The following is a 55,394-nucleotide window of genomic DNA, read 5'->3' as shown; positions in this document are numbered from 1 at the left end:
CCACCCGTACCACAAATGATTTCCCACCCGATTTTCCACCACTAATCAGCAGTCATAGATGCCGCAGCCGATTCGCCTCAAGGACCACGAAAAAGATGCGCGCCTGATTCGCAAGCGTGCCCTGGTCGGTGCCCTGGTGTTTCTGCTGCTGACCGCGGCCCTGGTCGCGCGCATGTATTACCTGCAGGTGGTGCAGTACGAACACCACTCGACCCTCTCGGAAAACAACCGGGTTCACGTGCAGCCGATTCCGCCGACCCGTGGGCTGATCTTCGACCGCAACGGGGTGCTGGTCGCCGACAACCGGCCGAGTTTCAGTCTGACCCTGACCCGTGAACGGGCCGGCGACTGGGCCCAGGTGCTGGATGTGATCGTCGAGGTGCTGGGGCTGAGCAGCGATGAGCGGGAGCTGTTCGAGAAGCGCGTGCGCCAGGGCCGGCGGCCATTCGAGCCGGTGCCGGTGTTGTTCGAGCTGAGCGAGGAGCAGATAGCCACCATCGCGGTCAATCAGTTCCGCCTGCCCGGGGTCGAGGTGGCGGCGCAGCTGGTGCGGTATTATCCCCAGCGCGAACACTTCGCCCATTCGGTGGGCTATGTCGGGCGGATCAACGAGAAAGAACTGAAGGAGCTCGACCCGGTGGCGTACAGCGGTACGCACCATATCGGCAAGACCGGGATCGAGCGCTTCTACGAAGCGCAGTTGCACGGCGAGGTCGGCTACGAAGAGGTCGAAACCAACGCCCGCGGCCGGGTGCTGCGGGTGCTCAAGCGCATCGATCCGTTGCCGGGCAAGGATGTCATGCTGACCATCGATGTGCGCCTGCAGGAAGCCGCCGAAGCCGCGCTGGGTGGACGCCGCGGCGCCATAGTGGCGATCCAGCCGGCGACCGGCGAGGTGCTGGCGATGGTCAGTCAGCCGAGCTTCGACCCCAACCCGTTCGTCACCGGCATCAGCTTCAAGGCCTATGCCGAGCTGCGCGACTCGATCGACCAGCCGCTGTTCAACCGGGTCCTGCGTGGCCTCTACCCGCCGGGTTCGACCATCAAGCCGATGATGGCCGTAGCTGCCCTGGATGCCGGCGTGATCACCCCCACTTCACGGGTGTTCGATCCGGGCTTCTATCAGTTGCCCAATCACAGCCACAAGTACCGCAACTGGAACCGCAGTGGCGACGGTTGGGTGAGCCTGGAGATGGCGATCATGCGCTCCAATGACACCTATTTTTACGATTTGGCGCACAAGATGGGCATCGATCGCATGCACGACTACATGACCCGTTTCGGCCTGGGCCAGCGGGTGTCGCTGGACATGTTCGAGGAAACTGCCGGGCTGATGCCATCGCGCGAGTGGAAGCGGTCGCGCTACCGGCAGCCCTGGTACCCGGGAGAAACCCTGATCCTCGGCATCGGTCAGGGCTATATGCAGACCACGCCGCTGCAGTTGGCCCAGGCCACTGCACTGATGGCCACCCGTGGCAAGTGGATTCGTCCGCACCTGGCCAAGACCGTCGAGGGTTTGCCGCCGGTCGACAGCGAGCCGCTACCGGATATCCAGTTGCGTGATCCGCAAAGCTGGGATTCGGCGCGGTTCGGCATGGAGCAGGTGATGCATGGTCCGCGCGGCACCGCGCGCAAGGTCGGCGACGCTTCGGTCTATCGCATTGCCGGCAAGAGCGGCACGGCGCAGGTGGTGGCGATCAGGCAGGGCGAAAGGTACGACCGCGAGAAGATCCGCGAGCGCCATCGCGACCACGCCCTGTTCGTCGCATTCGCCCCGGCGGACAACCCGCAGATCGCCGTGGCGGTGATGGTGGAAAATGGCGAGTCCGGCTCGGGTGTGGCCGCGCCGGTGGTCAAGCAGGTGATGGATGCCTGGCTGCTCGACGATAGCGGCGAGCTCAAGGCCGAGTACGTTACGCCGGTGAGCGCAGAGGTCAGCCAGCGATGAGCGGTAACTTCGATCGCGTGCTGTCCAGCGAGGACGTGCTGCGTCGCCGCGCCAGCCTGCTGCAACGCGTGCATGTCGACGGCATTCTGCTGCTGCTGTTGCTGATCCTGGCGGTCGGCAGCCTGTTCATTCTCTATTCGGCCAGCGGCAAGAACGTCGACCTGCTGATCAAGCAGGCCAGCTCCTTTGGCATCGGCCTGGTGGGCATGTTCATCATCGCCCAGCTGGAACCGCGCTTCATGGCGCGCTGGGTGCCTCTGGCTTATGTGGCGGGCGTCGGCCTGCTGGTGGTGGTGGACGTCATGGGCCACAACGCCATGGGCGCGACCCGCTGGATCAACATTCCCGGGGTGATCCGTTTCCAGCCCTCGGAGTTCATGAAGATCATCATGCCGGCGACCATCGCCTGGTACCTGGCCAAGCGCAGCCTGCCGCCGAGCTTGAAGCACATCGCGATCAGCCTGGCGCTGACGTTGCTGCCGTTCGTGCTGATTTTGCTGCAGCCGGACCTGGGTACCTCGATGCTGGTGATCGTTTCGGGGGTGTTCGTGTTGTTCATCGCCGGCCTGCAGTGGCGCTGGATCATCGGTGCGCTGGCGGCGCTGGTGCCGGTCGCCGTGGCCATGTGGTTCTTCGTTCTGCGTGAGTACCAGAAACAGCGGGTGCTGACCTTTCTCAATCCCGAGAGCGATCCGCTGGGCAGCGGCTGGAACATCATCCAGTCGAAGGCGGCGATCGGCTCGGGCGGAGTCTTCGGCAAGGGCTGGCTGCTCGGCACCCAGTCGCACCTGGACTTCTTGCCGGAAAGCCACACCGACTTCATCATTGCCGTGCTCGCCGAGGAATTCGGCCTGGTCGGCGTTTGTTTGTTGCTGCTGGTCTACCTGCTGTTGATCGCGCGAGGTTTGGTGATTACCGTGCAAGCGCAGACGCTGTTCGGTAAGCTTCTGGCCGGCGCGCTGACCATGACCTTCTTCGTCTATGTGTTCGTCAATATCGGTATGGTCAGCGGGTTGCTGCCGGTGGTGGGGGTACCGCTGCCGTTCATCAGCTATGGCGGTACTTCGCTGATTACCCTGCTGGCAGGGTTTGGCATTTTGATGTCGATTCACACGCACCGTAAGTGGATTGCACAGGCTTAAATTGGGGTTATGAATTCAATGCATATATTGCGTGGCTGGGCTGCACGGCAAACACATTGGCTCGGTCTGGCCGCCGCCTTCGCTGTGGTTCAGCCGGCGCTTGCCGCCGATTACCAGGATTCGCCGCAGGTCGGCGAGTTCATCGCCGAGATGAACCGTGATTATGGTTTTGCCTCGGAGCAACTAGGGCGCCTGTTCGCCGCAGTGCAGCGCAAGCAGTCGATTCTCGACGCCATTTCGCGCCCGGCGGAGAAGGTCAAACCCTGGAAGGAATATCGGCCGATCTTCATTACCGACTCGCGCATCGCCCGTGGCGTGGATTTCTGGCGTGAGCATGCCGCGACCCTGGCGCGCGCCGAGGCCGAATACGGCGTGCCGGCACAGGTGATAGTGGCAATCATCGGCGTTGAAACCTTTTACGGTGGCAACACCGGCAGCTTCAGGGTGATGGATGCACTCTCGACCCTGGCCTTCGATTACCCGCCGCGCGCGCCCTTCTTTCGCAAGGAGTTGCGCGAATTCCTCATGCTCTCGCGTGAGGAACAGGTCGATCCGATGACTCTCAAGGGGTCCTACGCCGGGGCCATGGGCTTGCCGCAATTCATGCCGAGCAGTTTCCGCGCCTACGCGGTGGACTTCGACGGCGACGGCCATATCAATATCTGGACCAATCCGGTGGATGCCATCGGCAGTGTGGCCAGCTACTTCAAGCGCCACGGCTGGCTGCCCGGCGAGCCGGTAGTCAGCGTCGCTACGGTCGCCGGCGAACAGGTCGAACAGGGCCTGAGCGCGGGCCTCGATCCGCAGATGAACGTCGACGAGTTGCGCCGCCTCGGCTGGACCAGCAGCGATGAGCTGGACGGCGAAATGCCGGTCACCGCTTTCCGTCTCGAAGGTGCCGAGGGCGACGAGTACTGGCTGGGGCTGCCGAACTTCTTCGTCATCACCCGCTATAACCGCAGCGTGATGTACGCCATGGCGGTCAATCAGTTGGCCGAATCGCTGGTCGACGCACGAGGGGCCAATTAATGTCGGGATTGCCGTTCAGGTTTGCTGCCTACTCTGCTCTCGCGCTCTTGTTGGCGAGTTGCACGTCCACCCGGGCACCGCAGCCGGTGGCGCCGGTCAAGCCGAGCGCGGCTATCAGTGGTCCTGGCGACTTCAGTCGCCCACACAAGGACGGCGCGCCCTGGTGGGATGTCGATGTTTCGCTGATCCCGGATGCCGTCCCCATGCCGCATTATGGCCGGGTCAAGGCCAGCCCCTATGTGGTGTTCGGCAAGCAGTACTACCCGATTCCCGACGCGCGTCGCTATCAGGCGACAGGTCCGGCGTCCTGGTACGGCACCAAGTTCCACGGTCAGGCCACCGCCAACGGCGAAACCTACGACCTGTACGGGATGACCGCCGCGCACAAGACCCTGCCGCTACCCAGCTACGTGCGGGTGACCAACCTGGAAAACGGCAAGAGTGCGATTCTGCGGGTCAACGACCGCGGCCCGTTCTATTCGGACCGGATCATCGATCTGTCCTTTGCCGCCGCGAAGAAACTCGGCTATGCCGAGAGCGGTACGGCGCGGGTCAAGGTCGAGGGTATCGATCCCCATGAGTGGTGGGCCCAACGAGGGCAACCGGTACCACTGGTGCTGGCCGCGCAATCGGCCCAGGTCAAGACTGTTGTTCAGCCGGTTGCTCAGCCGCTCGAAAAGTACTCGCCACCCGCCCAGCAGCATGCTGCGGCCGTACTGCCGGTGCAGATAGACGCAAAAAAAAACGCTTCAGACGCAGCCTCTGGCCTGTATCTCCAGGTGGGCGCCTTCGCCAACCCGGACGCTGCGGAGTTGCTCAAGGCCAAGTTGAGCGATACGGTGGCTGCCCCGGTGTTCATCAGTTCAGTGGTGCACAACCAGCAGATTCTCCATCGCGTGCGTCTGGGGCCGGTGAGCAGCCAGGGCGAGGCTGAGCAATTGCAACTCAGCGTGCGCCTGGCCAACCTCGGTCAGCCGAGGCTGGTCAAGGCGGATTGAGCCGGCACTTATCGGTCCGTTCCCGGACTAAGTATGCAGCCGCAGCCGGGTTCGGCTGCCAGCGTCACCCCATGTGCCCTTTCGGGCCTGTACGACCATTAGCTACCTAGAGAGACGGATGAATATCACCAGCTTTGCCCAACGCGTTTTCTTCTCACTCCTGCTGCTCGTTGCGCCCGCCGCCTGGGCCAGCCAGATGGTGATTCCGGCGCCGCCGCAACTGGCCGCCAAATCCTATGTGCTGATGGATGCCGTCAGCGGCAATGTCCTTATCGAGCACAATGCCGACGAGCGTCTGCCGCCGGCCAGCCTGACCAAGATGATGACTGCCTACCTGGCGACCCTGGACATCAACCGCGGCCAGATCAAGGAAGGCGACATGGTGCGCATCAGCGAGAGGGCCTGGCGTATGGGCGGCTCGAAGATGTTCATCGAGGTCGGCAAGGAAGTCTCGGTCGATGACCTGCTGCACGGCGTCATCATCCAGTCCGGCAATGACGCCAGCGTGGCGATTGCCGAGCACATCGCCGGCAGCGAAGAGGCCTTCGCCGACATGATGAACGCCACTGCCGAGCGCCTGGGCATGAGCAACAGCCAGTTTCGCAACGCCACCGGCTGGCCGGACCCGGAGCATTACTCTTCGGCCAAGGACATGGCCAGGCTGGCGCGGGCGATCATCTACGAAGATCCGCAGCACTACGCCATCTATGCGCAGAAGGAATTCCTCTGGAACGGCATCAAGCAGCCCAACCGCAACCTGCTGCTGTGGCGCGACAAGACCGTCGACGGCCTGAAGACCGGGCATACCGAAGAAGCCGGCTATTGTCTGGTGTCCTCCGCGGTGCGCGACGGCATGCGCCTGATCGCCGTGGTCTTCGGCACCTCCAGTGAACAGGCCCGTGCCGCCGAGACGCAGAAGCTGCTGACCTATGGTTTCCGCTTCTTCGAGACCCGCACCTTCTATCAGAAAGGTGTCGAGTTGGCTCAGACCCAGGTCTGGAAAGGCGCCACTCGACAGCTCAAGGCTGGCCTGGCCAGTGACCTGACCCTGACCATGGCGAAAGGCCAACTGGACAAGCTGCAAGCCGGTATGACCCTCAATCCGCAACTGATTGCACCGATCCAGCAAGGTGATGTGATCGGCAAGGTCGAAGTCAAGCTGGGTGACGAGGTGGTGCACAGCGCCGATCTGGTGGCCCTGGAAACCGTCGAGGAAGGCGGCCTGTTCCGGCGTCTGTGGGATAGCATTCGTCTTTTCTTCTTCGGCTTGTTCAACTGATATCGTGACCAGCACGTCCCCTGGCGAACCGCCGGGGCGTTGTTGCCACGGCTTACGAGGCCGTTACTGCCATGAGTCAAGCTGACGTCAAATCGCACAAAATCGAATTTCCCTGCGCCGACTACCCGATCAAGGTGGTTGGCGACAGTGGTGCCACTTACAAGGACATGGTGATCGAAATCCTCAGCAAATATGCCAAGGTCGATCTCAGTACCCTGGCCGAGCGCCAGAGCAGTAATGGCAAGTACACCACTGTGCAGTTGCACATCGAGGCAACCGGTGAAGACCAGTTGCGCGATATCAATAGCGCCCTGCGCGCGACCGGTATCGTGCACATGGTGCTCTGATGAGCCTGCCGCTCGGCTTTCGCGAGCTCGGCTTGGTCGACTACGAGCCGACCTGGCAGGCCATGCAGTGCTTCACCAATGAGCGTGATGCCGCAACGGCGGATGAAATCTGGCTATTGCAGCATCCGCCGGTGTTTACCCAGGGCCAGGCCGGCAAGGCCGAACACCTGTTGCTGCCTGGCGATATCCCGGTGGTGCAGGTCGATCGCGGCGGCCAGGTGACCTACCACGGCCCCGGCCAACTGGTGGCTTACCTGCTGCTGGATGTGCGCCGGAGCGGCATCGGCGTGCGTGAGCTGGTCAACCGCATCGAGCGCAGCCTGATTGACCTGCTCGCCAGTTACGGCGTCAGCGCCAATGCCAAGCCGGATGCGCCCGGGGTGTACGTGGATGGGGCGAAGATAGCCTCTCTGGGGCTGCGTATCCGCAATGGCCGCTCCTTTCATGGCCTGGCCTTGAACGTGGACATGGATTTGCAGCCGTTCCAGCGCATCAACCCCTGCGGTTACGCCGGCATGGCCATGACCCAGCTGGTCGATCAGGTGGCGGGGCCGGTAGACATATCCGAGGTCAGTGCGCGGCTGCGCGAGCAGCTGGTCAAGCACCTCGACTACGCGCAGCAGCAGACCCTGAAGGGCGCAATAGACTGCTAAGCCTTGGCTTCTCCACCGTACTCAGGGTGTAGCGCCCGGGGAAGCATGACACTGCTTGCAGCGGCCGCAATCGGTAGGGTGCGCTGTGCGCACCAGGCGTCTGTGGCGGCACCGGTGTTGGTGTTGGTGCGCGCGGCGCACCCTATGAAGCCAGCCCCCTACACCTGGGCGCCGATGCCTGAGCGCAACAGAGGATGGGGGCATAGCCATTCTCAATGGCCTGATTGTGGATAAACCAACGCCTGACCCAGGCAAAGCCGGGCGTCAGGCGTTGTGCGGCCCGATCAGTTCAGATTGAGGGTCGGAATCAGGCTGCTGTCGAGTTGCTGGCCCGGCACTGGCACCGGGGCGGCCAGGCCCAGGTTGTTCTTCTCGAACACCTTGTCGGCGCGGTAGCTGGAGCGTACCAGCGGGCCGGCGGCGACTTCCATAAAGCCCTTCTGCAGGCCGAGGTCGCGGAAACGATTGAACTCTTCCGGGCTGACCCAGCGCTTGACCGCCAGGTGATTGCGCGTGGGCTGCAGGTACTGGCCGAGGGTGAGGATGTCCACGCCGATGGCACGCAGGTCATCCATGGTTTCTAGAACTTCCTCGTCGGTCTCGCCCAGGCCCAGCATCAGGCTGGTCTTGGTCAGCATCTGCGGGCGATGGCGCTTGGCGTGCTCGAGCGCGCGCAGGGTCTTCTCGTAGCCGGCGCGAGGGTCGCGTACTTCATGGGTCAGGCGCTTGACCGTCTCGACGTTCTGCGCAAAGACCTCCAGGCCGGAATCCACCACGCGTTCGATGGCTTGCAGGTCACCGTCGAAATCCGGGGTCAGGGCCTCTACCACCACCTGTGGGGTACGCTCCTTGATCGCGCGCACACAGGCGGCGTAGTGGCTTGCGCCGCCGTCGTCCAGATCGTCGCGGTCCACCGAGGTCAGCACGATATAGCGCAGCGCCATCAGCTCCACCGACTTGGCGGTGTTCTGTGGCTCTTCCTGATCCAGCCAGCCGTTGGGGTTGCCTGTATCCACCGCGCAGAAGCGGCAGGCGCGGGTGCATACCGAACCCATCAGCATGATGGTGGCGGTGCCGTTGGACCAGCACTCGCCCATGTTCGGGCAGTGGGATTCCTGGCACACGGTGCTCAGGCGGTGTTCGCCGACATTGCGCTTGACCGCTTCGAAGCGGCTGCCGCCGGGCGCCTTGACCCGCAGCCACTTGGGCTTGGGTTCGAATACCTGGGGTTCGCTTGAGGCGCGGCGCTTCTGCCCGTCCTTGATCGCGGTAGTGCCCTGAGTGGTGCGGAATTTTTCGCCGCTGGCGACGTTTTTAGGCGGGGAGGTATCGGACATCGGCAATCTGGGCTCCGCTAGAGGCTCCGTGGACGAGGCGGCTTGTGGCCGCCGCGCAGTTTATCACAGAAGGTATTTGTCCAGGCTGACGGCCATCCATTGACGGGTGTTCGACTGTTCGCCCGGGGCTGGGTGGCGGATTCAGGCGGTAGAGCTGCAGCCGCACGACCGGTCCGGCGCCGCTGGATGATAGTGACTCCGGTGATGGCCTGTCCCTCGTTTGCGTGACGAGCCTCGACCTGCGCCTGGCGAAATGCCCTGGCTGGTCCAGAATCTGAAGTGGCGCAAGGCGGCGGTCGGCAAGGTGGAAGGTGGCCATGGCCGATTCTGCCCCCCTGGCCTCGGTGCCAGGGCGCTGGACTCCTCTGCTGGTGCGCACTGGGCATGGCGGCATGTTGCGCAAGTCCAGCAGCCTTTCCGGTGGCGCGACGAGCGCGGATTTCGAGGCCCGGGTGGGTCGGGAGAAGGCGATGGCGAAAGAACAGCTGTTCCTCGATGCCTACCAGCCGCGGCAGATCGCCCGGCGCGTGGAGCAAATGGGCGTGGCCAAGGCGCAGGCGGATGTGTTGACGCTGTTGCTGCTGGCGGTGTTGGCCGGTGCCTTCATCTCCCTGGGCGCGCTGCTGTTTACCGTGATCGTCACCGATAGCCAGCTCGGTTTCGGCGTCACTCGCCTGCTCGGTGGCCTGGGATTCTGCCTCGGTCTGGTGTTGGTGGTGGTCGGCGGGGCGGAGCTGTTCACCGGTAACAACCTCCTGGCGATGGCCTGGGCCAGCCGGCTGATCGGCAGTCGCGCGCTGTTGCGCAACTGGTGTCTGGCCTACCTGGGCAATGTGATCGGTTGCCTGGGGACGCTGCTGCTGGTGCTCTGGGCCGATATAGCGGGCATGGGTGGCGGCGCGGTCGGCGAGACGGCCTTGCACATCGCGCGGAGCAAGGCCGATCTGTCGCTGCTCGAAGCCTTTTCCCGGGGCATTCTCAGCAATGTCCTGGTGTGCCTGGCGGTCTGGTTGGCGATGGGTGGGCGCAGCGTCAGCGACAAGATATTGGCCATTCTGTTGCCCATCAGTGCCTTCGTCACCATCGGCTTCGAGCACTCGATTGCCAACTGGTTCTTTCTGCCCTACGGCCTGATCCTGGACGGCGAGGGGCTGATGTCGTTCAGTGGCATTGGCCGAAACCTGCTGGCGGTGACCCTGGGCAACGTGGTCGGCGGCACGCTGCTGGTCGCCGGGGTCTATTGGCTGGCCTATCTGCGCGGCGAGCCCCGGCAACCCTGAGAGGCGGCGAGAACGCTCCCGCCCGCTGCGAGCGCCTCCAAGCGCCCGCTGCGGCGCTCGATATGTTCACAACCTGCGACTGGGCTCAGCGGTGATTGCGCAGGCGTACCAGCAGTTCCTGGGTGGGGTAGCCGTCGGCCGGCCAGCCCTGGCGCAGCTGGAAGGCGCGCACGGCCTTGCGCGTATTGGCGCCAATGATCCCGTCGGCAGGTCCTGGTTCCAGGCCGTTCTGGGCCAGCAATTCCTGCAGCTCGATGCGCTCGCTGCGGCCCAGTTGGCGCTCCTCGCGGGGCCAGGCGGCACGCACGCCATCGCCCCCGCGCAGGCTGTCGGACAGCAGGCCGATAGCCAGGGCGTAGGAGGTCGAGTTGTTGTATTTGAGGATGCTGCGGAAATTGCTCAGCAGCAGAAAGGCCGGGCCGCGATGACCGGCCGGCAGCAGCAGGGTCGCAGTGGTTTCGGCAGCCACGTGCTGGGCTGGCGGATTGAGCGGTTGGACCCCCAGTGCTGTCCACTCGGCCAGGCTGCGGCGCGCTTCCGGGTCGGACAGACTGTAGTCGAAGGCTTGCGGCAGGCGCACCTCATAGCCCCAGGGTTGGCCTTTCTGCCAGCCGGAGGCCTGCAGGTAATGGGCGGCCGAGGCCAGGGCGTCGGCCGAGGAAGTCCAGAGGTCGCGGCGGCCATCGCCGTCGAAGTCCACGGCATGCTCGTTGTAGGTGGTGGGCATGAACTGGGTCTGGCCCATGGCGCCGGCCCAGGAGCCGACCAGGCGTTCCGGAGTGATATCGCCATGCTGGAGAATCTGCAGCACGGCGAGCAGTTGACTGCGCCAGAACACCTGGCGGCGGCCTTCATAGGCCAGGGTGGCGAGCGAGCGGATCACCTTGTGATTGCCGATATTGCTGCCGAAATTGCTCTCCAGGCCCCAGATCGCCACCAGGGTTTCGCGGTCAACGCCGTAACGTGTTTCGATGCGAGCGAGGGTATTGCCGTGCTGCAGCAACAGGCTTTGGCCGCGGGCGACGCGCAGAGGAGAGACAGCGCCATCCAGGTATTCCCATACCGGACGGGTAAACTCCGGTTGGCTGCTGTCGGCGACCAGTACGTCGGGGTTGGGGCTGACGCCGGCGAAGGCACGATCGAACAGCGCGGGGTCGATGCCGGCGGCAATCGCATCGCTGCGCAGCAGGGCACGCCAGTCGGCGAAGCTGAGTTTTGCGGCAGCCGCCGCCGGCTCGGGCTGCTTGTTCGAGGTGCTGCTCGGGCTGTCGGCTACAGTGGCCAGCGATTGCGCGGGCGCTTCGGCACAAGCCGTCAGGAGTAGAAGGAGGCAGGCCGAGGCGATGTGGCTCAGGCTGCGAAGTAGCAGGTTGGGCATGGTGGTCTCAAGGCGTTTTTTTGCAGGCCGCTACCTTAGCATGGTTGGGCTTCCAGGCGGGCCACAGCGGGGTTTCAGGCGACCAGAAGGACAGAAGCCTCCCAGTTTTGCTGGGAGGCTTCGCGGCGGTAGCTGCCTTTGCCTTTGCCGGGTTTTTCCTGACGACAGCGGAACAGCGGCTGGGCGATCAGGGATTTGGCCTTGTTCGGCCTCTGTTTGCGGTTTTTGGCCATGCTGGATCCTCATTGGCGGCCGCGCGACGCGCGGGTGCGTGAATAATGATCCGTTGGTTAAAAAATGTCCAGCTGGCAGCCGGGAGGTCGCAGGGGGCGCTGGACGAACAAGCCGATCGCCAGGTCGCTGGATAAAAATTAGCGCAATCCTTTCCCGTATCCCCAGTTGCAGTCGTGGGCGGGGTTACGGTCCGGGATCGCTGGGCAGGCTCAGGCGTTGTCCGCACAGGCTCAGGGTCAGCAGGCTCAAGCCGTTCCAGGGGTCGCCGACGGCCTGGCCCTTGATCTGCGCGTCGATGCGCTGGGCATCCTGCAGCAGCGCGGCCCAGCGTGCGGCGGAGTGGCGTTGCAGGGCTTTGCTGACCAGTGGGCGGCGCTTGTCCCAGACCGGCGGGCGCGCCGAGCTGAAGGCCTTGTCCAGTGGCATACCCTGGCCGTATTGCTGGGCGATGGTGGCGAGCAGGCGGATTTCGCGGGCCAGGGCCCAGAGAATCACCGGCGGCTCGACCCCTTCGCCGCGCAACCCTTCGAGTATGCGCAGGGCATGGGCGGCTTCGCCATTGAGGGCCGCATCGATCAGGCCGAACACGTCGAAGCGGGCGCTGTCGGCAACCGCAGCGTGCACGGTGCTGACCTCGATCTGCCCACCGTCGGCGAGCAGCTTGAGTTTCTCGATTTCCTGGGCGGCGGCGAGCAGGTTGCCTTCCACTCGCACGGCGATCATCTCGAGCGCTTCCTGGCTGGCGCTCAGGCCGGCCTGGGCCAGGCGTTGGCGAATCCATTGCGGCAGCTGGTGGGCATCCACCGGCCAGATCTGCAGGAACTGACACTGTGGCCCGTCGATCAGGGCCTTGGCCCACTTGGTCTTCTGTGCGCTGCCATCGAGTTTCGGCAGGCTGATCAGCAGCACGGTGTCTTCCGGCGGGCGGGCCAGGTATTCGAGCAGCGCCGTCGCCCCCTTGTCGCCGGGCTTGGCGGACGACATTCGCAGTTCCAGCAGGCGCTTGTCGGCGAACAGCGACATGCTGGCGCCGGCCTGCAGCAGATTGCCCCAGTCGAAGCCCGCATCGGCGTTGAACACCTGGCGTTCGCTGAACGCCTGCTCGCGGGTGGCGGCGCGGATCGCGTCGCAGGCTTCCTGGCACAGCAACGGTTCGTCGCCACTGACCACATACACCGCCGCCAGCTTGCCCTGGAGGTGTTTGCCGAGTTGTGCGGGGTTGAGTTTCATCAGGCGCTAACCGGCGGGGCCGCGGCCCCGTCAGTTCTACTGGCCGGAGGTCGGCAGTTGCACGGGCGACTGCTGCGGTTGCGCGGCTTCACGCTGACGCGCGGCTTCCAGTGCCTCGGCTTCGGCTTTGGCCTTGGCTTCGGCGCTCTGTTGCAGCTGGTCGAGCTGGGTCGGGGTGACCTGTTGCAGGCGCTGGACCAGTTGTTGCACCAGCTCGCGGCGCATTTCGCTGCGCAGTTGCACTGCTTCCTGATCGGAACCGACCAGGTTGTTGCCGTCCTGGGCATAGAAGTTCTGCGCTTCCAGCTGGTTACTGGTCAGCAGCAGATTCTGGGCGCCGCGGATCTCGTAATCGAGGGTCATGGTCAGCTCGTATTCGGCAGTGCGCGTGGAGCTGGTATAGCTGGCGGCGCGCTTGTTTTCCTGCTCGTCGCTCAGCACCAGGTGATAGGCCGCGCCAGGGTGGACGCGCACACCGTTGTCCTGCAGCACCTCACGCACCTGCTTGACCGTGTCGCCATAGGCGTTGCGTGCGCTGACATCGAGTTCCTTGAGGGCGAACTCGACGTCACCGGTGCCGCGCAGCTGGAAGCCGCAGGCGCCGAGCAGCGCAGCGAGGCCGATTACCAACAGATTCCGTTTCATCATCTTTGCTATCCCCTTGGCGAACCTCTCGACGCGCCGCTTTGCGGTCGCGTCGAGTTTTGTCAGTTGGCGACTATTTTAGTTGGCGACTATGTTGACCAGCTTGCCCGGCACCACAATCACTTTACGGATGCTCAGGCCTTCGGTGAAGCGCACTACGTTTTCGTTGGCCCGCGCCGCTGCTTCGACTTCCTCGCGAGTAGCCGAAGCGGGCATCTCGATATGACCGCGCAACTTGCCGTTGACCTGGATCACCAGCTGCAGGCTGTCCTGTACCAGCGCCGACTCATCCACTGCCGGCCACTGGGCGTCGATGATCGCGCCCTGATGGCCGAGTTCCAGCCACAGTTGGTGGCTGATGTGCGGGGTGATCGGGGCCAGCAGCAAGGCCACGCTTTCCAGGCCTTCCTGGAGCAGGGCGCGATCCTGGGCGGTCTCTTGGGCGGCCTTTTCCAGCACGTTCATCAGGGTCATCACCTGGGCGATGGCGGTGTTGAATTTGTGGTGCTGGCCGATATCGACGCTGGCCTGTTTGATCGCCAGGTGAATGGCGCGGCGTACGTCTTTCTGGCTATCGCTCAGGCTTGTCTTGTCCAGCACGCCGGGCAAGCCCTGGCTGACATGGGCCTGGGCCAGGCGCCAGACGCGACGCAGGAAGCGGCTGCCGCCCTCGACGCCGGAGTCCGACCATTCCAGGCTCATGTCCGGTGGCGAGGCGAACATCATGAACAGCCGGCAGGTGTCGGCGCCGTAGGCATCGATCATCGCCTGCGGGTCGACGCCGTTGTTCTTCGACTTGGCCATCTTCTCGGTGCCGCCGATTTCCACCGGCATGCCGTCGCTTTTCAGCTTGGCGGCGATGACCTTGCCCTTGGCATCGCGCTCGATTTCCACGTCGGCCGGGTTGAACCAGTCCTTGCCGCCATTATCCAGGGTGCGGTAATAGGTGTCGGCAATGACCATGCCCTGGGTCAGCAGGTTCTTGAACGGTTCGTCGGAGTTGAGCAGGCCTTCGTCACGCATCAGCTTGTGGAAGAAGCGTGCGTAGAGCAGGTGCAGAATCGCGTGTTCGATACCGCCGATGTACTGATCCACCGGCAGCCAGTGGTCGGCGGCGGCCGGGTCGACCATGCCCTTGCTGTACTGCGGCGAGGCGTAGCGGGCGAAGTACCAGGACGATTCGACGAAGGTGTCCATGGTGTCGGTTTCGCGCTTGGCCGCTGCGCCGCATTTCGGGCAGCTGCATTGGTAGAAGTTCGGCATGCGCGCCAGTGGCGAACCGGCGCCGTCCGGTACTACGTCTTCGGGCAGCACTACCGGCAACTGGTCTTCCGGCACCGGCACGTCGCCGCAGCTGTCGCAATGAATGATCGGGATCGGGCAGCCCCAGTAGCGCTGCCGGCTGATACCCCAGTCGCGCAGGCGGAACTGGGTGCGCGATTGACCGAGATTCTTCTTCTGCAGGGCGACTTCGATGGCGTCGAAGGCACCCGGGAAATCCAGGTCGTCGAAATCGCCGGAGTTGATCAGGCTGCCGTGCTCGCCATAGGCGTCCTGCCAGGGCGCTGGGGTTTCATCGCCGGCACTGGTGCGGATCACCGGCTTGATTGGCAGGTCGTACTTGTGGGCGAATTCGAAATCGCGTTCGTCGTGGGCTGGAACGGCCATGACCGCGCCGTCGCCGTAATGGATCAATACGTAGTTGGCGACCCAGACCGGCAGCTTTTCGCCGGTGAGCGGATGCTCGACGAACAGGCCGGTGGGCAGGCCTTTCTTTTCCTGGGTGGCGATGTCGGCTTCGGCCACGCTGCCACTTTTGCACTCGTGGATAAAGGCTTGCAATTGCGCGTTGTTCTGCGCGGCAAGCGTCGCCAGGTGGTGTTCGGCGGCCACCGCGACGTAGGTCGCGCCCATCAGGGTGTCGGGGCGGGTGGTGAAGACCTTCAGCGCGCCGCTCTCGCCGATGCTGGCGACGTCATAGGGGAAGCTGACTTCCATGCCGCGGGATTTGCCGATCCAGTTGCGCTGCATGGTCTTGACCTGTTCCGGCCAGCCATCCAGATCGTCCAGGCTGCTCAAGAGCTCTTCCGCGTAGGCGGTGATCTTGAAGTAGTACATGGGGATTTCGCGTTTTTCGATGACCGCGCCGGAGCGCCAGCCGCGGCCGTCAATGACCTGCTCGTTGGCCAGTACGGTCTGATCCACCGGGTCCCAGTTGACCGTGCCGTTCTTGCGGTAGATCACACCTTTCTCGAACAGGCGGGTGAACAGCCATTGTTCCCAGCGGTAGTAGTCCGGCTTGCAGGTGGTCACTTCGCGCGACCAGTCGACCGCCAGACCCAGGCTTTTTAGCTGGGTCTTCATGTACTCGATGTTTTCGTAGGTCCACTTGGCGGGCGCGACCTTGTTCTTCATCGCGGCGTTTTCTGCCGGCATGCCGAACGCGTCCCAGCCCATCGGCTGCAGCACGTTCTTGCCGAGCATGCGCTGGTAGCGGGCGATCACGTCACCAATGGTGTAGTTGCGCACATGGCCCATGTGCAACTTGCCACTGGGGTAGGGGAACATCGACAGGCAATAGAAGGTTTCCTTGCCTGGCTGTTCGCTCACTACAAAGGATTTTTGCGAGTCCCAGTGGGATTGCGCGGCGGCTTCGATTTCACGTGGCTGATACTGTTCGTGCATGGCTACTGGCGCTAAGGAAAGGGGCTTTCGGGAAACGCCGTAGCATACATGACCCCTCGCAACTGAGGGAAACCCTGATTGCACTGCACGGCAGGCGCCAAGGCCGGCGCATCGCCGTTTGTCGCGGCGTCGGGCTGGTTCAAGGCCTGCCGCTAAGCTTGTTATAGAAGTTCGATGATCGGGGCCAGCATGAGGTGACTGGATGGCTGAATTGCGACGCACAGAGGCGTCGGCTGGTCTGTATGAGCGGTTGTTGCAGCGCCTGTCAGTGGCGCTGGATGAAGCCGATAATATGGCTCGCCTGTCTACCAAAGTGCCGGATGAGTTGGAGTTGCGCGACCTGACCGCAGCCGAATTGGAGTTGATTCGTGCCTATCTGGATCATGACCTGAATTGGTTGCGTGGTTGGCATGCCGCTGCCGAGGAGTTGGCGGTGATCGAGCGCTGGCCCGTGCGCGCAGCCAAGGCCAGCCGTGTGCCGCTGAAACCGGCGGTCAAGCCACTCGGCAAAGTGAAGCCGCTGGTCAGGCGCCGTGTGCAACTGTGCTGCGCGCTCTGCGGCGTGGTTGCCAGTTGGCGGCCGGGACAGGATGTGCACGCCTGTCTTTCGTGTGGCTCGCAGCTGTTCCGGGCACGCGATCCCCGTTAGGCTGCTGGGCACCTGAGAGGTGTCCAATGCCTATTCGCTACATGCTTAAACAACTGCTGATGCCGCCGGGCGTGCTGCTGCTCGCGCTGCTTGTTGCCTGGTGGTTGCGCAAGCGTTTTCCACGCGTGGCCGCCGCCTGTTTCGGTCTGGCGATCGGCGGGTTGTGGTTGATGAGCCTGCCGGTCGTGGTGGAGTGGTCGGCGCGCCTGCTGGAGTCTGAGCCGGCGCTGGCCGAGGCCCGCTGGACCGATCTGGCGCAGCAGGTGGAGGCGGTTGTCGTGCTTGGAGGCGGACGCGAGCAGGGTGATCCGGCCTGGGACGGCGATCAGCCCAGCTCGATGGCCATGCAGCGCTTGCGCTATGCCGCGCGCCTGGCCAAGGCCTCGGGCGTGCCGCTGGCGACCAGTGGCGGCCTGCATTATGGTCAGCCGCCCAGTGAGGCCGCGCTGGCGGCGCAGGTGTTGAGGCGCGACTTCGGCGTGGCGGTGCGCTGGCAGGAAGAGGCGAGTCGCACGACCTGGGAGAACGCGACCCGCAGCGCCGAACTGTTGCACAAGGACGGGGTCAGGCGTGTGTTGCTGGTCACCCAGGCCTGGCATATGCCGAGGGCGCGCTGGTGTTTCGAGCAGGCGGGGTTTGAGGTGCTGGCGGCGCCGGTTGGGTTTCTCGGCGTAGCCAACGGCCGCCCGGCGGGCGGCTGGCTGCCGGAAAGCAAGGCGTTGTGGCAGAGCAGCCTGTTGCTCAACGAGGCGCTGGGCTTGTTGATCTATCCGCTGGTCTACGGCCGGCCGTAGGAGCAGCGGGGGCCCCTGGCCCATGCCCGCGATGCTTTTGCTTGGCTATGTGCCCGTCAGGTGTTGCATACAATGGGGCGGGCGCATCGTAGGAGCGGGCCATGCCCGCGAAACAGCTGTCGTGGCCATGGGCCGCTCCTACGGTGTCGACCTAATCCAACACACAATGGGGACATAGCCTTTTGATTGCTCCCAGGGAGCACGGCCTGTGACGCTCCGCGTCAGGGGGAGCGTGCAATGACGCGGAGCATGGGGGCGATCAAGCTTGCAACTGTCCCCTACAGCGTCCTGGCCATGCGTCCGGCCAGCAGCGCCCAGGCGAGCAGCAGGGTGCAGAGGATCAGCAGCGGCCAGCCGCGCCAGTACAAATAAGGTGTCAACTGTTGCATGGGCACCACCTCGCCATAGAGCACGCCTTGTTCGAACTGCGGCAGTTGCTCGGTGATCCGGCCGAAGGGGTCGATCAGCACGGTCATGCCGTTGTTGGTCGCGCGGATCATCCAGCGACCGGCTTCGAGGGCGCGCATCTGGGCCATCTGCAAGTGCTGCAGCGGGCCGATCGAGCGGCCGAACCAGGCGTCATTGCTCACCGTCAGCAGCAGTTCGCTCTGTGCGGCGAGCCCCGCGGCGAACTCCGGGTAGACCACTTCGTAGCAGATGAAGGTGGCGATCTTGTAGCCCTTGGCCTGCAGCAGCGGCTGCTCGGCCGAGCCGCGGGCAAAGTCCGACATCGGCAGGTTGAAGAAGGCGATCAGCCCGCGCAGCACCTCCTGCAGAGGCACGTACTCGCCGAAGGGCACCAGTTTCTGCTTGAGGTAGTCGCCTTCGCCCTGGCCGAACACGCTGACGGCATTGTAGTAGCGCGGCTCGCCACGCTCGTTGGCCTGGCGGATCGGTACGCCGGTGATCAGTGCGGCCTGGCGTTCGCTGGCGAAGCGATCCATGGCCTGGAGGTAGCCTGCGGCCTGCGCCTTGAGCACCGGCACGGCAGTCTCCGGCCAGATGATCAGGTCGGTCGGTTCGGCGCTGAAGCTCAGGTCGCGGTACAGCGCCAGCTGGGCGTTGAGCTGGGCCGGATCCCACTTCAGGTTCTGTTCGATATTGCCCTGCATGGCCGCGACCTTGAGCGGTTCGCCGGCAGGCGTGGTCCAGGCGTGGCCCTTGAGGGCGAGGCCGGCAACCCAGGGGGCGGCCAGCAGTACTATGGCTGTGGCGAGAAAGGCCTTGCGCGCGCGCAGCTGCACCAGGTTGACCAGCAGAGCTGCGCTCAAGGCCAGGACGAAAGACAGCAACCATACCCCGCCGACGGGCGCGAGTCCGGCCAATGGGCCGTCGAGCTGGCTGTAGCCGGCGTAGAGCCAGGGAAAGCCGGTGAGGAACCAGCTACGGAAGGCTTCCTGGGTCAGCCACAGGGCGGCGAAGGCCAGGGCGTCTGCCAGCGGTGCTTCGCTGCGGCGCAGCCAGCGCGCCCACAGCCAGGCGGCCAGGGCCAGCAACAGGCCCAGGCCGGCGACGAAGCCGAGGGTCAGAAAGGCCGCCAGGGCCGGCGAGGCGGCACCGTAGTCGTGGATGCTGACGTAGACCCAGCTGGTGCCGGCGGCGAACAGGCCGAAACCGTAGTACCAACCGCGCCACGCTGCCTGGCGTGGGTTCAAGTCGCGCAGACCGAGATAAAACAGGGCAATCGAGAGCAGTGCCAGTGGCCACAGGTCGAACGGTGCCAGCGCCAGCGGGGTGATGGCGCCAGCCGCCAGGGCGATCAGGTTGCCCGGCCAGCCGGAACGAGTTATCCAGTGCATTGAATGCAGATCCTTGGATTGGAGGTGGCGCAAGGGTAGAGCGGAATGCGGAAGGGGGGAAGGTGTGTCGGGGGCATTGATGGGTTACGCCGCGGCGCGACTAACCCATCCTTGTATCTGCCAAAGCACCGCTGGCGCCTTAGCGCACCAGCGGAGTCAGGCGCAGCAGGTGGATGCGGCGGCTGTCGGCGTTGAGTACGCGGAAGCGGAATTCGCCGATCTCGGTCACTTCATTGCGTTTGGGCAGGTGGCCGAAGGCGCTCATCACCAGGCCGCCGACAGTATCGAACTCGTCGTCGGAGAACTGGGTGTCGAAGGACTCGTTGAAACTGTCGATCGGGGTCAGTGCCTTGACCAGGAAATCACCGCTGGGTAGCGGTTTGACGTAGCTGTCTTCCTCGACATCGTGCTCGTCCTCGATGTCGCCGACGATCTGCTCGAGCACGTCTTCGATGGTCACCAGGCCGGCCACGCCGCCATATTCGTCGATCACCACGGCCATATGGTTGTGGTTGGCGCGGAACTCGCGCAGCAGCACGTTGAGGCGCTTGGACTCGGGGACGAAGGTCGCCGGGCGCAGCACGTCCTTGATGTTGAAGTTCGGCTGCTCGTCCAGCAGTACCAGCGGCAGCAGATCCTTGGCCAGCAGAATGCCGATCACGTCATCCAGGCTTTCGCCCACCACCGGATAGCGCGAGTGGGCGGCTTCGATGATCGAGGGCAGGAATTCTTTGGGCGTCTGGTTGGCCTTGATGCTGATCATCTGCGAGCGCGGGACCATGATGTCACGGACCTGCAGGTCGGCCACCTGGATGGCGCCTTCGACGATGGCCAGCGCTTCGCTGTCGAGCAGCTTGTTCTGGTGCGCTTCACGCAGTACTTCCAGCAGTTCCTGGCGGTTTTTCGGCTCATGAGCAAAAGCCTGGGTCAGTTTGTTCAACCAGGACTTCGGCTCGTTGCTCGATCGGTCTTCGCTCATGGGGGTTACTCGGGATCCTTGCTGATGGGCAATTATTTGCTATTTGTCGTCGGCATAGGGGTCTGGATGACCCAGCTCGGCGAGCAGTGTGCGTTCCAGTGCTTCCATTTCTTCGGCTTCGGCGTCGTCGATGTGATCGTAGCCGAGCAGGTGCAGGCAGCCGTGGATGACCAGGTGTGCCCAGTGCGCCTGCGTGGATTTTTCCTGCTCGAGCGCCTCGCGCTCGACCACCGGCACACAGATCACCAGGTCGCCGAGCAGGGGGATATCCAGCATTCCGTCCGGGACGTCGGCGGGGAAGGACAGCACGTTGGTGGCGTAGTCGCGCTGGCGGTAGGTGTGGTTGAGTTCGAGACCTTCGGCTTCGTCGACCAGGCGGATGGTCAGCTCGGAATCGGCCGTGCGCTGGCGCAGGGCGGTTTCGCACCAGCTGCGAAACTGCGCCTCGCTGGGTAAATCGGCAGCCAGGGTGGCGACCTGCAGATCCAGTTCAAGCATTGTTGTTGTCCGGCTCGTCGATCAGCTTGCCGTGAACCCGATCGTCGTAACGTTCGTAGGCCTCGACGATGCGCTGGACCAGGGGGTGGCGCACCACGTCCTTGGGCTTGAAGTGGGTGAAGCTGATGCCCGGCACGTCACGCAGCACGTCGATGACGTGGGTCAGGCCGCTCTTGGTGCCGCGCGGCAGGTCGACCTGGGTGATGTCGCCGGTGATTATCGCGGTGGAGCCGAAGCCGATGCGGGTGAGGAACATCTTCATCTGTTCCAGGGTGGTGTTCTGGCTCTCGTCGAGGATGATGAAGCTGTTGTTCAGGGTGCGCCCGCGCATATAGGCCAGCGGTGCGACCTCGATCACCTGCTTCTCGATCAGCTTGGCCACCTGCTCGAAGCCGAGCATTTCGTAGAGCGCGTCGTACAGCGGGCGCAGGTAGGGGTCGATCTTCTGTGACAGGTCGCCGGGCAGGAAGCCGAGCTTCTCGCCGGCCTCGACTGCCGGACGCACCAGCAGGATGCGGCGAATCTGCTCGCGCTCCAGGGCGTCCACCGCGCAGGCCACCGCCAGGTAGGTCTTGCCGGTGCCGGCCGGGCCGACGCCGAAGTTGATGTCGTGCTCGAGAATGGCTTTGACGTAGCGCTGCTGGTTGACCCCGCGCGGACGAACCATGCCCTTGCGGGTGCGCAGGGCGATGCCGGGTTCGGCGCTGGGGTTGGCCAGTTCCTCGATACCGGACTCCTGCAGGAACAGGTGCACCATGTCCGGTGACAGCTCCGTGCCCTTGGTTTCGCGGTAGAGGCGGCGCAACAGTTGTTCGGCGGAGTTGGTCTGTTCCGGCGCGCCGATCAGCTCGAACTGGTTGCCGCGGTTGCGGATCTCGATGGCCAGGCGCTGTTCGATCAGGCGCAGGTGCTCGTCGAATTGCCCGCAGAGACTGGCAAAGCGGCGAGCTTCAAAGGGCTCGAGGATAAAGCGATGTGGTTCTATGGGTGCGTTCAAGGTCGTTTGATGGCCGCCAGTCGGCTGGGTAGTGAAACGAAGAATACCGCTAGCAGTGCGCGCGGGAAAGCTCGGACTGCTGCAACTTTAGCATCGCTTGCTGTGGGTTCGGATTGCGCCTGAAATTGGCACTGCTCCGCCCGGGCTGCACGCGGCGTACCCCGTGCATGGCGGGGCGGTTCATTCGCCGAGCAGGCTGCCGCGTAGCGAGTTGGGCAGGGCGTCGTCGATATGCACGTCGACGAACTGACCGATCAGGCGCGGGTTGTCGGTGCGGAAGTTGACCACCCGGTTGCTCTCGGTGCGGCCCTGGAGCATGCCGGGATCCTTCTTCGAGTAATCGCTGACCAGGATGCGCTGAACCGTACCGACCATGCGCCGGCTGTTTTCGGCGCCTTGCTGGCTGATGCGCTGCTGCAGGATCGCCAGGCGCTGCTTCTTCAGTTCTTCCGGGGTGTCGTCGCTCAGGTCCGCCGCCGGGGTGCCGGGGCGCGCGCTGTAGACGAAGGAATAGGAGAAATCGAAGCCGACGTCCTCGATCAGTTTCATGGTCTGCTCGAAGTCTTTCTCGGTTTCGCCAGGGAAGCCGATGATGAAGTCCGTGCTGATCAGGATGTCCGGCACCGCCGCGCGCAGTTTGCGGATGCGCGACTTGTACTCGAGTGCGGTGTGGTTGCGCTTCATGGCTGCGAGAATGCGATCGGAGCCCGACTGCACCGGCAGATGCAGGTATTTCACCAGTTCGGGGATCTCGGCATGAGCCTGGATCAGCGCATCGGAGAATTCCAGCGGGTGGCTGGTGGTGTAGCGGATACGGTCGATGCCGTCGATGGCGGCCACGGCGTAGAGCAATTCGGCAAAGTCGGCGAGCTGGCCGTCTGGGGTGTCGCCGCGGTAGCCGTTGACGTTCTGGCCGAGCAGGGTGACTTCGCGCACGCCGTTTTCAGCCAGGTGCAGCACTTCGGCGAGGACGTCGGCCAGTGGGCGGCTGACTTCCTCGCCACGGGTATAGGGCACTACGCAGAAGGTGCAGTACTTGCTGCAGCCTTCCATCACCGAGACATAAGCGCTGGGGCCGTCGACCCGTGGTTCGGGCAGGCGGTCGAATTTCTCGATCTCGGGGAAGGAAATGTCCACCTGCGGCAGCTTGGTGCTGCGCACGGCGGCGATCATTTCCGGCAGGCGGTGCAGGGTCTGCGGGCCGAAGACGACGTCGACATAGGGCGCCCGGTCGCGGATTGCCGCCCCTTCCTGGCTGGCCACGCAGCCGCCGACGCCGATCACCAGTTCCGGGTTGGCCAGCTTCAGTTCGCGCCAGCGGCCAAGCTGGGAGAACACCTTGTCCTGGGCTCTTTCGCGAATCGAGCAGGTGTTGAGCAGGATCACGTCGGCATCTTCAGCGCGTGCGGTGACTTCCAGGGCTTGATGTTCGCCCAGCAGGTCGACCATACGCGAGCTGTCGTACTCGTTCATCTGGCAGCCGTGGGTTTCGATATAAAGCTTCTTGGTCATGCGCGCTCAAAAGGGTGATTCGAAGAACCGCACATTATAGTGGCCGAACGGCTGGGTTCCTAGCCGCCTGTCGGACTTAGCCGTCCGTAGCAGGGCAGCGTTAAGTTTGACAGGCAGCTGGCATTGCCTGGCCGGTGGCTGTGCTATGATTTGCGCCCTCTTTTTCCCCTCCAGTCTAGACTTCCATCCATGAGCAAGCGCGAACCCATCTATAAGGTGATTTTCCTCAACCAGGGCCAGGTGTACGAAATGTATGCCAAGCAGATCTTTCAGAGCGATCTGTGGGGCTTCCTGGAGGTGGAGGAGTTTGTCTTCGGTGAGCGGACCCAGGTGGTGGTCGATCCCAGCGAAGAGAAACTCAAGGCCCAGTTCGACGGCGTGGTGCGCAGCTTTTTGCCCATGCACGCGATCATTCGCATCGACGAAGTCGAACGCCTGGGCACGCCGAAGATCAGCGAGGCCAAGGGTGGCGGCAATGTCATGCCGTTCCCCATGCCGATGCCGGATAAATAGCTTGGCGGCAAGCTGCAAACTCTGAGCTGGGTAGGATGGGGTGGGCCGGGCAGGTTGAGCGAAGCAATATCCATCTCAGGCAGCATGGGTTCGCTGCGCTCAACCCGTCCTGCAGCTCTCGAAGCCTTGCGACTCCTGCCTCCGGCCGCTACGGCAGCGGCGCGAATGGCGATTGGCCGTCGGCCGCCTGCAGCTCCAGCAGGTAGTTGCGGAATATCTCGCCGAGTACCTGGCCGGCGAGTTCCAGTTCCTCGCGCTGCATGCGCTCAGAAACCAGGTCGGCACTGTCCATGGCTTCATCCGAGCCGTTCACCGCGGCCATCTTCAGTACGATAAAAGCCTGCACATTGTTCGCCGGCACACCTTCGCCGCGGAAGAACATCATGCCCAGGCGATATTGCGCCTGGGCATGACCCTGCAGCGAAGCCTGCTCGAACCAGTTCAGCGCTTGCGCCAGGTCGCGCGGCGCGCGCTTGCCGTCGTAAAAGAATTCGCCCAGTTCATACCCGGCTTGCGGGTCACCGTTCTGCGCCGCTTGCTGGCAGGCGGCCAGCGCGTCGGGCAGGTCTTCGGGCGAGGTGTTCAGCGAGCAACTGCCGGTTGCGGGGATCAGCAGGGTGTTGCCGCCTGCGAACGCCAGCAGCGGCAGAAGAAGCAGCAGGCAGCCCAGAGATAGGGTGCGGCCGGTGCAGTTCATGGAAATCCGTGTACCTCGGGAAGCGGTGCGGGGTCGAGCCCGGCCGACAAGGTGCGTCGGCCTTGGCATTATGAAATAAGCAGTGGCGTTCTTACAAAGTCTTTACGGGGTTTTCTCGAATGCTGCCATCAGCTGCATGGCCCGGCAGGCTCAGTAGCAGCCAGGCCAGCAGCGGGTAGGCCAGTGTCAGCACGGCATGCAGCAGGTCGATGCGGCGCAACGGACCGATAAGGCCCTCGCTGCCGATCGCCAGTGTGGCCAGCAAGAACAGGCCGACAATGACCGTCGCGGCGTATGCCGGTGTGCGCCGCGGCCACTGGATAGCGCCGGCATAGACAATCAGCAGCAGGCTCGCCAGGTTGAGCAGCAGGCGGTAGTCCTCCAGCAGGTTCATTTGCCGGAACAGCTCGAAGAAGGCGCACAGCCCCAGCACCACGCGTCCCCAGTTCGGCCGGCTCCAGGCCCAGCCGCGGCCAAGGGTCAGCGCGGCTACGCCGAGTAGCGGCAGGCCGAGAAAACTGCTGGCCTGGCTCAGCCACAGGTGGCCGGCCTGCCAGCTCGGGTCGCCGACGGCGGCAACCGCCGCCGCAGCCGCCAAGAGAAAGCCGAGCAGGGCGCAGAACAGTGCCGGTTGATCGGCCTCGCCGTAGTGCTTGCGCGCCTTGCCGATGGCGACGGCGCAGGCCAGGCAGGCCAGTGCCAGCATGCCGCCGGACAGGACAGTGCTGTACTGCATCAGCTTTTTTTCAGCTCGGCGAAGGCGCGCTCGGCCGCGTCCAGGGTGATCGCAAGCTCCGTCTGGCCGTGGGCGATGGAGGTGAAGCCGGCTTCGAAGGCGCTCGGGGCCAGATAGACGCCGCCATCCAGCATCAGGTGGAAGAAGCGCTTGAAGCGCTCGGCATCGCTGCTCATCACGTCGTCAAAGGTGACGATGTCGTCGGCACCGCTGAAGTACAGGCCGAACATGCCGCCGGCCTGGGTGGTGACGAAGGGGATGCCGGCGGCATCGGCGCGATCCTGCAGGCCCTGCAGCATGCATGCGGTGTAGTCGCTCAGCTCGGCATGGAAGCCCGGGCGGCTGATCAGCTTCAGGGTGGTCAGGCCGGCGGCCATGGCCAGCGGGTTGCCGGACAGGGTGCCGGCCTGGTAGACCGGGCCGAGCGGGGCGATGCAGTGCATGATCTCGCGCTTGCCGCCGAAGCAGCCGACCGGCATGCCGCCGCCGATGATCTTGCCGAAGGTGGTCAGGTCCGGGGTCACGCCGTAATGCGCCTGGGCACCGCCGAGGGCGACGCGAAAGCCGGTCATCACTTCGTCGAAGATCAGCACCACGCCATGCTTGTCGCATTGTTCGCGCAGGCCCTGGAGAAAGCCCGGCGCCGGCGGTACGCAGTTCATGTTGCCGGCCACCGGCTCGACGATGATGCAGGCCACTTCGTTGCCGACTTCACCGAGCATCTGCGCGACCGCGTCGATGTCGTTGAACGGCAGGGTCAGGGTGTGTTTGGCGAAGGCCGCCGGCACCCCGGCCGAGCTCGGCACGCCCTGGGTCAGCAGGCCCGAGCCGGCCTTGACTAACAAGCTGTCGGAATGGCCGTGGTAGCAGCCTTCGAACTTGATGATGCTGTCGCGGCCGGTGAAGCCGCGCGCCAGGCGGATCGCGCTCATGGTCGCTTCGGTGCCGGAGCTGACCATGCGCACCATGTCCATGGACGGCACCAAAGCGCAGACCAGGTCGGCCATCTCGGTTTCCATGGCAGTCGGTGCGCCGTAGGACAGGCCATGTTCCAGCTGGCGGCGCACCGCATCGAGCACGTCCGGGTGGCTGTGGCCGAGAATCATCGGGCCCCAGGAACCGACGTAGTCCACGTAGCGCTTGTCATCCTCATCGGTGACATAGGCGCCGGCCGCATGCTTGAAGAACAGCGGCGTGCCGCCGACGCTCTTGAAGGCGCGCACCGGCGAGTTGACGCCGCCGGGGATGTGCTTCTGGGCGTGGGCGAAGAGGATTTCGGAGCGGGACATGGCAGGGCCTCTCAAATAGCGAGTCGGGGCGAATCGGGCCGCCCCGCAAATCGGTTAAGGGGTGGCGAACAGGGCGCTGAAGGCGCGGGCGCGGCGCTCGACTTCGGCGGCCGAGTCGGCGGCGAACAGGGCGTGGATCACTGCCACCATGCTGGCGCCTCGGGCAATCAGCTGGGCGGCATTGTCCAGGGTCACGCCGCCGATGGCGACGATCGGCAGGCCGATGCGGCTTTTCGCCTCATCCAGCAGCTCGAGCGTGGCACAGGGGGCGCCGGGCTTGGTGTTGGAGTCGAAGAAGCGACCGAAGGCGACATAGCTGGCGCCCTCCTTGGCGGCGGCTTCGGCCAGCTCGATCTGGGCGTGGCAGGTGCCGCCGATGATCGCCTGGCGCCCGAGCAGGGCGCGGGCGGCGGACAGCGAGCCGTCGCCTTGGCCCAGGTGCAGGCCGACGCCGAGGCGTGCAGCCAGTTCGGCGTCGTCGTTGATGATCAGTCCGGCGCCGTAGCGAGTGCACAGCTCGCGCAGGGCTTCGGCCTGACGCAGGCGGCGGGCGTCGTCGGTCGACTTGTCGCGGTATTGCAGCAGCGTCGCGCCGCCCTTGAGGGCGGCCTCGACGTAGGGCAGCAGCTTGCCCTTGAGCAATTCGCTGTCGGTGATGGCATACAGGCCACGCAGTTTCATCGGAAGCGCTCCATCAGCTGCTTTCTATTAATAAGCATCCAGCGGCAGGCGGCGCGGGATGTACTGGCCATGGCCGGGTTGCTCGGCGTCGCGCAGGGTGCGCCAGGTGTAATCGAGGGCGAACTGCACGGCGCTGACCAGCTCCTGACCGAGGGCCAGGCGGCCGGCCAGGGCGCTGGCCAGGGTGCAGCCGGAGCCGTGGTAGCTGCCCGGCAGGCGCTGACAGGTAAAGGTGTGACGGCTGCCGTCGCGGCAATACAGGCGATTGTGCACCTGATGTTCATCGCCATGGCCGCCGGTGATCAGCAAATGCTGGATATAGGGCAGCAGCTTCTCCGCGCACTGATCGGCCGTGCCGTCCGGCAGTTCGGCGAGGATGCGTGCTTCCGGCAGGTTCGGCGTGGCGATGGTGGATACGGCAAACAGGCGCTTGCGCATGGCATAGCCGACTTCATCCTTGCCCAGGGCGCCACCACCGCCGGCACGCAAGACCGGGTCGCAGACCAGGGGGATGCCCGGCAATTGCTGCATGATCTGCAGCACGGTCTCGACCATTTCCACCGAGCCGAGCATGCCCAGCTTGACTGCTGCGATCGGCAGGTCGGCGATCACCGCATTGGCCTGGGCCAGCACCCAGTCGCGGTCGAGCACGCGGAAATCGCTGACGTTCACCGTGTCCTGCACGGTCAGTGCGGTGACCGTCGGGGCGGCGTGGCAGCCTTGCGCGAGCAGGGCTTCGATATCGGCTTGCAGGCCGGCACCACCACTTGGGTCGTGGCCGGACAGGCAGAGCACTACGGGGCGGGAAGTAGGCGTTTTCATGGTGCGCGAGCTTAGCATTAAACGGCCCCGATTGAACCGCGCGGGTGGGCGCGGCGATCGAGTCGAGCCATGCCGCTCGCAGTTGGGGATTCTGATCGTGCAGGGGATTTTTCAAGGCGTTCGCTGGCTGTATTGTCGTTGGCCTTTGGGGCCGATTCCAGGGCCCTGCATGTGTGCCCGCGCTGTTTGCGCCAGCCGCCGTTTCCCCCCGCAAAGCCTGTGCTAGAGTGACGGCCACTCAAATAACCGGGTAGGCGAGGCGGCGTCAGTCAGGAGAGAAGGGCTCTCCGGCGCATCCCGACTTTGCCCGACTTCGCCTTCGTGGGTCCGCATGCGCTACCTCCTGATTTTTCTGTTGGCAGTCTGGCCGCTATGCGCCTCTGCCGTGGTCTTCGATGAGCATACCCGCGAGCTGCCGCTTGGCCAGGCCATGCATGTGTTCGAGGATGTGCGCGGTGATGCGACTATCGACGAAGTCACCTCGTCGGCGCTGCAGGCGAGCTTTCGCCAGCATGACAAACCGGTGCTGAACGCCGGCTATTCGCGTTCGGTATTCTGGCTGCGCCTGGATCTGGAATATCGGCCGCAGCGGGCGGACGGGCTGGGCGGGCCGCAGCCCTGGTTGCTGGAACTGGCCTATCCGCCGCTGGATCTGCTGGACCTGTACCTGGCGGACGCCCAGGGCAGGTTCCAGCTGGCCCAGCGTACCGGCGACGGATTGCCTTTCGCCAGCCGGCAGATCAAGCACCATAATTACCTGTTCGAACTCGACCTGCAGCCGCACCAGCCGCAGCGTGTCTATCTGCGCCTGCAGAGCCAGGGCTCGATCCAGGCACCGCTGAGCCTGTGGGCGCCCAATGCCTACCTGGAAGAGCAGCCCGCGCGTATCTATGTGCTCGGCATCATCTATGGCGTGCTGTTGGTGATGCTGATCTACAACCTGTTTATCTTCCTCAGCGTCAGGGATGCCAGCTACCTCTATTACATCCTCTATATCGCCTCATTCGGCCTTTATCAGGTGTCGGTCAACGGCGCCGGCATCGAGTATTTCTGGCCTGACAACCCCTGGTGGGCGAATGCTGCGACGCCCTTTCTGATCGGTTCGGCGGCGCTGTTCGGCTGCCAGTTCGCGCGCAGCTTTCTGCATACCGCCGAGCACAGCCCCTGGGTCGACCGCACGCTGCTGCTGCTGATGGTCAGCGGTGCCGGGGTGATGGTCCTGGCGCTGACCGTCAGCTATGCCCTGTCGTTGCGCCTGGCTACCTACCTGGCGCTGCTGTTCACCGTGGTGGTCTTCGTCGCCGGGGTCCTGGCCTGGCTGCGCGGCATGCGCGTGGCGCGCTACTTCATCATCGCCTGGAGTACCTTCCTGCTCGGCGGCGCGATCAACAGCCTGATGGTGCTCGGCTACCTGCCCAATGTGTTCCTGACCATGTACGCCAGCCAGATCGGTTCGGCCCTGGAGGTCGGCTTGCTGTCGCTGGCTCTGGCCGACCGGATCAACGCGATGAAGGAGGAGCGCACGCGGATTCTCCAGGATGCCGGGCGCAAGCTGGAGGCGCTGAACCAGGAACTGGCCAACAGCAACCGACTCAAGGACGAATTCCTCGCCACCGTCACCCACGAACTGCGCACGCCGATGAACGGGGTGATCGGTTCGCTGGAATTGATGCAGATGACCGATCTGGATGCCGAAGTGGCGCAGTACCAGAAGACCGCCGCCAACTCGGCGCGGGACATGATGCGCATGGTCAACGACATCCTCGCCCTCAGCGAGTTGCAGGCCGGCAAGCTCTACCCGCGGCGCGAACCGTTCAGCCTGCGCGGGCTGCTCGACAGCTTGCGCGCGCAGCACAAAGCGCGTGCCGAGGACAAGGGCCTGCGCTTCGTCCTGGAACTGGACGAAAGCCTGCCCGATACCCTCGAGGGCGATGCCGGCAAGCTGGCGCAGAGCCTCGGCTATCTGCTCGACAACGCCATCAAGTTCACCACCCAGGGCGAAATCCGCCTGCGGGTCAGGCGCGCCGGCACGGTGTCCGATAGCCTGCCGCTGAGCATCGAGGTGATCGACACCGGTGTGGGGTTCAGTGTGCCGCAGGAGACGTCGCTGTATCAGCGCTTCCATCAGCTGGACGGCTCCATGACCCGTGAATACGGCGGCCTGGGTATCGGTCTGGCAATCTGTCGGCAGTTGGTCGACCTGCAGGGCGGCACCCTCGGCCATGAGTCGCAGCCTGGCCAGGGCAGCCGTTTCCAGCTGCAGGTGCCGCTGGCCCTGCCGCATCCGCTGGCCGCGCAGCCTGCGCCTGTGTCGCGGGCGCAGGCCGTGGTCGCGCGCAGTCCCGGGCAGTGCACGGTGCTGGTGGTCGAGGACAACGCGATCAACCAGCTGGTGACCCGCGGCATGCTGCTCAAGCTGGGTTACCAGGTGCGTACCGCCGACAACGGTGCCGAGGCCCTCGAGGTGCTGCGTGGCGAATCGGTCGATGCGGTCCTCATGGATTGCCAGATGCCGGTGATGGACGGTTTCGCCACCTGCCGGGCGCTGCGCACCTTGCCGGGCTGCGCCGAGCTGCCGGTGCTGGCGATCACCGCCCACAGCCACAGCGGCGACCGCGAGCGCTGTCTGGCTGCCGGCATGAGCGATTACCTGGCCAAACCGGTGAAGTTCGAGGCCTTGCGCGGCCTGTTGCACGACTGGGTGCTGTGCCGCGCCTCCTAGTGTGCTGTCTCGCAATAATCATTGTTCAAGCGGCTGCAGCTGGCCTGTACAGGGTGCGCCCAGGCACCCGGTTGTCAGGGGTGCGCACGGCGCACCCTACGAGTCGGTGCCATCGAAACAATAATTCTGAGACAGCCTCCTAGCCTCTGTCCCAGCCCTCTCTCTTGGCCGAAATGCCCCTTTGCGCAAACTCTGAAGCATGATTCACTGAATGCAATTAATGAATCAGGATTCAGATCATGGCTTATCGCACCAGCGCCCTGCGTATCGACCGCGATCAGGCACTGCGCCAGCGGATCCTTGCCGGCGCCCTGGCGCGTGTTGCCGATGGCGGTTTCGCCGCCTTGACCATGCAGGCGCTGGCCGAGGACGTGGGCATCGCCACCGGCAGTCTGTACCGCCATTTTCACAACAAGGGCGAATTGGCCGCCGAAGTCTTCGCGATTGCCAGTCAGTGCGAACTCGAGGCGCTGCTGCAGACCCTGCGCGCTCCGGGCCCACCGGCCGAGCGTCTGGCCGCCGGCTTGCAGCAGTTCGCCGCGCGGGCCTGGCACAGCCGGCGCCTGGCCTTCGCCTTGATCGCCGAACCGGTCGAGCCGCAGGTCGACGAGCAGCGGCTGCTCTACCGCGAGGCCTATGCCGAGTCGTTCGGCGAGCTGCTCGAGGAAGGCAACGCCGCCGGCGTGTTCCGCGTCACCCATCTCGGCCTGACCGCCGCCTGCCTGGTCGGCGCTATCGCCGAAGCCCTGGTCGGACCCTTGTCACCCCCCGCCCGCGCCGCCCGCGAAGCGGGTTATCCCGCCCCGAGCCTGAGTGAAGTCAGCCAGGGCCTGGTCACCTTCTGTCTACGCGCCGTTGGCGCCCCGCTGCCCGAAAAGGAGCCGCAGTCATGAATGCCAGTCAGCATGCCGAAACCCATGAAGTGTTCAACCAGGTGCCGCCGCTGGACGGCGCCAACCTCTACCGCGCCGACCTGCCCTTGCAGGAGTGGAACAAGCGCTTCGGCGGCGACTGGGCCGAGGCGCGCATCGACGCCTATGGCGCCCTGGCCGGTGGCGAGCTGATGGCCGCGGGCTTTCTCGCCAACGAGAACAAGCCGCAGTTCAAGAGCCATGATCGCTATGGCCAGCGCATCGATCTGGTCGAGTACCACCCGGCCTATCACCAGCTGATGGCCGCGGCGATCGAGCACGGCATCCCATCCATGCCCTGGACCGATCCGCGACCCGGCGCCCAGGTCGCCCGTGCGGCGATGAGCTACCTGCACAGCCAGGCCGAAGCCGGCAGTGGTTGTCCGCTGACCATGACCTACGCCAGCGTACCGGCGTTGAAGCTGCAGCCGGATATCGCCGAAATCTGGCTGCCGAAGATCCTCTCCACCCGGTACGACCCGCGCAACCTGCCGATCGAACAGAAGAGCGGTGCCACCATCGGCATGGCCATGACCGAGAAACAGGGCGGCACCGACGTGCGCGCCAACACCACCCGCGCCTATCCGGTCGGCGCTGGCGGGCCCGGCCAGGCCTATGAGCTGGTCGGCCACAAGTGGTTCTGCTCGGCGCCCATGTGCGACGCCTTCCTGACCCTGGCCTATACCGACAAGGGCCTGACCTGCTTCCTGTTGCCGCGCCATCGCCCGGACGGCACGCGCAACGAGCTGTATATCCAGCGCCTGAAGAACAAGCTGGGCAACTGCTCGAATGCCTCCAGCGAAGTCGAGTACCGCGGTGCCCTGGCCTGGATGGTCGGCGAGGAGGGGCGCGGCGTGCCGACCATCATCGAAATGGTCGCGCTGACCCGCTTCGATTGCATGGTCGGCTCCAGTGCCCTGATGCGTCAGGCCCTGACCCAGGCCTCCCATCACTGCGCCTACCGCCAGGTCGGCGGCCGCGTGCTCAACGAACAACCGCTGATGCAGAACGTCCTGGCCGACCTGGCCCTGGAAAGCGAAGCCGCCCTGGCCCTGACCCTGCGTATGGGCAAGGCCCTGGACCAGGCCGCAGACCCGCAGGAAGACAAGCTCGCCCGCCTGGTCATTGCGGTCGGCAAGTACTGGATCTGCAAGCGTGCGCCGGCCATGATCAACGAGGCCGCCGAATGCATGGGCGGCGCCGGCTACGTCGAAGACAGCATCCTGCCGCGCCTGTACCGCGAGGCACCGGTCAATTCGACCTGGGAAGGCTCCGGCAACGTGCAGTGCCTCGACGTGCTGCGCGCGCTGTCCAAGGAGCCGGGCGTGCTCGATGCGCTGTTCGCTGAGCTGGGCGACGGCCATGGCGATGCCCGGCTGAAAAAGCATATCGACAAACTCCAGGCGGATTTCAGCGACAGCGCCGACATCCAGTACCGCGCCCGCCAACTGACCGAAGACGTGGCCCTGGCGCTGCAGGCCAAGCTGCTGCTGGAAGCCGGCAACGCCACGGTAAGCGACGCCTTTATCGCCAGCCGCCTTGGCGCTGGCGGACGGGTCTACGGCACCCTGCCACGCGGCATCGATGTCGCCGCGCTGGTGGCGCGCAGCACGCCCTTCATCGAGTAGTCAGCTGTGGCGCCGATCAGGCGGCACCGGTGGGTTCGACAAGAATGCTGGCGAGCAGGCTACGGTCGATATTGGCCCCGCTGAGCACCACCGCGATGCGTTCGCCGCGATTGCGCTCGCGTTCCTGCATGGCCGCTGCCAGCGCGGCGGCCCCAGCGCCCTCGGCGAGGTTGTGGGTGTCTTCGTGCAGGGCAACAATGGCCCGGCGGATGGCGTCGTCGTCGACCCGCACGATACGCGCCGCACCTGCACGGATGATTTCCAGTGCCTCGGGCGCCGGGATTCGGCAGGCCATGCCGTCGGCGAAGGTGTCGGCTGTTTCGGTGCAGACGATGCGACCCTGTTCGAAGCTCGAGGCATAGGCATCGGCCGCGCTGGACACCACGCCGATGATCTCCGTCTCCAGGCCCAGCAAATCGCGGGTGCGGATCATCCCGCAGATCCCCGAGCCAAGACCGATCGGCACATAGACCCGGCGCAGATCGGGCACCGCTTCGAGCAGTTCCAACGCATAGGTGGCAACGCCACGAATCAGGTCCGGGTGCAGGGATGGGACGAAATGCCAGCCGTTCGCCTCGGCGAATTGCGCTGCCTTCTGCCGAGCCGTGTCGAAGTCGCGGCCGAATTCGCTCACTTCGGCGCCGCACGCCCGCATGGCAGCATTCTTTTCCGTGGAGTTGCCCTCGGGAACCAGCACCTGCAGGCGCAAGCCTGCCTGGCGTGCCGCCATCGCCAGGCTGAGCCCGTGATTGCCGCGGGTCGCGGTCACCAGCCCCGGCACCTTTGGTTCGCGCTTGAGCAGCTCGTTCACATAGAGCACGCCGCCGCGCACCTTGAAGGCGCCGGCCGGCGTGTGATTTTCGTGCTTGACCCAGACCTCGCAGCCCAGCCGCTTGGCCAGCAGCGGCCACGGATGCTGAGGTGTCGGCGGCACGCTCTGGTGGATAAGGTCGGCGGCTTGGCGCAATGCATCGAGGTCGAACATCGAAAGCTCCTTGGCGAGGTTTGACCAAGATCCTAGGGCGCGCGCATTGTATGGGTAAATAGTTATATTGCATGGCAGACAATGTGGTTACCCGAACTCCAATCCAATAATCAGCCGCGCTACCTGGCCCTGGTCGATGCCATCGCCTCGGCCATTTCACGGGGTGAGCTGAAGCCGGGCGATTGCCTGCCACCGCAGCGGCGACTGGCCTGGGCGCTCGGTCTCAACCCCAGCACGACCATGCAGGCCTACCGCGAAGCGGCACGGCGACATCTCGTCAGCGGCGAGGTAGGGCGCGGTACCTATGTGCTGGCCAGCAGCCGCGAGGCCAGCCTGTTCCGCTTGAAGCTGCCCGAGGCGCACCCGCAGCTGATCGATCTGTCGACCAATCTGCCGGTCATCGACCCCGACGACCACGACCTGCAGCGCAGCATGCAGGCGTTGTGCGCAACGGGTGGGCTGGCCAGGCTGCAAGGCTATCCCTCGGCGCGCAGCTTGCAGCGCGGTCAGCTGGCGCTGAGCAACTGGCTGTGCGGCCGCGCGGTGGAACTGCCACCGCGGCAGGTTCTGCTCTGTGCCGGTGCCCAGCAGGGCGTGTTCGCTGCGCTGCTCGGATTGTGCGAACCCGGTGAGCCGGTGCTGGTGGAGAGCCTGACCTCGCCGGGGATCAAGGCGGCCGGTCGTCAATTGCGGCTACCGTTGCACGGGGTGGCGATGGATGAGCACGGTATCCTGCCGGACGATTTCGACCGCATGGTCCGCGCCACTTCGGCGCGTGTGGCGATCTTGACGCCTTGCATGCAAAACCCTAGCGGCGTGAGCATGGATGCGCGGCGCCGCGAAGCGATAGCGGCGGTGGCGCGTCGGCACGAGGTGCTGATCATCGAGGACGACGTCTATGGCGCGCTCGGCGATGAGCCGCCACTGGCGTCGGTGTTGCCAGAACGCACTCTACTGATCAGCAGCCTGTCGAAGACGGTCGCGCCGGGCTTGCGCCTGGGCTTTATCGCCGGGCCTGAGCAATGGCTGTCGCGCATCGACCCCGAGGCCCAGGCGACCAGCTGGGCGCTGTCACCGCTGTGCCTGCAGATTGGCTGCGAATGGCTTGAGGACGGCACGGCTGCGCGCCGCCTGAGCTGGCAGCGTGTGCAGGTGGCCCGGCGCTGGCGGCTGGCGCAGAAACTGCTCGGCGCGACGCTGTCATCCGCTGCGCCGCATCGATGGTTGCAGGCACGCGCCGACGAGGATCTGCTGAGGTGTTGCCGCGCTGCGGGCGTCGAAGCGGCAGCGGCGGAGGTCTTCGCGGTCGGCCCCAACGCCCCCCATGCCTTGCGCCTGAGCCTGACTGCAGCACCCAGCCTGGCGGTACTGAAGGCCGGTCTGGAGGCGATCGCCCGGCAGCGATCTCTATGACGGGTTGATGTGTTTTCCCGCAGAGGTTCAAGCGATCGTCAAGCTGGCACGCGGTCGGCCGTTCGTGAACTGCCTGAGGGCGACGAACGTTGTAACAACCACCACGCATCGACCGGGCCGCCATTGGTTCTGGTGCAGGCCAGGCCGGCACTTACAGGCACCGGCTACGACAGGCCAGTCCAACTTCGTAGTTGCGGGGGGAGCGCAATCAGTTGCTGCGTTTGCCCGGCAGCCTGGGTTCGCTGCCGGATTTTTACCCGCTTGGCAACCCCGGCACCCGGCGGGTCGGGTCCTTGACCGCGCAGCCGTTGCCGGCGGATCTCAGGTGACTGCCGGAGTAGCCACGTCGCGCTATGCCAAGGCGCGGCGATCAGGGCAAGATAGGCGCGTGTATTCAGCCAGGAATATCTGCCGTGACCCCCAGTTCAGAAGACTTCGTTGTCGCCACTACTGCCGAAGAGGCCGTGGATCGCCTGGCCGCCCTGCATCTGCAGGCCACCGCTGCCCTGAGTCGGGCGCTCAAGCGCTATGTCAAGGAAGGCATCAAGCCGGACGCCGAACAACTGCGTCAGTTCCACTACCCGGAACTGCGTCTGACTTATTTGTGCCAGGGCGAGGCGCCCGCGACTGTGCGTGCCTATGCCAAGGTCCAGGTGCCCGGCACCTACAGCATCACCGTCACCCACCCCGAGGCTTTCCGCAATTACCTGCTGGAGCAACTGCAGCCGCTGATGCATGACTTTACCGTGTGTGTCGAGGTGGGCGTCAGCCAGCAGAATATTCCCTATCCCTATGTGGTCGAGCATGGCGATGAGCTGGCCGGCTCGGGGATTACCGCCGCCGAACTGGCGCGGGTGTTCCCCAGCACCGATCTGTCCGCCGCCAACGACGGCACAGCCGATGGCCTGTACGACTGGGAGGGCGCGGAGCAATTGCCGCTGGCCCTGTTCGACGCCGCCCGGGTGGATTTTTCCCTGCGCCGCCTGGTGCATTACACCGGCAGCGATTGGCGTCATGTGCAGCCCTGGATCCTGCTGACCAACTATCACCGCTACGTCGACCAGTTCATTCGCCATGGCCTGGATGTGCTGCAGGCGGATTCGCGTTTCGTGCGCATGGTGCTGCCGGGCAACGTGGTGATCGAGCGCGGCATGGCCGAGGGCGAGATGCAGGCGATCATCGAGACCGTGGTCTGGCACCGCTACCAGATGCCGGCCTACCACCTGCAGGGCGCCAGTCCTGGCGACGGCATCACCCTGGTGAACATTGGTGTCGGCCCGTCCAACGCGAAGAACATCACCGACCACCTGGCCGTGCTGCGTCCGCACTGCTGGTTGATGATCGGCCACTGCGGCGGATTGCGCCAATCGCAGACCATCGGCGATTACGTGCTGGCCCACGCCTATATGCGCCGCGACGGGATTCTCGACCGGGTGCTGCCGCCCAACATTCCCCTGCCGGCCCTGGCCGAAGTGCAGATGGCCTTGCAGGAGGCCGCCGCGCAAGTCACCGGCGAGCGTGGCGACGCCCTCAAGCGGCGTTTGCGCACCGGCACCGTGTTGACCTACGACGATCGCAACTGGGAGTTGCGCTGGGCCCAAGAGCGGCCGCTGATCAACCTGGCGCGCGCCGTGGCGGTGGACATGGAAAGCGGCACCATCGCCGCCCAGGGTTATCGCCTGCGGGTGCCCTACGGCACCCTGTTGTGCGTGTCGGACAAGCCGCTGCACAGCGAGATCAAGCTGCCCGGCGCCGCCGGCGCCTTCTACGAGCGGGCGGTGACCCAGCATCTGCACATCGGCATCACCGCCCTCGACCTGCTGCGCAGCCAGCTCAACTCGCTGCACTCGCGCAAGCTGCGCAGCTTCGACGAGCCGCCGTTCCGCTAACAGCCAAGGTCGCCTGAATGAAAAAGCCCGAGGTGCGAGCCTCGGGCTTTTTCATTCAGGGGTTACTTACTTGCTGGCGTCCAGCACCACCCGGTAGCGCGCCTTGCCTGCACGCAGGTGGGCGATGGCGTCGTTGACCCTGCTCATGGGGAAGAGCTCGACCTGCGGCAGGATCTGGTGACGGGCGCAGAATTCCAGCATGGTCGCCATGTTCGCGGGTGAGCCCACCGGTGAGCCGGACAGGCTGCGCTGGCGCGGGATCAGGTTGAACACATGCACCGGGATGGCGCTCGGCACTATGCCGACGAAGTGCAGGCGGCCCTTGCCACCGAGGGTGCCGATCAGCGCGTTCCAGTCGAGGTCGGCGCTGGCGGTGACCAGGAGGAAATCCAGGCTGCCGGCAATCGCCTTGAGCGCCGCGCTGTCGGTCGAGGCGACGACCTTGTGCGCGCCCAGGCGCTTGGCCTCTTCCTGCTTGTTCAGCGACGAGGTGAAGGCGGTGACCTCGCAACCCCAGGCGTTGAGAAAGCCCAGGGCCAAATGACCCAGGCCGCCGATGCCGACCACGCCGACCTTGTCGGTGGGTTTGACGTTGAACTCCAGCAGCGGGCTGAACACTGTCGAGCCGGCACAGAACAGCGGGCCGACCAGGCTCGGGTCGAGTCCCTCCGGCAGCGGCACGGCCCAGGCCCAGTGGCTGCGCAGGCGGTCGGCGAAACCGCCGTTGCTGCCGACGATGGTCGGCTTTACCGAACCGCAGAGCTGGTGCGCGCCTTCCATGCAGGAGTGGCAGTGCATGCAGCTGCCCTTGTACCAGCCGATACCGACCCGCTGGCCGAGTTCGAGGCCGCGCACCTGCTCGCCGAGACGCACGATGCGGCCGACCACTTCGTGGCCGGGGATGAACGGATAGCGGGCGTTGCCCCATTCGTTGTCGATCATCGACTGGTCGGAATGGCAGATGCCGCAGTACTCGACCGCCACCTCGACCTCCTCGCTGCCCAGCGGGCCAGGGTCATAGCTGTGCGGTTCGAGGGGCGCACCGGGCGCCTTGGCGGCCCAGCCGGTGAAGCTGTCGAGTATGGAATCGGAGGCGTTCATGCGGGTTCCCTCGGTCATGGAAAGCAGAGCCTTGCCAGCATAGCCGCCCGTGCACGCAAAGGCGTCGCCCATAAGTCCGGTTGATGGCCCAAGGGTGGCCTCGGTTACACTGGCCACCCCGTTTTCTGTTCCCGGAGCCTGCATGCCGCGCCCGCCCCGTTCCGCCACGCCCTCGCGCTCCGCCGGCAAGCCCGCCATCCGCCGGGTGGCCAAGGCGCCGCCAGCCGAGCCGCGCTTGCTGCTGCTGAACAAGCCCTTCGATGTCCTGACCCAGTTCAACGATGAGCAGGGCCGCGCCACCCTCAAGGACTTCGTCGCGGTGCCCGGGGTCTATCCGGCCGGGCGCCTGGATCGCGACAGCGAGGGCTTGCTGCTGCTGACCAATGACGGTGGCCTGCAGGCGCGCATCGCCGATCCCAAGCACAAACTGGCGAAAACCTATTGGGTGCAGGTGGAAGGCGCGCCGACGTCCGAGCAGCTGCAGCGCCTGCGCGCGGGCGTCGAGCTGAACGACGGGCCGACCCTGCCGGCCGAGGCGCGCGTGCTGGATGAGCCACCGTTATGGCCGCGCAACCCGCCGGTGCGTTTTCGCAAGAGCGTGCCGACCGCCTGGCTGGAGCTGGTGATCCGCGAAGGGCGCAACCGTCAGGTCAGGCGCATGACCGCGGCGGTGGGCCTGCCGACCCTGCGTCTGGTGCGCGTGCGCATCGGCCCCTGGAGCCTGGACGGCCTGCAACCCGGCGAATGGAAAGAGGTCGAGGCGCGCTTGTAGGGCGTGTTTTTTTCGAGACGATCCGTTCGTAAGGTGACCCGGGAGGGTAGGGCGGCTTCGGAGCGCAGCGACAACCCGCCAGCTTTTATGTCGCGCCGATCATCCATGTGAAGTGCCTGCGGGTAGGGCGGCTTCGGAGCGAAGCGACAACCCGCCAGCCTTTTGCCGCACCGATTATCAATGGTGCACTGCCTGCGGCGAGTGACACCCTACGGATCGTGGATTGCTCACGGCAGTAGGGCGACCTCGGCGCGGGCCGTTTTCAGCGACCGCTCAGATGCCTTCCATCCCGGCGATCACCACGGTCTTGATGACAAAACCGAGCACGCCCAGGCCCAGGGCGAGGAACAGGATCATGGTGCCGAAGCGTCCGGCCTTGGACTTCTTCGCCAGGTCCCAGACGATGAACGCCATGAACAGCACCAGGCCGCCGACCAGCACGGTCATCATCAACTCTTCGAATACTTGCGGATCCATCGTGACCTCTTTGGCAAAACGAGGCTGTGCCGCCAGAACGGGCAGGAGGTGGGCAGGGCGATTGTTATTGTCTGAGCGCAAGGCTCTTTATGGCGGGCCGCACAAGGCACAGCTAAACGCCGGCGATTATACCCGTGCGGCCTGGTTTGTCAGCGACCGTCGGTAAGTGCCGGTCAGTGGCGCAGGTGCTGCAGCGGCAGCTGGGTGCTGGAGAGGATCTGTTGCAGGACGAAGCTCGAGCGCACGCTGGAGACGCCCTCGATGCGGGTCAGGGTGCCGAGCAGGAATTGTTGGTAATGGTCCATGTCCGGCACCACCACCTTGAGCTGGTAGTCGGCATCCATGCCGGTGACCAGGCTGCATTCCAGCACCTCCGGGCATTGACGGATCATCTCCTGAAAGTGCTCGAAACGCTCGGGGGTGTGTTTGTCCATGCCGATCAGGACATAGGCGGTGAGGGTCAGGCCGAGCTTCTTGCGATCCAGCAGGGCGACCTGGCCGAGGATGTAGCCGTCGTCCTCCAGTTGTTTGACCCGCCGCGAACAGGGCGAGGGCGACAGGCCAATGCGCTCGGCCAGATCCTGGTTGGACAGGGTGGCGTCGCGCTGCAGTTCGGCGAGAATGTTCAGGTCGTAGCGGTCGAGTCTGGTCATGTTTGGTGCGCTTTGATTATTTGAATGCTGATAATCATGCGCTGTTAGTTAAAAATTGCGCAAGTGGCAAGATAATCAGCAGTGTTCGCAATCTTTTGCTGCGCCTGTATCTGTAATCTTTACCTCAGTTTCACGGCCCGGACGACATGTCCACCCGGCTCGTCCAATCAGGCGAACCGGCGCCGCCGGCCTAACCAGGTCGTCACGGCACCCGGGTCCGCACTGCCCAACCAGGCGGGCGACGAAAGCGGCAACAGAATTGCCAGTAGCGGACACTTGCCCCAGGCAAGAAAAAAGGGAGACCGCCAGGTCTCCCTTTTTTCTGGGCGATGTTCAGGCATCGCATCATTCGATGCCGAACACGTAACGCAGCAGATAGCCGGTCAGGTACGCCAGGGAGGCCGCCGTACCGCCGGTGAGCAGGGTGCCAAAACCGGCGCGCAGAACGGGCTTGGCAAATACCAGGCTCTTCAACATGCCGATGGAAAAGAACGCTGCTGCGGCCAGGGCCGTGCTCAGGAAGAACTGGCGCTGGATGCCCAGGCTGGTGAAAAACAGCGGCAACAGCGGGATGGCGCCGGCGATCAGGAAGGTGGTAAAGGTCACGGCGGCCGAGCGCGCGGGATCCAGCTCGACGCTCTGCAGACCGTGTTCTTCGATGCGCATGGTTTCAACCCAGAGCTGGCGATCCTGGCTGATGGTGGTGACGATCTCCTCGAGAATGGCGCCGCTGAAGCCCTTGCGGTAGAACACCTGGCGGATTTTTTCGAGCTCACCGGCGGGCACCCGGTCGATGTATTCCTCTTCCATGCGCCGGACCTGTTCGCGGAACTCGCGTTGGGCCTTGATCGCTTCGTAGTTGCTGACGGCCATGCTGAAACCATCGGCAAACAGGTTGGCGAAGCCCATGATCAGCGCGACCGAGGCCGAAAATCAGGCCTCGACGGCGCCGGCGACGATGACAAAGGTGGTGACGCAACCGTCTATTGCGCCGAGTACGGCATCGGAGATGGTTTGCGGCTTGTTCTTGCTGTTCAGGTGCTTTTCGATGGCGTCGGGCTGATGCTCGCGGTAAAGCGTCTCGAGGCTGGGCTTCTTCATGGGGCCGGGTCCACAAGGCTGATACGCCCTCTCAGCCTATGCGTGAAATGCGTTTCGCGGAGCGCTTGGCCGTCAGCCAGGTGGTCGTTTCACGGTTGTGACGCTATCCAGCACCGTAGCGCAGGGGCAGCCGGGGCGCGCAACAGACGGACGTCTTGCCGCAACCGCGACGCTCATCAAGGGGTGGTCGGCTCGAGTGGATCGGCATGCACCAGCACTTCGGCGCGGGAGAATTCGGCGCGAATCGCGTATTCCACCTGCTCGCACAGTTCATGGGCCTGCATCAGGCTCAGTTCTCCAGGCAACTCCACGTGCAGCTGGACGAACCAGTGGGTGCCGGACATGCGCGTGCGCAGGTCATGCACGCCAAGCACGCCGGGTATGCCGCAGGCCAGCAGGTGCATGCGTTCGCTGAGCTCCGGCGCCAGCTCCTTGTCCATCAGCACGGCCGATGCCTCGCGGGCGATGCTCAGGGCGCTCCAGAGGATGAAGAAGGCAATGCCGATGCCGAACAGCGCATCCAGTTGCGGCCAGCCGAAGCTGGCCAGCAGCAGCGCGAGCAGGATGCTGGCGTTGAGCAGCAGGTCGGAGCGGTAGTGCAGCGAGTCGGCGCGGATCGCGGTGGAGCCGGTCTGGCGCACCACATGGCGCTGGAACAGCAGCAAGGCGGCGGTCAGCGCCAGCGACAGCAGCATCACCGCCACGCCCAGGGTTGCAGCGCCGAGCGGCTGCGGGTTGAGCAGGCGATCCACGCCATGCGCGGCGACCACCACCGCACTGACGCCGATAAACAGCGCCTGGCCAAGCCCGGCCAGGGCCTCGGCCTTGCCGTGTCCGTAGCGATGGTCTTCGTCTGCCGGGCGCAAGGCGTAGTGCACGGCGATCAGATTGAGCAGGGAGGCGGCGCCATCCAGCAGCGAGTCGGTGAGGCCGGCCAGCAAGCTGACCGAGCCGCTCAACCACCAGGCGATGGCTTTGGCCAGGGCCAGGGTCAAGGCCACGGCCAGCGCCGCGAAGGTGGCCTGGCGCATCAGGCGGGCATGCTGCGGAAGTATGGTCACAGGATCTTGCTCTCGCTATCAGGCCTGACCGGGAGGGCCAGGCCGGGGGCGTGGTGGGTCAGGCTCAGGCGGCCGGACGCAGACCGTAGGCCGCCAGTTGTTCGGCGCTGGCGCTGCTGTGGATCAGCCGCGGGTCGTCGAGCGGCAGGCTGTGGCCGGTGTGCTGCTCGATCAGGACCTTGAGGCGGGCGTGGTCGATCTTGCCCTCGGCATCCACAGCCTTGTGCAATTCTTGCGGATCGACCTGGGCGCTTTGCCCGTTCGGCAGGTAGATGGCGCCGGTGGCGAAGTCGATGCCGAAGGCGATCAGGCCGGGGATCACGTAAAACAGGATGCCGACGGCATTCAGCGCCGCCACCACCGGGTCTATCCGGCCTTCGATCTGGCCGCGCCGATCGGGGAAGAACAGGGTGCCGCAGGCGCTCAATTGGGTGAACAGGGTGACGGCGAGAGCACCGCCGATAACGCGGTATTGGGTGCGCATGGCATACCTCCAGACAAAAGTGGCGCAACTATAGCAAGCCGGCTGTGGCAAAACTGCTGCGCATTGATGTGGTCAGGTTAAGACCTGCAGAGGCGGGCGGCGGTTCGCCGCTATAATCGCCGGCCAGATTGGAGCCTTCATGAATTCCTTGCCTATCGACGTCCTGTTACCCGCGCTGCGCCAAGCCCTGGCCGACCGTCACGAGGCGGTGCTGGAGGCCCCGCCCGGCGCCGGCAAGACCACCCGTGTGCCGCTGGCGCTGCTGGACGAACCCTGGCTGGCCGGGCAACGCATCATCATGCTCGAACCGCGCCGTCTGGCCGCGCGTGCCGCCGCCGAACGCCTGGCCAGCGAGCTGGGCGAGGCGGTCGGCGAGACCGTCGGCTACCGCATCCGCCTGGACAGCAAGGTCGGCCCGCGCACCCGCATCGAGGTGGTCACCGAGGGCATTCTCGCCCGCCGTTTGCAGGACGACCCGGCGCTGGAAGGGGTCGGCCTGGTGATCTTCGACGAATTCCACGAGCGCAGCCTGGATGCCGACCTGGCTCTGGCCCTGTGCCTCAACGGCCGCAGCATGTTTCGCGGCGAGGACTCGGGCGAACCGGCGCTCAAGGTGCTGCTGATGTCGGCGACCCTGGAAGGCGAGAAACTGGCCGCGCTGCTCGACGATGCGCCGGTACTGCGCAGCGAGGGGCGCATGTTCCCGGTGGAGCTGCGCTGGGGCGCGCCCTATCAGGTCGGCGAGTGGCTCGAGCCCAGGGTGGTGCAGACGGTGTTGCAGGCCCTGGCCGACGAACCGGGCAGCCTGCTGGTATTTCTCCCAGGGCAGGCGGAGATCCGCCGGGTCAACGAGCAGTTGACCGAGGCCCTGGCCGGACGCAGCGAGATCCTGCTGTGCCCGCTGCATGGCGAGCTGGACCTGAGCGCCCAGCGCTCGGCCATCGAACCGGCGCCCGCCGGCAAGCGCAAGGTGGTCTTGGCGACCAATATCGCCGAGACCAGCCTGACCATCGACGGCGTGCGCGTGGTGGTGGACGCCGGCCTGGCGCGGGTGCCGCGCTTCGATCCGGGCAGCGGCATGACGCGCCTGGATACCCAGCGGGTTTCCCGTGCCAGCGCCACCCAGCGCGCCGGTCGTGCCGGGCGCCTGCAGCCGGGCAGTTGTTATCGCCTGTGGTCGCAACACCAGCACGAGCAGCTCGGGGCCTATGCCACGGCGGAAATCCTCCAGGCCGACCTGGCCGGTCTGGCTCTGCAACTGGCGCGCTGGGGCGTGACCCCGGCCGAGTTGGCCTGGCTCGACCCGCCACCGGCCGCGGCCTATGCCCAGGCCACGGATCTGCTGACCCGGCTCGGCGCGCTGGATCAGCGCGGGGGGCTGACGGCCCACGGTCAGGCCATGGCCGAATTGCCGGCGCACCCGCGCATCGCCCACCTGCTGCTGCGTGGCCAGGCGTTGGGCCTGGGGGCGCTGGCCTGCGACCTGGCCGCCTTGCTCGGCGAACGTGACATTCTGAGAGGCGCGGGCGCCGATTTGCACAGCCGCATTGCCTTGCTCGGCGGCGCGAGCAAGGCCGCCCGTGGCAGCCAGGGCGGGGTGCAGCGGGCCCGGCAGTTGGCCCGGCAGTTCCAGGGCTATCTCAAGCGCACCCCAGTAAGCACTCCGGTTACCGACCCCGAACATCCGCGCTGGCTCGGCGCCCTGCTGGCGTTCGCCTACCCCGACCGGGTGGCCCAACAGCGCCGCGCGGGCGGCGCCGAATACCGCCTGGCCAACGGTCGTGCGGCGCTGTTCGCCGAGGCCGATGCGCTGATGAAGCATGAATGGCTGGTGCTGGCCGACCTCGGCAGCCGCCAGGGCCAGCGCGAGGAACGCATCTACCTGGCCGCCGACCTCGATCCGCAGTTGTTCGAGACGGTGCTGGCCGAGCAGGTCAGCGTGCACGAGGAGCTGGACTGGGACGAACGCGAAGGCGTGCTGCGCGCCGAACGCCAGCGCAAGGTCGGCGAGTTGGTGCTCGAGCGCGAGCCGTTGACCGGCCTGGATGAAGCCGCGCGCAGCCGCGCCTTGCTCGGCCTGGTGCGGCGCAAGGGCCTGAAACTGCTGCCCTGGACCCCGGAGCTGCGTCAGTGGCAGGCGCGCGTGGCCCTGCTGCGTGCGCTGGATCTGGCCGCCAAGGGCGTCAGCGAGTGGCCGGATGTCAGCGACGCGGCGCTGCTCGCCAGCCTGGAAGGCTGGCTGCAACCCTACCTGGGCAAGGTCAAGCGCCTCAGCCATTTCGCCAATCTGGATCTGTCCGGTCTGTTGAAGAACCTGTTGCCCTGGCCGCTGCCGCAGCGCCTCGAGGAACTGGCGCCGCGCAGTCTGCAGGTGCCGTCAGGTTCGCGCATCGGCCTGGATTACAGCGAGCAGCCGCCGGTGTTGGCGGTGCGTCTGCAGGAGCTGTTCGGCCTGGCCGAGACGCCGCGCATCGCCGGCGGCCGGCAAGTGGTCAAGCTGCACCTGCTGTCGCCGGCGCGGCGGCCGGTGCAGGTGACCCAGGACCTGGGCAACTTCTGGCGCAGCACCTACGCCGAGGTGAAGAAGGACCTCAAGGGCCGCTATCCCAAGCACTACTGGCCGGACGACCCACTGATCGCCGAGCCCACCGCACGGGCCAAACCGCGCAAATAAGTCAGACATCGCCTCGGCGGCGGCGCGGGCACAGCAAGAGCTTCGCGGCTGAAGAGAAACGCCGCCCGGCCGCGCCGACAAAAGCGGCAGGTCGATAGCGAGGGTCTCAATCCAGGCTCAGGTCCTCGCCGGCGGCCTGCAAGCGCTCATAGGCCCGCTCCAGTGCATCGCGCAGGACTTCGGCGTCGGGGGCGTGGCGCGAGACGATCAGCTTCAAGGGCACGCGTTGCAACTGAACATAGGGCAGCTCGCTCATGCCCAGGCGCCGTCGGGACTGCTCCACAGGGAGCTGGTAGTCCAGCAGGAAGTCGGCGCGGCGGCGCTGGAGCATTTCCAGGGCGGCGCCGTGACTGGTGGTGCGGTGTTGGCGGATCGCCAGGAGCGGATCGTTGAGCAGTGCATTGGTCTGCGGCCAATAGCTGTAGCCATTGATCATGATGATTCCGCGGCCTTGCAGGTCTTCGGGAATGCGCGGCAGCAGGGTGTCGCGGCGAAAATACAGGTTGAGGACGATTCCCCCCAGCTGCGCGCGGGTTTCCAGGGTATGTCCGCTCAGCTCCGTTTTGCCGGGCGCGCCGGGCCAGACGTGCACACTGCCATCGCGCAGGCCGTTGTACAGGCGCGCGCTCGGGTAGGAACGCAACTCGGCCTGGTAGCCGGCGTGCTCCAGCAGCCGCTTGGTCAGGTGCAGGATCGCGCCTTGCGGGCGGCCCTGGCTGTCGCTGTAGGAATAGGGTGGGAACTCGTAAAAGCCGACCTGAATCGGCGAAGCCGGGCCGTCGCTGGCGCTGTGAGCCGGACTCGCGCTGCCCCAGAGGGCCGCGAAAAGGGCGAGACAGAGGATTCTGGGCATTGATCAGGGCTGCGGCGCTTGGCCGTCTTGTCGTTATAAAACAATCACATGTGCGAGCATGACGATGCGCGGCAGCGATTGTCCAGCGCCATCTGCTGTCAGCCTAGTCGAGCGTTGCTGGCAGCGGGAACCCGAACCCCGAAAAATTATCGCCAATCGCAAGGCTGGCAGCCTATCGGACCGCACCCTTCCGAAACGGGCAGCGCAGGAGGCAAGGAGTGCGTGGGCTATGCTGAAAAAATCCAGGAGGCGGGTGGGCAACAGGCAGATGAGGCTGTGTGTCGCCGACTTTGCTGGTATGAATTGGTATGGTGAAAGGAGGAGTTAGCATGACCGAGCCGCTGATTGCCCAACGAGGCCCCTTTGCGGTCGAGGTGCAGGCTGGAAACGACTATTTCTGGTGCCGTTGCGGGCGTAGCGCCAGCCAGCCGTTTTGCGATGGCAGCCATAAGGGTACGGGTATCACGCCGCTGAAATATCATGCCGAACAGAGCGACACCCTGTATTTTTGCGGTTGCAAGCATACCCAGACGCCGCCCTGTTGCGACGGTAGCCATAACAAGCTGTAGTACCAGCAGCACAGCCGGGGGCAAACCATGTACCGCAAGGTCTTCGCCAATAAAGTATTCGATCGCAAGGTGGTGCTGATCACCGGTGGCTGCGCCGGTATCGGTCGCGCTCTGGCCGTGCGCCTGGCTCAGGCCGGCGCTCGCCTGGTGATTCTGGATCTGCAGCAGCAGGCGCTGGACAGTCTGGTGCAACACCTGGCCGACCATCACAACGCCGAGGCGCTGGGGCTGGTCTGCGACGTCGCCGATGCCGAGGCGGTGCAGCGTGCCGTGGCCCTGGCCATCGAGCGCTTCGGCGGGATCGACGTGCTGGTCAACAATGCCGGCATCACCCACCGCAGCAGCTTCGCCGACACCGAATTGGCGGTATTCCAGCGGGTCATGGCGGTCAACTACTTCGGCGCCCTGCATTGCACCAAGGCGGCGCTACCCAGCCTGACTGCCCGCGCTGGGCAGATCATCGTGCTCAGTTCGTTGTCCGGTTTCTCCCCGTTGCTTTACCGCAGCGCCTACAACGCCAGCAAACATGCCCTGCATGGCCTGTTCGAAACCCTGCGCTACGAACTGAAGGACAGCGGGGTCGGTGTGATGCTGGTCTGCCCCGGCTTTACCGCCACCGATCTGCGCAAGAACGCCCTGGTCGGTGACGGTTCGGTGGCCCCACAGCCGCCACTGGCAATGGGCAAGGTCGCCTCGCCGCAGGACGTCGCCGAAGCCATCTATCGGGCGGCGCTCAAGCGCAAGCGGCTGTTGATCCTGTCCAACGTCGACTGGCGCGCGCGCATTCTGGCGCGCTTCTTCCCGCGTCTGTTCGAGCGGGTGCTGCTGCCGCGCCTGTCCGGCATGAAGCCGCAACGCAGCGGGCGTGCTTGAGCCGCGATCGTGAACCTATCCAGGGTGACGTGGCCGGATTGTGTGTCGTAGCGGTGATCCACGCTGCACCACATTGTTGAGCGAACCGTAGGGCGGTCCGGGCGGCGTTCCGATCGGAGCGAAGCGACAGCCCGCCAGCTTTGCGCCGCGCCGGTGAGTCAATGGTGCACTGCCTGCGGGTAGGGCGGCTTCGGAGCGAAGCGACAACCCGCCAGCTTTTGTGCCGCGCCGCCGAACCACGGTGCACTGCCTGCGGCGAGTGACACCCTACGGATCGCGGGTTGCTCCAGGTTTGGGGCCGCCTGCAGACTGCCGCAGTTGGCGGGCCTCTCAGTCTTCGATCGGCGCGATATACAGCTCATAGACCTGTTCCAGGTCCCAGTAGGTCGCTTCGATCTTGTGCCCGTCGAGGTCGCGGACAAAGCAGCCGTAATAGGGTTCGCCGTATTCGGCGCGCGGACCGGGTTCACCTTCGCCGACCGCGCCGGCGTCCAGGGCGGCCTGGTAGAAGGCATGCACGGCGGCCTTGTCCGGCGCGACAAAGCCGAAGTGAGTGCCGTTGCCGACAGTCGCCGGCTGACCATCGACTGGTGTCTGCACCCAGAACTCCGGGTATTGGCGGCCGTAGGCCACCGCCCCGGGGTGGGCGAGAATGCGTTTGCAGCCCAGGGTCGGCAGCACCTGATCGTAAAAGGCCACGGCCTGGTCGAACTGGTTGGTGCCGAGCGATACATGCGACAGGCTGCTGGGGTTGGCGTCGGCCATGGGAGGCTCCTTGAAAATTGACCCCTAACAGCCTAGCTCGAATTTATTCCTCTGCCGGCAACGTAGCGCGCAGCATGAACAGGCGAAACAGCACCACAGTGGCGAACAGCTGGAGAAAGCCGTTGGCGCTGTCGAGCAGCAGGCTGAGCAGCACGTCCGGTTGCGCGCCCTCGGCCGGCTGGCTGGCCCAGGACAGCAGCCACAGCGGCAGCATGACGCACAGCACGCAGGTGAGAATCTGCCAGAAATAACCGCTGGTCAGCTCGAAACTCTCATGCAGGGCTTTTATCGGGCTCAGTCCACGCAGCACCAGCAGGTACTCGGCGAATGCCAGCTTGATCATGATCCACAGGCCCGGCAGCACGAACAGCGAGGCGCCGAGCATGATCGCCAGGGTGCTCAGGCCCGCCAGCAGGGCAAAGCCTGGCCACAGGCGCAGGCTGGCGGCGAGCAGGTCGCGGTTGACCGGCGCCTCGCCCCGGCTGCGCGCATCGAGGAACAGGATCAGCGCCGCGGTGTACAACGGATAGAACAACAGACCGACCAGAATGCCGTAGGCTGCCGCCGCTTCGCCCCCGACCCGGGCGCTGACGACCTGCTGCACCACCGCTTCGAGTACCACCAGGGGCAAGCACAGGCGGGCGATCGCCGGCAGGTTGTGGCTGAAGAAAAACCAGGCATCGCGCAGGACGTGAAACGCATTCATGGGCAGGGGTCGCGGTCGAGTGAGCAGGGCGCCACTCTAGCCGATCGCGGCATGCAAAGGCCACGGCAGGGCGTTCTGGTTGTGCATGCGGACAAGCGTGCCCGGCGGATCTGGCATACTGGCCGGCGTTTGTTACCCCAAAGAGGATTACCGGTGAAGAAAATCGCCGTATTCGCCGATGTACAGAACCTCTATTACACCGTGCGCCAGGCCTATGGCTGCCACTTCGACTACGCCGCCCTGTGGGCCGACATCAGCCAGCACGGGCAGATAGTCGAGGCCTACGCCTATGCCATCGACCGTGGCGACGCCAAGCAGCAGCAGTTCCAGCAGATCCTGCGCAACCTCGGTTTTACCGTGAAGCTCAAGCCCTATATCCAGCGTAGCGACGGCTCGGCCAAGGGCGACTGGGACGTGGGCATCACCATCGACATCATGGACACCGCGCCGCGGGTCGACGAGGTGGTGTTGGCGTCCGGCGATGGCGACTTCGATCTGCTGCTGGAGAAGATCCGCAGCAGCTATGGGGTCGAGGCCGTGGCCTACGGCGTGCCGGGGCTGACGGCGCAATCGCTGGTCCGTGCGGCCAGTCGCTATGTGCCGATCGAAGGCACGCTGTTGTTGCGCAGCTAGTCGTTGCTGAGAAGCTGGTGTGCTGTCTCGGAATTATTGTTTCGCTGACATCGGCTCGTAGGGTGCGCCGTGCGCACCTGACACCCGATTGTCAGTGGTGCGCACGGTCTAGGCGGCCCCACGCGTCCTACACAGGCCAGCCTCCTGGCCGTTAAGTAATCAGTCGTTGAGAAACCGATAAATGCTCGAAGCCCCGATAGCCGTCCTCGATTTTGAAACCACCGGCATGTCGCCGGCGCAGCAGGCGCGCGCCACCGAGATCGGCGTGGTCATCGTCGAAGGCGGGCAGATAGTGGCGCGCTACCAGAGCCTGATGAACAGCGGCGCCTGGGTGCCGCCCTTTATCGAGCAGCTCACCGGAATCAGCAACAGCATGCTGCGCAACGCCCCGCCGGCGGCGCAGGTGATGAACGAGGTGGCGGATTTCGTCGGCGACATCCCCTTGCTGGCGCACAACGCCTCCTTCGACCAGAAGTTCTGGGATGCCGAATTGGCGCTGATCCGGCGTAAACGGGTGCAGCCGTTCGCCTGTTCCTTGCTGCTGGCGCGGCGCCTGTTGCCGATGGCGCCCAACCACAAGCTCGGCACCCTCAACCGTTGGGCACAACTGCCGGACACCGGCCAGGCCCACCGTGCGCTGGCCGATGCGGAGATGGCGGCCAACCTGACCTGCTTCATGGCCGCGCTGTTGCGCGAGCGCCATGGCCTTGCCGGGGTTTCCCACGAGCTGCTCTGCAGCCTGCAGAAGGTGCCCGCGGCCAAGATGGCCCAGGCGCTGCAGCGTTTGCGTGGTTTCTAGCCGGCCAGCCGCTGCTTTCTTGGCTTGTAACACATTGCCCGTCGAGTGCCGGTCTGGCGGACGATAGAGTGGATGCAGCGTTGGCTATCGCGCCAACGCCTCCACTCGAGGCATGCCCGATGTTCGGTTTGTTCAAAAGCGACCCCGTCAAAAAACTGCGCAAGCAATACAGTGCCAAGCTCGAAGACGCGATGAATGCCCAACGCAACGGCGACATCCGCGGTTATGCCAGCCTGACCGAAGAGGCCGAGGCGCTATGGAAGCAGCTTGAGCCGCTGGAGCAGGCCAAGTAAAAGTAGGGTGGGCTTCAGCCCACCAAGACAGCTTATTTAGCAGCGGTGGGCTTTAGCCGCGAAACGGTGCTGTGCTTCGAAGGGTTCGCGGCTGAAGCGGAACGCCGCCCGGCCGCTCCTACAAGCTGGCGATCTGGTTCAATATTTAACGGGCTACGACTTCCAGGATGCTGCGGTCACCCTCCTCAGGGCAGGATCACCAGGTGGTTGGGCAGTTCGTTGCGTTCGTGGGTGGCCGGCACGTGCTGCTTGAGCTGCTCGCCGCAGGCCTGGATGCAACCGAGAAAGCCTTCCAGGGTCTGGCCCTGTTTCACCCGCTGGGTGAAGTCCGCGACTATGGCCTGCCAGGTCGCGTCGGGCAGTCGGCTGGAAATGCCGCGGTCGACCAGGATTTCCACATAGTGCTCGGCCTCCGAGACGAAGATCAGCATGCCGGTCGCCCCGGTGGTGTGGTGCAGGTTGTGCTCGAGAAACTGCCGCCGCGCCAGGTTGGAGGCGCGCCAGTGACGCACGGCCCGGGGGATCAGGCGGCTGGTCAGCGCGGGGATGCGCAACAGCAGGCTGACGCCGGCGAAGGTCAGCCACTGCACCAGCAGCAGCTCCTGGGCGCTCAGCCAGGCGAAAAAGTAATTCAGCGCGCCGGGCAGCAGCAGCGCCACCAGGCTGGCCCAGAGCAGCGGGATATAGGTGTAGTCGTCCGCCTGGGCCGCCAGCACGGTGACCAGTTCGGCATCGGTCTCGCGCTCGACCGCGTTGATCGCCTCGGCGACCTGGCGCTGTTCGCTTTCATTCAGTAAAGCCATGGGGTCTGTCTACTCGTTGAATTGAATTACCAGCCGCCGGAAGCGCCGCCGCCACCGAAACCACCGCCGCCACCGCCAAATCCGCCACCGCCGCCGAAACCGCCGCCCGAACCGCCGCGGCCCAGCCCGGCAGCCAACAGCCCACCGAGCAACAGGCCACGCCGGCCACCGCGTCCGCCACCGAGCATGCCGATGACGATCAGCAGCAGGACGAAGAAGGGGATCGCCTTGGCCTTTTTTTCCTCGGGCGGCGGGCTGGCGGCCAGTGGCTCGCCGCCGAGCACCTGGATGATCGCCGCCACGCCGTCGCTGATGCCCTTGGCGTAATCGCCGGCCTTGAAGGCCGGGGTGATGACCTGGTTGATGATCACCGAGGATTGCGCATCGGTCAGGCGTCCCTCGAGGCCGTAACCGACCTCGATGCGCAGCTTGCGTTCGTCGCGGGCGACCAGCAGCAATGCGCCGTTGTCCTCGCCCTTCTGGCCGATGCCCCAGTGCCGGCCCAGCTGATAGCCGAAGTCCTCGATGGCAACGCCTTGCAGGTTCGGCAGGGTAACCACCACCACTTGCTCGCCGCTGGCCTGCTCGTGCGCCGCCAGCAGTTGGCTCAGGCGCGCTTCGGTCTGCGCATCGAGCAGCTCGGCCTGATCGACCACCCGCCCGCTGAGCGGCGGGAACTCGGGTTGCGCCTGGGCCATCCAGGCACAGGCGCACAGCAGCAGGAACAGTGGCAGGCGTAGCGTGACTGCCATCAGAATTTCACTTCCGGCGCTTTTTCCGCATCCGGGGAGGTCGCCTCGAAGTTCTCGCGCAGCGGCATGTCGCTGTACATCAGGCTATGCCAGATGCGCCCGGGAAAGGTGCGGATCTCGGTGTTGTAGCGCTCGACCGAGGTGATGAAGTCGCGCCGGGCCACGGCGATACGGTTTTCCGTGCCTTCCAGTTGGGACTGCAACGCCAGGAAGTTCTGGTTGGACTTCAAGTCAGGATAACGCTCGGAAACCGCCATCAACCGACTCAGGGCGCCGGTCAGTTGTTCCTGGGCCTGCTGGAACTGGCGCATCTTCTCCGGTTGGTCCAGGGTGCTGGCATCGACCTGGATGGAGGTCGCCTTGGCGCGCGCCTCGATCACCGCCACCAGGGTCTCCTGCTCCTGCTTGGCGAAGCCCTTGACGGTCTCCACCAGGTTGGGGACCAGGTCGGCACGCCGCTGGTACTGGTTCTCCACCTGGGACCAGGCGGCCTTGACCTGTTCGTCGTAGGTGGGAATGTTGTTGATGCCGCAGCCGCTGAGCAGCGCAGCCAAGACCAGCAAGGTCGCCACGCGCCCGCCGAAGCCGTATCTCGATGTCATCTGCATGGTCCGTCGATTTCCGTTCAGTCATGAATAATAGACGCTTACCCTACCCGTCCCCCGGGTGATAAGCCAATCGCGGCCCCTGTGCAACAGAATCGCGATCACCGGCCCCGGGCAGGGTAAACTGCGCGCATTCGCCTATTAGACTCCCAGTACTGGTTACCCTCATGAGCTTCGTTTCCCTCGGCCTGATCGAGCCCCTGCTGCGCACCCTCGACGGCCTCGGCTATGCCACCCCCACCCCGGTGCAGGCCCAGGCCATCCCGCCGATCCTCAAGGGCCAAGACCTGATGGCCGCGGCGCAGACCGGCACCGGCAAGACCGCCGGCTTCGCCCTGCCGCTGTTGCAACGGCTGATGATGGAAGGCCCGCAGGTGACCAGCAACTCGGTGCGCGCCCTGGTGCTGGTGCCGACCCGCGAACTGGCCGAGCAGGTGCAGCAGAGCTTTCTGACCTACGGCCAGAACCTGCCACTGCGCAGCTATGCGGTGTATGGCGGGGTCAGCATCAACCCGCAGATGATGAAGCTGCGCAAGGGCCTCGACGTGTTGGTCGCCACCCCCGGACGCCTGCTCGACCTGTACCGGCAGAACGCGGTCAAGTTCAACCAGCTGCAGGTGCTGGTGCTGGACGAGGCCGACCGCATGCTCGACCTGGGTTTTGCCCGCGAGCTGCAGGACGTGTTCGCCGCGCTGCCGAAGAAGCGCCAGACCCTGCTGTTCTCCGCAACCTTCTCCGAAGCCATTCGTGACATGGCCAGCGAGATGCTGCACGACCCGCTGAGCATCTCGGTCAGCCCGCGCAACGCGGCGGCCAAGTCGGTCAAGCAGTGGCTGACGCCGGTGGACAAGAAGCGCAAAAGCGAGCTGTTCCTGCACCTGTACCAGAGCAAGCGCTGGAGTCAGGCCCTGGTGTTCGTCAAGACCCGCAAGGGCGTCGACGAGCTGGAAGGCGAGCTGCAGCGTCACGGCATCAGCGCCGATGCGATTCACGGCGACAAGCCCCAGGCCACCCGCCAGCGCGCCCTGCAACGCTTCAAGGATGGCGAGGTCAAGGTGCTGGTGGCCACCGACGTGGCGGCCCGCGGCCTGGACATCGACGACATGCCGCTGGTGGTCAACTTCGACCTGCCGACCGTCGCCGAAGACTACGTGCACCGCATCGGCCGCACCGGTCGTGCCGGCGCCACGGGCCAGGCGGTGTCGCTGGTCTGCGCCGACGAGGTGGAGCTGCTGGCGGCCATCGAGACCCTGACCCAGCAGGTGCTGCAACGCATCGACGAGCCGGGTTTCATCCCCGACCACCGCGTGCCGCAGACCCTGCCCGGCGGCCAGGTAGTGAAGAAACCGAAGAAAGCCAAGAAGCCGAAAGTGGTCGGCGGCGGCAAAGGCGGCAGCCTCGGCCGCTGGCTGGAAAGCGACGAACCCGCCGCCCCCGCGGTCAAGGCCGTGCGCAAGGTGCCGAGCTTCGGCGGCAAACCGGCCAAGGGCGGCAGATAGGCCCGACGAGGAAAGCGCCACCCCGCACCATCGCACCCGCAGCCATTCAGCGTCGTGGGTGGCCGCGCGCGATGATTGGTTTTGGGCCAGGCAGCGATGGCTATCGCTGCGCTCAACCGTCGTAGGGGGCGCCGTGCGCACCAGGGTGACGGGGTGCATGATCGGACTCTGGATGATCAGGGTATTCGGTGCGCGCGGCGCACCCTACGGTGCGCAACCACT

55 protein-coding genes (1 of these 55 running past the window's edge) are annotated in these 55,394 nt (G+C 64.9%); 25 read left to right on the top strand and 30 right to left on the bottom strand.

The genetic code is table 11. The features are described 5' to 3' along the window. The 8 genes from rlmH to lipB all read left to right on the top strand — a co-directional run. A protein-coding gene (gene rlmH, locus R3355_RS02895) for a 23S rRNA (pseudouridine(1915)-N(3))-methyltransferase RlmH (RefSeq protein ID WP_318959977.1) crosses the window boundary here: on the top strand, positions 1-19 show its 3' portion. Its footprint begins 449 nt before the window's first position; the window shows 19 of its 468 coding nt (coding positions 450-468); its start codon lies beyond the left edge, outside the window; its stop codon occupies positions 17-19. Between the two features lie 39 nt (positions 20-58). Continuing rightward, entirely contained in the window at positions 59-1,948 is a 1,890-nt protein-coding gene (gene mrdA, locus R3355_RS02890; protein WP_318947958.1) for a penicillin-binding protein 2, read from the top strand. A gap of 38 nt (positions 1,949-1,986) precedes the next feature. After that, complete coding sequence (rodA, locus tag R3355_RS02885; protein WP_318947971.1) at positions 1,987-3,090, top strand: rod shape-determining protein RodA; 1,104 nt, start codon at positions 1,987-1,989, stop codon at positions 3,088-3,090. 18 nt (positions 3,091-3,108) lie between these two features. Continuing rightward, on the top strand, positions 3,109-4,119 hold the full coding sequence (gene mltB, locus R3355_RS02880) for a lytic murein transglycosylase B (protein WP_318947960.1): 1,011 nt from the start codon (positions 3,109-3,111) through the stop codon (positions 4,117-4,119). Then, positions 4,119-5,117, top strand: a complete 999-nt coding sequence (locus tag R3355_RS02875) for a septal ring lytic transglycosylase RlpA family protein (protein ID WP_318947962.1) — start codon at positions 4,119-4,121, stop codon at positions 5,115-5,117. Before mltB ends, R3355_RS02875 begins: the two co-directional genes overlap by 1 nt. A 118-nt stretch (positions 5,118-5,235) precedes the next feature. Beyond that, positions 5,236-6,396 carry a D-alanyl-D-alanine carboxypeptidase family protein gene (locus R3355_RS02870; protein ID WP_318959976.1) on the top strand — a complete coding sequence of 387 codons (1,161 nt, stop codon included), beginning with the start codon at positions 5,236-5,238 and terminating at the stop codon, positions 6,394-6,396. 71 nt (positions 6,397-6,467) lie between these two features. After that, positions 6,468-6,743, top strand: coding sequence for a DUF493 domain-containing protein (locus tag R3355_RS02865; protein WP_318959975.1), 276 nt, complete (start codon positions 6,468-6,470; stop codon positions 6,741-6,743). After that, a complete protein-coding gene (lipB, locus tag R3355_RS02860; protein WP_318959974.1) occupies positions 6,743-7,396 on the top strand; it encodes a lipoyl(octanoyl) transferase LipB in 654 nt (217 codons plus the stop codon). Before R3355_RS02865 ends, lipB begins: the two co-directional genes overlap by 1 nt. A gap of 284 nt (positions 7,397-7,680) precedes the next feature. Here lipB and lipA read toward each other — a convergent pair whose 3' ends face one another. After that, positions 7,681-8,733, bottom strand: a complete 1,053-nt coding sequence (gene lipA, locus R3355_RS02855; protein ID WP_318959973.1) for a lipoyl synthase — start codon at positions 8,731-8,733, stop codon at positions 7,681-7,683. 317 nt (positions 8,734-9,050) lie between these two features. Between lipA and R3355_RS02850 the strand changes: the two genes are divergently transcribed. Continuing rightward, the gene (locus R3355_RS02850; RefSeq protein WP_318959972.1) at positions 9,051-10,013 is read left to right on the top strand and encodes a formate/nitrite transporter family protein; all 963 of its coding nucleotides are present in this window, start codon (positions 9,051-9,053) and stop codon (positions 10,011-10,013) included. Positions 10,014-10,098: 85 nt separating this feature from the next. Here the strand turns inward: R3355_RS02850 and R3355_RS02845 are convergent, their stop codons facing one another. The 5 genes from R3355_RS02845 to leuS form a co-directional block, all read right to left on the bottom strand. Continuing rightward, on the bottom strand, positions 10,099-11,391 hold the full coding sequence (locus tag R3355_RS02845; protein ID WP_318959971.1) for a lytic murein transglycosylase: 1,293 nt from the start codon (positions 11,389-11,391) through the stop codon (positions 10,099-10,101). Between the two features lie 74 nt (positions 11,392-11,465). Beyond that, the gene (gene arfA, locus R3355_RS02840; RefSeq protein ID WP_318950736.1) at positions 11,466-11,624 is read right to left on the bottom strand and encodes an alternative ribosome rescue factor ArfA; all 159 of its coding nucleotides are present in this window, start codon (positions 11,622-11,624) and stop codon (positions 11,466-11,468) included. 184 nt (positions 11,625-11,808) lie between these two features. Next, positions 11,809-12,855 (bottom strand): DNA polymerase III subunit delta, encoded by a 1,047-nt coding sequence (holA, locus tag R3355_RS02835; protein ID WP_318959970.1) that lies wholly within the window; start codon positions 12,853-12,855, stop codon positions 11,809-11,811. Between the two features lie 36 nt (positions 12,856-12,891). Continuing rightward, positions 12,892-13,503, bottom strand: coding sequence for an LPS assembly lipoprotein LptE (gene lptE / locus R3355_RS02830; RefSeq protein ID WP_318959969.1), 612 nt, complete (start codon positions 13,501-13,503; stop codon positions 12,892-12,894). Positions 13,504-13,578: 75 nt separating this feature from the next. Then, positions 13,579-16,185 (bottom strand): leucine--tRNA ligase, encoded by a 2,607-nt coding sequence (leuS, locus tag R3355_RS02825; protein ID WP_318959968.1) that lies wholly within the window; start codon positions 16,183-16,185, stop codon positions 13,579-13,581. Between the two features lie 202 nt (positions 16,186-16,387). Between leuS and R3355_RS02820 the strand changes: the two genes are divergently transcribed. Together R3355_RS02820 and R3355_RS02815 are read left to right on the top strand one after the other, a co-directional pair. Next, positions 16,388-16,834 carry a hypothetical protein gene (locus R3355_RS02820; RefSeq protein WP_318959967.1) on the top strand — a complete coding sequence of 149 codons (447 nt, stop codon included), beginning with the start codon at positions 16,388-16,390 and terminating at the stop codon, positions 16,832-16,834. A gap of 26 nt (positions 16,835-16,860) precedes the next feature. After that, the gene (locus tag R3355_RS02815; RefSeq protein ID WP_318959966.1) at positions 16,861-17,628 is read left to right on the top strand and encodes a YdcF family protein; all 768 of its coding nucleotides are present in this window, start codon (positions 16,861-16,863) and stop codon (positions 17,626-17,628) included. Positions 17,629-17,906: 278 nt separating this feature from the next. Here the strand turns inward: R3355_RS02815 and lnt are convergent, their stop codons facing one another. The 5 genes from lnt to miaB all read right to left on the bottom strand — a co-directional run bounded on the left by lnt (position 17,907) and on the right by miaB (position 23,413). Continuing rightward, positions 17,907-19,427: an apolipoprotein N-acyltransferase gene (gene lnt, locus R3355_RS02810; protein ID WP_318959965.1), complete on the bottom strand. Its 1,521-nt coding sequence runs from the start codon at positions 19,425-19,427 to the stop codon at positions 17,907-17,909. A gap of 139 nt (positions 19,428-19,566) precedes the next feature. Continuing rightward, on the bottom strand, positions 19,567-20,406 hold the full coding sequence (locus tag R3355_RS02805; protein ID WP_318949372.1) for an HlyC/CorC family transporter: 840 nt from the start codon (positions 20,404-20,406) through the stop codon (positions 19,567-19,569). A gap of 39 nt (positions 20,407-20,445) precedes the next feature. Further along, the gene (ybeY, locus tag R3355_RS02800; protein WP_318949373.1) at positions 20,446-20,904 is read right to left on the bottom strand and encodes an rRNA maturation RNase YbeY; all 459 of its coding nucleotides are present in this window, start codon (positions 20,902-20,904) and stop codon (positions 20,446-20,448) included. Continuing rightward, positions 20,897-21,901, bottom strand: coding sequence for a PhoH family protein (locus R3355_RS02795; RefSeq protein WP_318959964.1), 1,005 nt, complete (start codon positions 21,899-21,901; stop codon positions 20,897-20,899). Before R3355_RS02795 ends, ybeY begins: the two co-directional genes overlap by 8 nt. A 180-nt stretch (positions 21,902-22,081) precedes the next feature. Further along, complete coding sequence (gene miaB, locus R3355_RS02790) at positions 22,082-23,413, bottom strand: tRNA (N6-isopentenyl adenosine(37)-C2)-methylthiotransferase MiaB (RefSeq protein ID WP_318959963.1); 1,332 nt, start codon at positions 23,411-23,413, stop codon at positions 22,082-22,084. Between the two features lie 189 nt (positions 23,414-23,602). On the opposite strand from miaB, the gene R3355_RS02785 reads away from it, so the two are divergent. Beyond that, the gene (locus tag R3355_RS02785; protein ID WP_079204654.1) at positions 23,603-23,926 is read left to right on the top strand and encodes a DUF1820 family protein; all 324 of its coding nucleotides are present in this window, start codon (positions 23,603-23,605) and stop codon (positions 23,924-23,926) included. A gap of 148 nt (positions 23,927-24,074) precedes the next feature. On the opposite strand, the gene R3355_RS02780 is transcribed toward R3355_RS02785, so the two are convergent. From R3355_RS02780 to R3355_RS02760, 5 genes are all read right to left on the bottom strand, one after another. After that, the gene (locus R3355_RS02780) at positions 24,075-24,623 is read right to left on the bottom strand and encodes a tetratricopeptide repeat protein (protein ID WP_318959962.1); all 549 of its coding nucleotides are present in this window, start codon (positions 24,621-24,623) and stop codon (positions 24,075-24,077) included. 91 nt (positions 24,624-24,714) lie between these two features. After that, positions 24,715-25,359 (bottom strand): hypothetical protein, encoded by a 645-nt coding sequence (locus R3355_RS02775; RefSeq protein WP_318959961.1) that lies wholly within the window; start codon positions 25,357-25,359, stop codon positions 24,715-24,717. Continuing rightward, positions 25,359-26,648 (bottom strand): glutamate-1-semialdehyde 2,1-aminomutase, encoded by a 1,290-nt coding sequence (gene hemL, locus R3355_RS02770; protein ID WP_318959960.1) that lies wholly within the window; start codon positions 26,646-26,648, stop codon positions 25,359-25,361. The genes R3355_RS02775 and hemL overlap by 1 nt, the downstream gene beginning before the upstream one ends. Positions 26,649-26,702: 54 nt before the next feature. Beyond that, positions 26,703-27,329 (bottom strand): thiamine phosphate synthase, encoded by a 627-nt coding sequence (thiE, locus tag R3355_RS02765; RefSeq protein WP_318959959.1) that lies wholly within the window; start codon positions 27,327-27,329, stop codon positions 26,703-26,705. A gap of 27 nt (positions 27,330-27,356) precedes the next feature. Next, entirely contained in the window at positions 27,357-28,151 is a 795-nt protein-coding gene (locus tag R3355_RS02760; RefSeq protein WP_318949380.1) for a hydroxymethylpyrimidine/phosphomethylpyrimidine kinase, read from the bottom strand. A 331-nt stretch (positions 28,152-28,482) separates the two neighbouring features. Here R3355_RS02760 and R3355_RS02755 point away from each other — a divergent pair, with 331 nt between their 5' ends. The 3 genes from R3355_RS02755 to R3355_RS02745 all read left to right on the top strand — a co-directional run bounded on the left by R3355_RS02755 (position 28,483) and on the right by R3355_RS02745 (position 33,412). Next, on the top strand, positions 28,483-30,873 hold the full coding sequence (locus tag R3355_RS02755; RefSeq protein ID WP_318959958.1) for a hybrid sensor histidine kinase/response regulator: 2,391 nt from the start codon (positions 28,483-28,485) through the stop codon (positions 30,871-30,873). 239 nt (positions 30,874-31,112) lie between these two features. Beyond that, complete coding sequence (locus R3355_RS02750; RefSeq protein ID WP_318959957.1) at positions 31,113-31,766, top strand: TetR/AcrR family transcriptional regulator; 654 nt, start codon at positions 31,113-31,115, stop codon at positions 31,764-31,766. Then, positions 31,763-33,412: an acyl-CoA dehydrogenase family protein gene (locus R3355_RS02745; RefSeq protein WP_318959956.1), complete on the top strand. Its 1,650-nt coding sequence runs from the start codon at positions 31,763-31,765 to the stop codon at positions 33,410-33,412. Before R3355_RS02750 ends, R3355_RS02745 begins: the two co-directional genes overlap by 4 nt. Positions 33,413-33,428: 16 nt before the next feature. Here R3355_RS02745 and R3355_RS02740 read toward each other — a convergent pair whose 3' ends face one another. Beyond that, positions 33,429-34,397, bottom strand: coding sequence for a threonine dehydratase (locus tag R3355_RS02740; RefSeq protein WP_318959955.1), 969 nt, complete (start codon positions 34,395-34,397; stop codon positions 33,429-33,431). An 81-nt stretch (positions 34,398-34,478) separates the two neighbouring features. Between R3355_RS02740 and R3355_RS02735 the strand changes: the two genes are divergently transcribed. Next, positions 34,479-35,810 carry a PLP-dependent aminotransferase family protein gene (locus R3355_RS02735; RefSeq protein WP_318959954.1) on the top strand — a complete coding sequence of 444 codons (1,332 nt, stop codon included), beginning with the start codon at positions 34,479-34,481 and terminating at the stop codon, positions 35,808-35,810. A gap of 413 nt (positions 35,811-36,223) precedes the next feature. Further along, entirely contained in the window at positions 36,224-37,699 is a 1,476-nt protein-coding gene (gene amn / locus R3355_RS02730) for an AMP nucleosidase (protein ID WP_318959953.1), read from the top strand. A 66-nt stretch (positions 37,700-37,765) separates the two neighbouring features. On the opposite strand, the gene ahr is transcribed toward amn, so the two are convergent. Further along, positions 37,766-38,800 carry an NADPH-dependent aldehyde reductase Ahr gene (gene ahr, locus R3355_RS02725; RefSeq protein ID WP_318959952.1) on the bottom strand — a complete coding sequence of 345 codons (1,035 nt, stop codon included), beginning with the start codon at positions 38,798-38,800 and terminating at the stop codon, positions 37,766-37,768. A 205-nt stretch (positions 38,801-39,005) separates the two neighbouring features. On the opposite strand from ahr, the gene R3355_RS02720 reads away from it, so the two are divergent. Beyond that, a complete protein-coding gene (locus tag R3355_RS02720; protein ID WP_318960199.1) occupies positions 39,006-39,572 on the top strand; it encodes a pseudouridine synthase in 567 nt (188 codons plus the stop codon). A 273-nt stretch (positions 39,573-39,845) separates the two neighbouring features. On the opposite strand, the gene R3355_RS02715 is transcribed toward R3355_RS02720, so the two are convergent. The 6 genes from R3355_RS02715 to R3355_RS02690 form a co-directional block, all read right to left on the bottom strand. After that, positions 39,846-40,049: a DUF2788 domain-containing protein gene (locus R3355_RS02715; protein ID WP_172150161.1), complete on the bottom strand. Its 204-nt coding sequence runs from the start codon at positions 40,047-40,049 to the stop codon at positions 39,846-39,848. Between the two features lie 173 nt (positions 40,050-40,222). After that, positions 40,223-40,702 (bottom strand): Lrp/AsnC family transcriptional regulator, encoded by a 480-nt coding sequence (locus R3355_RS02710; protein ID WP_318950304.1) that lies wholly within the window; start codon positions 40,700-40,702, stop codon positions 40,223-40,225. Positions 40,703-41,047: 345 nt separating this feature from the next. Then, complete coding sequence (locus R3355_RS02705; protein ID WP_413243478.1) at positions 41,048-41,617, bottom strand: VIT1/CCC1 transporter family protein; 570 nt, start codon at positions 41,615-41,617, stop codon at positions 41,048-41,050. Positions 41,618-41,635: 18 nt separating this feature from the next. Next, a complete protein-coding gene (locus R3355_RS02700) occupies positions 41,636-41,803 on the bottom strand; it encodes a hypothetical protein (protein WP_318959951.1) in 168 nt (55 codons plus the stop codon). Between the two features lie 176 nt (positions 41,804-41,979). Further along, entirely contained in the window at positions 41,980-42,834 is an 855-nt protein-coding gene (locus tag R3355_RS02695; protein WP_318960197.1) for a cation diffusion facilitator family transporter, read from the bottom strand. Positions 42,835-42,928: 94 nt separating this feature from the next. Beyond that, the gene (locus tag R3355_RS02690) at positions 42,929-43,348 is read right to left on the bottom strand and encodes a polyribonucleotide nucleotidyltransferase (RefSeq protein ID WP_318959950.1); all 420 of its coding nucleotides are present in this window, start codon (positions 43,346-43,348) and stop codon (positions 42,929-42,931) included. A gap of 139 nt (positions 43,349-43,487) precedes the next feature. Between R3355_RS02690 and hrpB the strand changes: the two genes are divergently transcribed. After that, positions 43,488-46,022 carry an ATP-dependent helicase HrpB gene (hrpB, locus tag R3355_RS02685; protein WP_318959949.1) on the top strand — a complete coding sequence of 845 codons (2,535 nt, stop codon included), beginning with the start codon at positions 43,488-43,490 and terminating at the stop codon, positions 46,020-46,022. Positions 46,023-46,128: 106 nt separating this feature from the next. On the opposite strand, the gene R3355_RS02680 is transcribed toward hrpB, so the two are convergent. Continuing rightward, entirely contained in the window at positions 46,129-46,875 is a 747-nt protein-coding gene (locus R3355_RS02680; protein WP_318959948.1) for a transporter substrate-binding domain-containing protein, read from the bottom strand. 329 nt (positions 46,876-47,204) lie between these two features. On the opposite strand from R3355_RS02680, the gene R3355_RS02675 reads away from it, so the two are divergent. Then, positions 47,205-47,444, top strand: coding sequence for a CDGSH iron-sulfur domain-containing protein (locus R3355_RS02675; protein ID WP_318959947.1), 240 nt, complete (start codon positions 47,205-47,207; stop codon positions 47,442-47,444). Between the two features lie 27 nt (positions 47,445-47,471). Further along, positions 47,472-48,317, top strand: a complete 846-nt coding sequence (locus tag R3355_RS02670; RefSeq protein ID WP_318959946.1) for an SDR family oxidoreductase — start codon at positions 47,472-47,474, stop codon at positions 48,315-48,317. 330 nt (positions 48,318-48,647) lie between these two features. Here R3355_RS02670 and R3355_RS02665 read toward each other — a convergent pair whose 3' ends face one another. After that, positions 48,648-49,082: a VOC family protein gene (locus tag R3355_RS02665; RefSeq protein ID WP_318959945.1), complete on the bottom strand. Its 435-nt coding sequence runs from the start codon at positions 49,080-49,082 to the stop codon at positions 48,648-48,650. Positions 49,083-49,125: 43 nt separating this feature from the next. Beyond that, on the bottom strand, positions 49,126-49,788 hold the full coding sequence (locus R3355_RS02660) for a YciC family protein (RefSeq protein ID WP_318959944.1): 663 nt from the start codon (positions 49,786-49,788) through the stop codon (positions 49,126-49,128). 153 nt (positions 49,789-49,941) lie between these two features. Between R3355_RS02660 and R3355_RS02655 the strand changes: the two genes are divergently transcribed. The 3 genes from R3355_RS02655 (at position 49,942) to R3355_RS02645 (ending at position 51,513) form a co-directional block, all read left to right on the top strand. Then, complete coding sequence (locus tag R3355_RS02655; protein WP_318950288.1) at positions 49,942-50,421, top strand: NYN domain-containing protein; 480 nt, start codon at positions 49,942-49,944, stop codon at positions 50,419-50,421. 181 nt (positions 50,422-50,602) lie between these two features. After that, positions 50,603-51,220 (top strand): 3'-5' exonuclease, encoded by a 618-nt coding sequence (locus R3355_RS02650; protein ID WP_318959943.1) that lies wholly within the window; start codon positions 50,603-50,605, stop codon positions 51,218-51,220. A 119-nt stretch (positions 51,221-51,339) separates the two neighbouring features. After that, complete coding sequence (locus R3355_RS02645; RefSeq protein WP_318950284.1) at positions 51,340-51,513, top strand: DUF6435 family protein; 174 nt, start codon at positions 51,340-51,342, stop codon at positions 51,511-51,513. Between the two features lie 185 nt (positions 51,514-51,698). On the opposite strand, the gene R3355_RS02640 is transcribed toward R3355_RS02645, so the two are convergent. The 3 genes from R3355_RS02640 to R3355_RS02630 are packed head-to-tail and all read right to left on the bottom strand — an operon-like array spanning position 51,699 to position 53,670. Beyond that, positions 51,699-52,316: a TPM domain-containing protein gene (locus tag R3355_RS02640; RefSeq protein ID WP_318959942.1), complete on the bottom strand. Its 618-nt coding sequence runs from the start codon at positions 52,314-52,316 to the stop codon at positions 51,699-51,701. Between the two features lie 26 nt (positions 52,317-52,342). After that, on the bottom strand, positions 52,343-53,068 hold the full coding sequence (locus R3355_RS02635; protein WP_318959941.1) for a TPM domain-containing protein: 726 nt from the start codon (positions 53,066-53,068) through the stop codon (positions 52,343-52,345). After that, complete coding sequence (locus R3355_RS02630; protein WP_318959940.1) at positions 53,068-53,670, bottom strand: LemA family protein; 603 nt, start codon at positions 53,668-53,670, stop codon at positions 53,068-53,070. The genes R3355_RS02635 and R3355_RS02630 overlap by 1 nt, the downstream gene beginning before the upstream one ends. A gap of 170 nt (positions 53,671-53,840) precedes the next feature. Between R3355_RS02630 and R3355_RS02625 the strand changes: the two genes are divergently transcribed. Further along, positions 53,841-55,172 carry a DEAD/DEAH box helicase gene (locus R3355_RS02625; RefSeq protein ID WP_318959939.1) on the top strand — a complete coding sequence of 444 codons (1,332 nt, stop codon included), beginning with the start codon at positions 53,841-53,843 and terminating at the stop codon, positions 55,170-55,172. Positions 55,173-55,394 lie beyond the last annotated feature (222 nt).

It is taken from the genome of Pseudomonas sp. (assembly GCF_033723075.1).
In the GTDB taxonomy this organism is placed as follows: domain Bacteria; phylum Pseudomonadota; class Gammaproteobacteria; order Pseudomonadales; family Pseudomonadaceae; genus Aquipseudomonas.
The sequence above is the reverse complement of the archived record's forward strand: the minus strand, read 5'-3'. Positions and strand labels throughout refer to the sequence as shown.

Bases quoted from the DNA above. Each gene is read 5' to 3' on its own strand.
- R3355_RS02875 (WP_318947962.1), top strand. From the start codon at position 4,119: ATGTCGGGATTGCCGTTCAGGTTTGCTGCCTACTCTGCTCTCGCGCTC.
- hemL (WP_318959960.1), bottom strand. From the start codon at position 26,648: ATGTCCCGCTCCGAAATCCTCTTCGCCCACGCCCAGAAGCACATCCCC.
- lptE (WP_318959969.1), bottom strand. From the start codon at position 13,503: ATGATGAAACGGAATCTGTTGGTAATCGGCCTCGCTGCGCTGCTCGGC.
- R3355_RS02745 (WP_318959956.1), top strand. From the start codon at position 31,763: ATGAATGCCAGTCAGCATGCCGAAACCCATGAAGTGTTCAACCAGGTG.
- ybeY (WP_318949373.1), bottom strand. From the start codon at position 20,904: ATGCTTGAACTGGATCTGCAGGTCGCCACCCTGGCTGCCGATTTACCC.
- R3355_RS02760 (WP_318949380.1), bottom strand. From the start codon at position 28,151: ATGAAAACGCCTACTTCCCGCCCCGTAGTGCTCTGCCTGTCCGGCCAC.
- holA (WP_318959970.1), bottom strand. From the start codon at position 12,855: ATGAAACTCAACCCCGCACAACTCGGCAAACACCTCCAGGGCAAGCTG.
- R3355_RS02710 (WP_318950304.1), bottom strand. From the start codon at position 40,702: ATGACCAGACTCGACCGCTACGACCTGAACATTCTCGCCGAACTGCAG.
- R3355_RS02735 (WP_318959954.1), top strand. From the start codon at position 34,479: ATGTGGTTACCCGAACTCCAATCCAATAATCAGCCGCGCTACCTGGCC.
- arfA (WP_318950736.1), bottom strand. From the start codon at position 11,624: ATGGCCAAAAACCGCAAACAGAGGCCGAACAAGGCCAAATCCCTGATC.
- R3355_RS02815 (WP_318959966.1), top strand. From the start codon at position 16,861: ATGCCTATTCGCTACATGCTTAAACAACTGCTGATGCCGCCGGGCGTG.
- mltB (WP_318947960.1), top strand. From the start codon at position 3,109: ATGCATATATTGCGTGGCTGGGCTGCACGGCAAACACATTGGCTCGGT.
- R3355_RS02850 (WP_318959972.1), top strand. From the start codon at position 9,051: ATGGCCGATTCTGCCCCCCTGGCCTCGGTGCCAGGGCGCTGGACTCCT.
- R3355_RS02750 (WP_318959957.1), top strand. From the start codon at position 31,113: ATGGCTTATCGCACCAGCGCCCTGCGTATCGACCGCGATCAGGCACTG.
- R3355_RS02845 (WP_318959971.1), bottom strand. From the start codon at position 11,391: ATGCCCAACCTGCTACTTCGCAGCCTGAGCCACATCGCCTCGGCCTGC.
- lnt (WP_318959965.1), bottom strand. From the start codon at position 19,427: ATGCACTGGATAACTCGTTCCGGCTGGCCGGGCAACCTGATCGCCCTG.
- leuS (WP_318959968.1), bottom strand. From the start codon at position 16,185: ATGCACGAACAGTATCAGCCACGTGAAATCGAAGCCGCCGCGCAATCC.
- R3355_RS02785 (WP_079204654.1), top strand. From the start codon at position 23,603: ATGAGCAAGCGCGAACCCATCTATAAGGTGATTTTCCTCAACCAGGGC.
- hrpB (WP_318959949.1), top strand. From the start codon at position 43,488: ATGAATTCCTTGCCTATCGACGTCCTGTTACCCGCGCTGCGCCAAGCC.
- R3355_RS02755 (WP_318959958.1), top strand. From the start codon at position 28,483: ATGCGCTACCTCCTGATTTTTCTGTTGGCAGTCTGGCCGCTATGCGCC.
- R3355_RS02690 (WP_318959950.1), bottom strand. From the start codon at position 43,348: ATGCGCACCCAATACCGCGTTATCGGCGGTGCTCTCGCCGTCACCCTG.
- lipA (WP_318959973.1), bottom strand. From the start codon at position 8,733: ATGTCCGATACCTCCCCGCCTAAAAACGTCGCCAGCGGCGAAAAATTC.
- R3355_RS02740 (WP_318959955.1), bottom strand. From the start codon at position 34,397: ATGTTCGACCTCGATGCATTGCGCCAAGCCGCCGACCTTATCCACCAG.
- R3355_RS02670 (WP_318959946.1), top strand. From the start codon at position 47,472: ATGTACCGCAAGGTCTTCGCCAATAAAGTATTCGATCGCAAGGTGGTG.
- R3355_RS02680 (WP_318959948.1), bottom strand. From the start codon at position 46,875: ATGCCCAGAATCCTCTGTCTCGCCCTTTTCGCGGCCCTCTGGGGCAGC.
- R3355_RS02805 (WP_318949372.1), bottom strand. From the start codon at position 20,406: ATGAGCGAAGACCGATCGAGCAACGAGCCGAAGTCCTGGTTGAACAAA.
- R3355_RS02820 (WP_318959967.1), top strand. From the start codon at position 16,388: ATGGCTGAATTGCGACGCACAGAGGCGTCGGCTGGTCTGTATGAGCGG.
- R3355_RS02700 (WP_318959951.1), bottom strand. From the start codon at position 41,803: ATGAAGAAGCCCAGCCTCGAGACGCTTTACCGCGAGCATCAGCCCGAC.
- R3355_RS02675 (WP_318959947.1), top strand. From the start codon at position 47,205: ATGACCGAGCCGCTGATTGCCCAACGAGGCCCCTTTGCGGTCGAGGTG.
- R3355_RS02635 (WP_318959941.1), bottom strand. From the start codon at position 53,068: ATGGCAGTCACGCTACGCCTGCCACTGTTCCTGCTGCTGTGCGCCTGT.
- R3355_RS02625 (WP_318959939.1), top strand. From the start codon at position 53,841: ATGAGCTTCGTTTCCCTCGGCCTGATCGAGCCCCTGCTGCGCACCCTC.
- R3355_RS02775 (WP_318959961.1), bottom strand. From the start codon at position 25,359: ATGCAGTACAGCACTGTCCTGTCCGGCGGCATGCTGGCACTGGCCTGC.
- R3355_RS02640 (WP_318959942.1), bottom strand. From the start codon at position 52,316: ATGGCTTTACTGAATGAAAGCGAACAGCGCCAGGTCGCCGAGGCGATC.
- miaB (WP_318959963.1), bottom strand. From the start codon at position 23,413: ATGACCAAGAAGCTTTATATCGAAACCCACGGCTGCCAGATGAACGAG.
- R3355_RS02865 (WP_318959975.1), top strand. From the start codon at position 6,468: ATGAGTCAAGCTGACGTCAAATCGCACAAAATCGAATTTCCCTGCGCC.
- R3355_RS02695 (WP_318960197.1), bottom strand. From the start codon at position 42,834: ATGCGCCAGGCCACCTTCGCGGCGCTGGCCGTGGCCTTGACCCTGGCC.
- mrdA (WP_318947958.1), top strand. From the start codon at position 59: ATGCCGCAGCCGATTCGCCTCAAGGACCACGAAAAAGATGCGCGCCTG.
- R3355_RS02630 (WP_318959940.1), bottom strand. From the start codon at position 53,670: ATGACATCGAGATACGGCTTCGGCGGGCGCGTGGCGACCTTGCTGGTC.
- thiE (WP_318959959.1), bottom strand. From the start codon at position 27,329: ATGAAACTGCGTGGCCTGTATGCCATCACCGACAGCGAATTGCTCAAG.
- R3355_RS02665 (WP_318959945.1), bottom strand. From the start codon at position 49,082: ATGGCCGACGCCAACCCCAGCAGCCTGTCGCATGTATCGCTCGGCACC.
- R3355_RS02645 (WP_318950284.1), top strand. From the start codon at position 51,340: ATGTTCGGTTTGTTCAAAAGCGACCCCGTCAAAAAACTGCGCAAGCAA.
- R3355_RS02780 (WP_318959962.1), bottom strand. From the start codon at position 24,623: ATGAACTGCACCGGCCGCACCCTATCTCTGGGCTGCCTGCTGCTTCTT.
- R3355_RS02870 (WP_318959976.1), top strand. From the start codon at position 5,236: ATGAATATCACCAGCTTTGCCCAACGCGTTTTCTTCTCACTCCTGCTG.
- lipB (WP_318959974.1), top strand. From the start codon at position 6,743: ATGAGCCTGCCGCTCGGCTTTCGCGAGCTCGGCTTGGTCGACTACGAG.
- R3355_RS02715 (WP_172150161.1), bottom strand. From the start codon at position 40,049: ATGGATCCGCAAGTATTCGAAGAGTTGATGATGACCGTGCTGGTCGGC.
- R3355_RS02660 (WP_318959944.1), bottom strand. From the start codon at position 49,788: ATGAATGCGTTTCACGTCCTGCGCGATGCCTGGTTTTTCTTCAGCCAC.
- ahr (WP_318959952.1), bottom strand. From the start codon at position 38,800: ATGAACGCCTCCGATTCCATACTCGACAGCTTCACCGGCTGGGCCGCC.
- R3355_RS02650 (WP_318959943.1), top strand. From the start codon at position 50,603: ATGCTCGAAGCCCCGATAGCCGTCCTCGATTTTGAAACCACCGGCATG.